A 56,210-nucleotide genomic window follows, 5' to 3' on the forward strand; every position below is an offset into this window, starting at 1 on the left:
GTACCTGGAGGGTGGCGTGGAGCATGACGTGGATCCGACCGGCGGCAGCTTGGTGGTCTTCCTTTCGGGAGAGGTGCCCCATGAGGTACTGCCGGCGATGCGCGAGCGCCTGTCGCTGACCGGCTGGTTCCGTCGTCGTGGCGATGAGCCGTTCTGATGCCGCAGAAAATCATGGTCAGTCGCTGCCTGCTGGGGCATCTGGTCCGTTATGACGGCGGTGCCAGCGGTCCCTACGCGCAACTGGCGGCCTGGCAGGCCGAGGGCCGGGTCGTGGCCTTGTGCCCTGAAGTCGCCGGTGGCCTGCCGACCCCACGTGCGGCGGCGGAGATTCCTGGTGGGCAGGGTGCGCAGGTGCTGGAGGGGCTGGCCCGGGTCATCACCACCGAGGGCGAGGACGTCAGCGCCGCCTTTCTCGACGGTGCCCGACAGGCACTTGAACTGGTGCGACGACACGGTATCCGCATCGCCGTGCTCAAGGCCAACAGCCCGTCCTGCGGTAACCTGCTGACCTACGACGGCACCTTCAGCGGGGTGAAAGTGCCGGGAGAGGGGGTGACCGCGGCTTTGCTGAAGCAGGCCGGCGTCCGGGTGTTCAGCGAGTTGGAACTGTCCGAGGCGGCCCTCGCCCTGGCTGCGCTGGATTCGCATCAGCCCTGACGATCGTTCCCACGCGCAGCAAAGGAGTGCCTTCCTGGACGCTCCGCGTCCTCTTGCTTCAGGGCTTCGGCGGCTCGCTCGCATCCATGCCGAACCATTTTTCCGACAATGCCATTAACCGGCCATCAGCCTTGATCCGCTGCAAGGCGCGGTCGATGCTGGCCTGGAACGCCGGGTTGCCCTTCTGGAACGGAATGGCCAGGGTCACGGTCGGCCCCACGGGCGCGCCTTCCTTGACCGGCAGGCGGCTGTCGCGAATGGCGAAAGGGATCAGCAGGCGATCGCTGATCGCCGCGTCGATCTGCTTGTCGGCGACATCCTTGAGCGGTTGCTGTGCGTTCGGGTAACTGCGCAGGTCCACCCCTTCGACCGTCCGCGCTTCGTCGACGAACTGGCTGCCTTGAGCTACACCCAAGGCATGGCCTTTCAACGCTTCCAGTGTGCCCAGCGGTCGTTGTTCTTCCTTGCGCACGATCAACTGCGCGCTGGTGTAGCTATAAGGCTCGCTGAAGTCGAAACGATCCTTGAGTTCCGGGGTCAGTGCTATGTGGTTGATGGCAATGTCGTACTTGCCGCTTTCGACGCCTTGCAGAAGGTCGGCGGCGTCGGTGGTGATAAACGACGGGTTGACCTCCAGTTCCCTGGCCAGCAGTTCGCCCAGTTCGACTTCGAAGCCGGTCAGGCGACCGTCTTCCTTGAAGCTGAAGGGGCGCATGTCACCTTCCAGGGCAATGCGCAGTTCGCCCCGGTCGTTGACGTCGTCGATCAGTTCGGCTTGGGCGAAAGGGCTTGCAAGGGGCAGTAACAGCAACAGGCCAGGCAAAAAACGCATGGTCACTCCTAGATGAATTCGTAACGGGCGATGCGCAACTGCTGCTCGCTTTGCTTTATGTTGATTGGCAGGTTTGGACAACGATTTGTCCCGAAGTTGTCATGACTGCCCAAATTTTGTGGAAAAACCGGAGAAGTTAATGAAAACCTTAGTGTCTCGCGTCGCTTTAGCCACTGTTTTGTTGAGTTCCAGTCTGCTCGCCGTCGCGGCCGACGGTATCCCGCGCTCGGCTCCTCCCGAGGGTGCCAAAGTCTTTATCGTGTCGCCGAAGGACGGCGCCACCGTCGACAAGACCTTCAAGGTCGAATTCGGCATGGAAGGTCTCAAGCTGGCCCCGGCTACTGACCAGACCCCGGGCACCGGCCACCATCACCTGCTGGTCGACCAGAAAGCGCTGCCGGACGCCAGCGTGCCGATTCCGGCCACCGACACCGTGATCCACTACGGCAAGGCCCAGACCGAAACCGAGTTGACCCTCACCCCCGGCAAGCACACCTTGCAACTGGTGGCCGGCGACAAACTGCACATGCAGTTCAACCCGACTGTAGCGTCGAAAGTCATCACGGTTAACGTCAAGTAAGATTTGTTCAGAATGAAAAAGGGAGACCCGAGGGTCTCCCTTTTTCTTGAGCGCTGCTAAAGCTTAGAACAACACGCGGGACCGGATGGTGCCGTTGATGTGTTGCAGCTTCTCTTGCGCCAGGTCCGAGTAATCGGCGTCGACGTCGATGACCACGTAGCCGACCTTCTCGTTGGTCTGCAGGAACTGACCGGAGATGTTGATGCCGTTTTCCGCGAAGACCTTGTTGATCTCGCTCATCACACCCGGGATGTTCTCGTGGATGTGCAGCAGGCGGTGCTTGCCAGGGTGAGCCGGCAGCGCCACTTCCGGGAAGTTCACGGACGATACCGAGGTACCGTTGTCGCTGTACTTGACCAGCTTCTCCGCCACTTCCAGGCCGATGTTGGCCTGGGCTTCGGCGGTGGAGCCACCGATGTGCGGGGTCAGGATCACGTTGTCCAGGCCACGCAGCGGGCTTTCGAAGACGTCGTCGTTGGAGCGTGGCTCCACCGGGAACACGTCGATGGCCGCGCCGATCAGGTGCTTGTCCTTGATCGCGGCCGCCAGGGCGTCCAGCTCGACCACGGTACCGCGTGCGGCGTTGATCAGGATCCCGCCCTTCTTGATGGCGCGGATTTCCTTCTCGCCCATCATCCACTGGGTTTCAGCGGTTTCCGGCACGTGCAGGGTGACGATGTCGGACATGCCCAGCAGGTCGGTCAGGCTGGCGACCTGGGTCGCGTTGCCCAGCGGCAGCTTGGTCAGGGTGTCGTAGAAGAACACCTGCATGCCCAGGCCTTCGGCCAGGACCGACAACTGCGTACCGATCGAGCCGTAACCGATGATCCCCAGCTTCTTGCCACGGATTTCAAAGGAATTGGCCGCGCTCTTGATCCAGCCACCGCGATGGCAGGAAGCGTTCTTCTCGGGAATGCCGCGCAGCAACAGGATCGCTTCGGCCAGCACCAGCTCGGCAACGGAGCGGGTGTTGGAGTACGGTGCGTTGAACACGGCAATGCCGCGTTGACGGGCCGCGTCGAGGTCGACCTGGTTGGTGCCGATACAGAAGCAGCCCACGGCGACGAGTTTCTTCGCGTGATCGAAGAGTTCCTCGGTCAGTTGGGTGCGGGAGCGAATGCCGATGAAGTGAGCATCGGCGATCTTTTCCTTCAACTCGGAATCCGGCAGGGATTTGGTGTGGTACTCGATGTTGACGTACCCGGCGGCCTTGAGGACGTCGACTGCGGATTGGTGGACGCCTTCGAGAAGAAGGAACTTGATCTTGCTCTTATCGAGAGAAGTCTTGCTCATCTGCGTAAACCTGTGTCCCGGAGAAAAATGGCAGGGAAATGGACAGCTTGAGCTGACCCCACGGCGTGATCGCCGGCACCGCAGATCGGCCTGATAGCACGCTTCTGCGGGGTGCGTATGCTAGCATATGCGACCCGCAAACACTCATTCTGCGACGTGAAGCGTTCTCAGGGTGACCATGAAATGTTCGAGAGTTCTGTCGATGACCAATCCTGCCCTGATTGATGAGCTGAAGACCCTGGTTGAGCCTGGCAAGGTGCTGACCGATGCTGACTCCCTGAATGCTTACGGCAAGGATTGGACGAAACATTTCGCGCCGGCGCCGACGGCCATTGTGTTTCCGAAGACCATCGAGCAGGTCCAGGCCATCGTCCGCTGGGCCAACCAGCACCGTGTCGCCCTGGTCCCGTCGGGCGGGCGTACCGGTCTGTCCGCCGCCGCCGTGGCCGCCAATGGCGAAGTGGTGGTGTCGTTCGACTACATGAACCAGATCCTCGACATCAATCTGACCGACCGCACTGCGGTCTGCCAGCCGGGCGTGGTCACCGAGCAGTTGCAGAACCAGGCCGAGGAACATGGCCTGTACTACCCGGTGGATTTCGCTTCGGCCGGTTCCAGTCAGATCGGCGGCAATATCGGCACCAATGCCGGTGGGATCAAGGTGATTCGCTATGGCATGACCCGTAACTGGGTGGCCGGCATGAAGGTGGTCACCGGCAAGGGCGATGTGCTGGAACTGAACAAGGACCTGATCAAGAACGCCACCGGCTATGACCTGCGCCAGTTGTTCATCGGTGCCGAGGGCACCCTGGGCTTCGTGGTCGAGGCGACCATGCGCCTGGACCGCGCACCGAAGAACCTGACCTGCATGGTCCTCGGCGCGCCGGATTTCGATTCGATCATGCCGGTGCTGCACGCCTTCCAGAGCAAGCTGGACCTGACCGCCTTCGAGTTCTTCTCCGACAAGGCCCTGGCCAAGGTCCTCGGCCGTGGCGACGTGCCGGCGCCGTTCGAAACCGACTGCCCGTTCTACGCCCTGCTGGAATTCGAAGCGACCACCGAAGAAGTGGCCAATGATGCCCTGGCGACCTTCGAGCACTGCGTGGAGCAGGGCTGGGTGGTCGATGGCGTGATGAGCCAGAGCGAGCAGCAGCTGCAGAACCTCTGGAAGCTGCGCGAGTACATCTCCGAAACCATCTCCCACTGGACGCCCTACAAGAACGACATCTCGGTCACCGTGTCGAAAGTGCCGGGTTTCCTCAAGGAAATCGATGCGATCGTCGGCGAATATTACCCGGACTTCGAAATCGTCTGGTTCGGCCACATCGGTGACGGCAACCTGCACCTGAACATCCTCAAGCCGGAAAACCTGAGCAAGGACGAGTTCTTCGCCAAGTGCGCCACCGTCAACAAGTGGGTGTTCGAGACCGTCGAGAAGTACAACGGCTCGATTTCCGCCGAGCACGGGGTAGGCATGACCAAACGCGATTACCTGACCTACAGCCGTTCCCCGGCTGAAATCGAATACATGAAGGCGATCAAGGCGGTGTTCGATCCGAACGGGATCATGAACCCTGGCAAGATTTTCGCGGTTTGAACCTCGCGTCACGACGATAAAACAGATCAGGAGTCGGTCAATGAGCTATCAGCACCAGTATGTCGACGGTACCCGCATTCACTTTCCGCTGGGCAAGGTGGTCTGCATCGGTCGTAACTACGCCGAACACGCCAAGGAACTGGACAATCCGGTGCCTACCGAGCCCCTGCTGTTCATCAAGCCGGGCAGTTGCGTCGTGCCGATCGAGGGGGGCTTCAGTATCCCGGCCGATCGTGGTTCGGTGCATTACGAGGCGGAAATTGCCGTGCTGATCGGCAAGCCGTTGTCGACCAAACCGAGCAAGGAAGAAGTGCTCGACGCGATTTCCGGTTTTGCCCCGGCGCTGGACCTGACCCTGCGCGACAAGCAGGCGGAACTGAAGGCCAAGGGCCTGCCGTGGGAAATCGCCAAGTCGTTCGACGGCGCGGCGGTGATCGCTCCGTTCGTGGTCGGTAGCACCTTTCCTGACCTGACCCGGATCGGTATCCGCCTGACCATCAACGGCCAGGTGCGCCAGGACGGGATCAGCAGCGATATGCTCAACCCGATCGTGCCGATGATCCAGCACATGGCCGCGTGCTTCTCGTTGCAGGCCGGTGACGTGATCCTGACCGGCACGCCGGTGGGTGTCGGTCCGCTCAACGCTGGTGATGAACTGGTACTGGAATTGCCGGGTGTCAGCAGCTTCAGCAGCAGCGTTCGCTAGACAGAACTGTAGGAGCGGTCTCGCCCGCGAAGCTTTCAGCGGTCTCAGGGCCCTCTTCGCTGGCAAGCCAGGCTCCTACAAGAGACCCTGTGCAGTCTGAATGACCCTTCCCACGCTTCATGTGTGACTGCTGCCCATGATCGTTCCCACGCTCTGCGTGGGAACGCCTCCCTGGACGCTCTGCGTCCGCTGGTGATTTGTCCCCCCATTTCCTGTCTTTTGCCGTTTTTTTCACATCCTGTCTGGATAATTTCCCGGCTGGTCGTCGTGCCTGGCCTACAGTGTGTTGCCCAAACGTCATAAAAATCAGGAAAGAGCCCTTACATGGCCCCCCAATCGTTCCCCGCTTCGCCTTCTGCTCGTCGGTCCCGTTTCGCGTTGCGTTGGTATTACTGGCTGTTGCTGGTGGTCGTGATCGGGGCTGGCGTGTCTGTACCGATGCACTGGGATGATCGCGGCGTGTTGTGGGTCAAGGAGCGTTTCGAAACCCCGGCCGAGCGCAAGGACAGCATCTGGCTGCCGGGCTATCGTGCGGTGATCGATGCCAAGCGGTTGCCGGGCATGGAGAAGGATGAAGCGTCCGATGTCAGCTACAACCCGCGTACCAAGACGCTGTTTTCGGTCATGGGCAAGAATCCGTTCCTCGCCGAGTTGACCCTGCAAGGCGATGTCCTGCGCAAGATTCCCCTGGTCGGCTGGACCAATCCCGAGGCCGTGACGGTCCTCGAAGGCGACCGCATGGCGATCGTTGACGAGCGCATGCATACCCTGACCATCGTCACCGTGGATGCCAGCACCCGTGAACTGAACCTCAAGGATTTCCAGCAGCACGACCTGGGTCCGTCGAAGAACCAGAACAAGGCTTTCGAGGCGGCGGTCTGGGACTCCCGTAACCAGCAGATACTATTGGGCGAAGAGCGTCCGCCGGCCTTGTTCAGCCTGAAAAGCGACGGCACCCAGGTGTTTGGCGAGAAGCGCAAGCTGGCGAGCGATCAGCTGGACATGCGCAATCTTTCCGCACTGGCGATCGACCCGCGGACCCGGCATGTGCTGGCGTTGTCGGCGGATTCGCATCTGTTGCTGGAGCTGGACGAGAAGGGCGATCAGGTCAGCTTCATGACCTTGCTGGGCGGTTTCAACGGTCTGAAAAACACTATTCCCCGCGCCGAGGGCGTGACCATGGACGAGGAAGGGACCTTGTACATGGTCAGCGAGCCGAACCTGTTCTACGTCTTCAAGCGCACGCAGGACTAAGTCCGGGTTGATCGTTCTTACGCTCCAGCGTGGGAACGATCAGCGATCAACGCCACAACCTTGTGGGAGCCGGCAAGCCAGGCTCCTACACGGGGATCGGGTTGGCCGCCCGGATCGGTGCGGTCTCTCAGGCCTTGAGGGTTTTCACGCCTTCGCTGGTGCCCAACAGCAGCAGATCGGCCGGGCGCGCGGCGAACAGGCCGTTGGTGACCACGCCGACAATCGCATTGATCTGCGCTTCCAGTTCCACCGGGTGGGTGATCTGCAGGTTGTGCACGTCGAGGATGATGTTGCCATTGTCGGTCAGCACCCCTTCGCGATACACCGGGTCGCCGCCCAGCTTTACCAACTGGCGCGCCACGTGGCTGCGTGCCATCGGAATCACCTCCACCGGCAGCGGGAAGGCCCCGAGCACCGGCACCAGCTTGCTGCCGTCGGCGATGCAGATAAAGGTCTTGGCCACGGCCGCGACGATCTTCTCGCGGGTCAGGGCCGCACCGCCGCCCTTGATCAGATTCAGGTGCGCATCGCTTTCGTCGGCGCCGTCGACGTAGAACTCCAGGTCGCTGACGGTATTGAGCTCGTACACCGGAATCCCGTGGCCCTTGAGACGCGCGGCGGTGGCTTCGGAGCTGGCGACCGCGCCGTCGAAGGCGCCCTTGTGTTGCGCCAGGGCATCGATAAAGCAGTTGGCGGTGGAGCCGGTGCCGACGCCGACGACGCTTTTGTCATCGAGCTTGGGCAGGATGAAGTCGACAGCGGCTTGGGCCACGGCCTGTTTGAGTTGATCCTGGGTCATGCGGGCTCCGGAAGCGGGCAGGGGGTAGGAGAAAGGCCGGCATTATAAGCGCGAGCCCTGCAAAGGGGCGATCAAAACCGCAGGATCCCTGTGGTCGTTGTCGCAAGCGCTGGGTTAGACTCGTCGGTCCCTGCCCAACCCGCCAGCGATGCTTTCCGATGCTCGAACAGTACGTCAAGAAGATCCTCACCTCGCGCGTTTACGACGTTGCCGTGGAAACCCCGTTGCAGACCGCCCGCCAGCTCTCCGAGCGGCTGGGCAACCAGGTCTGGCTCAAGCGTGAAGACCTGCAGCCGGTGTTCTCCTTCAAGATTCGTGGTGCCTACAACAAGCTGACCCAGCTCAGCGATGAAGAGCGCGCGCGCGGCGTGGTCACCGCATCGGCCGGCAACCATGCCCAGGGCCTGGCCCTGGCGGCCAAGGTCTTGGGGGTCAAGGCGACCATCGTGATGCCCAAGACCACCCCGGAAATCAAGGTCGAAGGCGTGCGTTCCCGCGGCGGCAAGGTGGTGCTGCACGGCGACTCCTTCCCGGAAGCGCTGGCTTATTCACTGAGGCTGGTCGAGGAAAAGGGCTACGTCTATATCCACCCTTACGATGATCCGCACACCATTGCCGGGCAGGGCACCGTGGCGATGGAAATCCTGCGCCAGCATCCGGGTCCGCTGGACGCGATTTTCGTTCCGGTCGGCGGCGGCGGCCTGATTGCCGGTATCGCGGCCTATGTGAAATACCTGCGCCCGGAGATCAAGGTGATCGGTGTCGAGCCGGATGACTCCAACTGCCTGCAGCAGGCCATGGCGGCCGGGGAGCGGGTGGTGCTGTCTTCGGTGGGCATTTTCGCCGACGGCGTGGCGGTGGCGCAGATCGGCCAGCATACCTTTGATATCTGCAAGGACTACGTCGACGAGGTGATCACCGTCAGTACCGACGAAATCTGCGCGGCGATCAAGGATATCTACGACGATACCCGCTCGATCACCGAGCCGGCCGGTGCCCTGGGCGTGGCCGGGATCAAGAAGTACGTCGAGCTGCGCAAGGTCAGCGGGCAGACCCTGGTTGCCATCGACTCCGGGGCCAACGTCAATTTCGACCGCCTGCGCCATGTCGCCGAACGCGCTGAACTGGGCGAGGGCCGTGAAGCGATCATCGCCGTGACCATCCCCGAGCAGCCGGGCAGTTTCAAGGCTTTCTGCGAGGCCATCGGCAAGCGCCAGATCACCGAATTCAACTACCGTTATCACACCGGTCGCGAAGCGCATATTTTTGTCGGCGTGCAGACCCATCCGGACAACGATCCGCGCAGCGCCCTGATCGAGAGCCTGACCGGGCAGGGCTTCCCCGTTCTCGACCTGACCGACAACGAGCTGGCGAAGCTGCATATCCGCCATATGGTTGGCGGTCACGCGGCGCGGGTCAGCGATGAAATCGTCCTGCGCTTCGAGTTCCCCGAGCGTCCGGGCGCGCTGTTCAACTTTCTCAACAAGCTCGGCGGGCGCTGGAATATCTCGATGTTCCACTACCGCAACCACGGCGCCGCCGATGGACGGGTGGTCGCGGGATTGCAGGTGCCGGCCGAAGAACGCCACCTGGTGCCTGCCGCCCTGGCGGAAATCGGCTACCCGTACTGGGACGAAAGTGATAACCCGGCCTACCAGTTGTTTCTCGGCTGAAACCCGACGGATGGCTGCTACGCTGATGGGCAGGATGTGTGAGCTGGCTTGCCGGCGAAGGCGTCCGTGAGGGCAACGCAGGGCTTGCTGGCCTCATCGCCGGCAAGCCGGCTCCTACAGGGTTGTCTGGTCGCTGCTCGACAGTTGATCGTAAAAACCAAGGAAACGATGAAATGGAAACCTTCACTGCCTTGAAACTGCTACACGGTGTGGCGCTCGTGCTTTTGCTGGGCGGCGCGCTGGCAGTGACGATCAGGCTCTGGCGCGGACGCCGTGCCGGCGATACGACGATTCAGCATCACACCTTGCGCTACCCCTGGTTTTTCGCCTGGATGCTTATGGCGCTGTGTCTCGCCGTGCTGCCGGTCAGCGGCTGGTGGCTGGTGCACCTGGGCGGTTTCCCGCTGGGCCAGACCTGGCTGCTGGGCTCCAGCGTGCTCTACACCTTTGGCTGCCTGGCCTGGGCGTGGCTGGTGGTACGGCTCAACCGCCTGCGTCGGGGTGAGGTTGCCGGCAGTGGGAAATTCACTCTGGCGCTGGCGATCTTCGGTGCCCTGTGTTTTGTCGCGATCGCCGCCCTGATGGGCGCCAAACCGGCCTGACGCGGGACCTGTGGGAGCTGGCTGAGCACAGCAGAACTTGTGGGAGCTGGCTTGCCAGCGAAGGCGTCCTCGAGGGCGGCGCGGGCCTTGCTGGCCTCATTCGCGGGCAAGCCCGCTCCCACATCGGACTCGGGCTGTGCGCAATCGTTATGCGTTGCGCAGAACTTGTGGGGGCGGGCTTGCCCGCGAAAGCAATATCAGTCGCGCAGACTGATCACCGGCCAGCCACGTTTCTCGGCTTCGGCCCGCAGGTTCGGGTCCGGATCCACCGCCACCGGATGGCTCACCTGCTCCAGCAGCGGCAGGTCATTCATCGAGTCGCTATAGAAGTAGCTGCCTTCCAGGCTGTGCCCGGTCTCTTCCAGCCAGCGGTTCAGGCGGGTCACCTTGCCTTCGCGGAAGCACGGTACGTCGGTGCTGCGCCCGGTGTAGCGGCCTTCGGCCATCTCGCACTCGGTAGCGATCAGGGTCTCGACCGCCAGGCGTGCGGCAATCGGTCCGGTCACGAAACGGTTGGTCGCGGTGATAATGACCAGCTTGTCCCCGGCATCACGGTGCCGGGCCAGCAGTTCCAGAGCCTTGGGCAAGACGATGGGTTCGATGCAGTCGCGCATGTAGTCGCGATGCCATTCGTCCAGCTGGGCCATCTCGGTGCGGCCGAGGATTTCCAGGCAGAAGTTCAGGTACTCGGCGTTGTCCAGCCTGCCGGCCAGGTAGTCCTGGTAGAACTCGTCGTTGCGCGCCTTGTAGGCCACCGGGTCGAGAATTCCCCGTTCGCACAGGTAATCGCCCCAGGCGTGGTCGCTGTCGCCGCCCAAAAGTGTGTTGTCCAAGTCGAATAAAGCCAGACGCATTGCAGTTACTCGCTGAAAAGCCTGTAAAAAGGCCCACAGAATACGGTCTTTTCACAAGAGTGCACATAAGGTAGGAAGGCTCGTTGCTGCTTTCACAACCTTTGTGGAACAATGCGGCGACATGCGTTTGCGAGGTGGTTGCCGTGATCGACCCCGATGGTTTCCGTCCTAATGTCGGGATAATTCTGACGAATGATGCTGGTCAGGTCCTGTGGGCTCGCCGGATCAATCAAGATGCATGGCAGTTTCCGCAAGGCGGGATCAATCCGGACGAAACGCCGGAAGACGCTTTGTACCGCGAATTGAACGAAGAAGTCGGCCTGGAACGCGAGGACGTGCAAATTCTGGCCTGTACCCGGGGCTGGTTGCGCTATCGTTTGCCGCAACGTCTGGTGCGTACCCACAGCCAACCGCTGTGCATCGGCCAGAAACAGAAATGGTTTCTCCTGCGCCTGCTTTCCAACGAGCAGCGGGTGCGGATGGATTTGACCGGTAAACCGGAGTTCGATGGCTGGCGTTGGGTCAGCTATTGGTACCCGTTGGGCCAGGTGGTGACATTCAAGCGCGAGGTTTATCGTCGCGCGCTCAAAGAGCTTGCCCCGCGCCTTTTAGCGCGCGACTGACACGGAGTTCGACCCCGAGCCATGCTCAATACGCTGCGCAAGATCGTCCAGGAAGTTAACTCCGCCAAGGATCTCAAGGCGGCGTTGGGGATTATTGTATTGCGCGTCAAAGAGGCCATGGGCAGCCAGGTCTGCTCGGTCTACCTGCTGGATCCCGAGACCAATCGCTTCGTGCTGATGGCCACCGAGGGCTTGAACAAGCGCTCGATCGGCAAGGTCAGCATGGCGCCGAACGAAGGCCTGGTCGGTCTGGTGGGGACGCGCGAAGAACCGCTGAACCTGGAAAACGCCGCCGACCACCCGCGCTACCGTTACTTTGCCGAAACCGGTGAGGAGCGCTACGCCTCCTTCCTCGGCGCGCCGATCATTCACCACCGCCGCGTCGTTGGCGTGTTGGTCATCCAGCAGAAAGAGCGTCGCCAGTTCGACGAGGGCGAAGAAGCCTTCCTGGTGACCATGAGCGCCCAGCTGGCCGGTGTTATCGCCCATGCCGAGGCCACCGGTTCGATCCGTGGCCTGGGGCGCGAAGGCAAGGGCATCCAGGAAGCCAAGTTCATCGGTGTGCCGGGCTCGCCCGGTGCCGCGGTGGGTACGGCGGTGGTCATGCTGCCGCCGGCCGATCTCGATGTGGTGCCGGACAAGGCCATCAGCGATATCGACGCCGAGCTGGCACTGTTCAAGACCGCCATCGAAGGCGTGCGCAGTGACATGCGCACCCTGTCGGCCAAGCTGGCGACCCAGTTGCGGCCGGAAGAGCGCGCGTTGTTCGACGTCTACCTGATGATGCTCGACGATGCGTCCCTGGGCAGTGAAGTCACCAATATCATCAAGACCGGCCAGTGGGCCCAGGGCGCGTTGCGCCAGGTGGTCACCGACCACGTCAACCGCTTCGAACTGATGGATGACGCCTACCTGCGCGAGCGGGCCTCGGACGTCAAGGACCTGGGGCGCCGGCTGCTGGCCTACCTGCAGTCGGAACGCCAGCAGGCGATGGTCTATCCGGACAACACCATCATGGTCAGCGAGGAACTGACGGCGGCCATGCTCGGCGAGGTGCCGGAAGGCAAGCTCAAGGGCCTGGTGTCGGTGCTCGGTTCCGGCAACTCCCACGTCGCGATCCTGGCTCGGGCCATGGGCATCCCGACGGTGATGGGCCTGGTGGACCTGCCGTATTCCAAGGTCGACGGTATCGAAATGATCGTCGACGGTGCCCGCGGCGAGGTGTTTACCAACCCGAGCGAGCTGCTGCGCAAGCAATACGCCAGTGTCGTCGAAGAGGAACGCCAGCTGTCCCAGGGGCTCGATGCCCTGCGCGAGCTGCCTTGCGTGACCCTCGACGGTCACCGCATGCCCTTGTGGGTCAACACCGGCCTCCTGGCGGACGTGGCCCGCGCGCAACAGCGTGGCGCCGAAGGTGTCGGGCTGTATCGCACCGAAGTGCCGTTCATGATCAACCAGCGCTTCCCGAGCGAGAAGGAGCAGTTGGCGATCTATCGCGAACAGCTCTCGGCGTTCCACCCGCAACCGGTGACCATGCGCAGCCTGGACATCGGTGGCGACAAGTCGCTGTCGTACTTCCCGATCGTCGAGGACAACCCGTTCCTCGGCTGGCGGGGTATCCGCGTAACCCTCGACCACCCGGAAATCTTCCTGGTGCAGACCCGGGCGATGCTCAAGGCCAGCGAAGGCCTGAACAACCTGCGGATCCTGCTGCCGATGATCTCCGGCACCCATGAAGTGGAAGAGGCCCTGCACCTGATCCACCGCGCCTGGGGCGAAGTCCGCGACGAAGGCACCGATGTGCCGATGCCGCCGGTGGGGGTGATGGTCGAGATTCCGGCAGCGGTTTACCAGACCCGCGAGCTGGCCCGGCAAGTGGATTTCCTCTCGGTCGGCTCCAACGACCTGACCCAGTACCTGCTGGCCGTTGACCGTAACAACCCGCGGGTTGCCGACCTGTACGACTACATGCACCCGGCGGTGCTGCAGGCCTTGCAGAACGTGGTGCGTGATGCCCACGCCGAAGGCAAGCCGGTGAGCATCTGCGGCGAAATGGCCGGTGATCCGGCGGCAGCGGTGCTGCTGATGGCGATGGGCTTCGACAGCCTGTCGATGAACGCCACCAACTTGCCGAAAGTGAAGTGGATGCTGCGCCAGATCAGCCTGAGCAAGTCCCAGGAACTGCTGGCCCAGGTGATGACCATCGACAACCCGCAAGTTATCCACAGTACCTTGCAGTTGGCACTGAAAAACCTCGGCCTGGCGCGGATGGCCAATCCGGTGGTCAAGCACTGACTGACCCCGCGTCCTTTGTAGGAGCCGGCTTGCCGGCGATGAGGCCTGTAAGTCTTGCATTGCCGACCCGGCCGCAATCGCCGGCAAGCCGGCGCCTACAGGGAGGCGTCAGACCTTCCATACACGATCGTTCCCACGCTCCGCGTGGGCACGATCAGTCAATCCCGTGATGTGTTTCAGACCTTCAGTTCCACCTCTCCCAGATGCCCGCCATAGGGCCCGAAACTGCGTTCGACCAGATGCCGCGTACCATCGGCATTGACGATCAGTGCCGTGCTGGCCCGTGTGCCATAGCTCGGGCTGGCGATAAACACACTCGACAGCAGGCTCTCTGTCGCCAGTCCGACACCGGTGTCCGGCAGTTCGGCAAAGGGCGCGGTCGCCGGATCGCCGAGCAGGGCCAGCAGGCTTTCCGGCCGGGGATCGTGCAACGTCTGCGCCAGCGCCGCCCTGGCCTTCAGCAGCTTGGGCCATGGCGTATCGAGTCCCGCGTTGGACAGGCCGTAGACACCTTCTGCCAATCGGCGCGGCTGCGCCTCGTGGGAGTTGAAATGCCACAACTCGTCAGCCGTACCTAGCAACAGGTTAAAACCGGCGTACTCCGGTGATCGTGCGGCGATCTCGGCAAGATAGTCGTGAGCCGATGTTTCTCCCGTCAGGAACCGCGCCACCAGTTCGCCCCGGGAGCGCCGGGCCGGCGGTTGATGGGGATTGCGGATATTGGTCAGCGCGGCAAAGCGTTGATGCGCGCCGACGCCCAGCCAGGTACCGCCGGCTTCCAGGTCGCGCCCGGCATGCACCTGCGGTGTTTCCGGCCATCGCGCCAGCGGCAGGCTGGGGCGGGCATAGAATTCATCACGGTTGGCCGCGACGATCAGCGGCTGGGCATGGCCCGGGCGCCAGGCGAAGACAATCAGGCACATCAGGTGGTCCCTCTGTGTTTTTGCCCACTCTACGCAGGGTGTCCGTCGTCATCCAGTAGAGACGAGCGGCATGCTTCCGTTACCATGCCGGTCTTGTTTCGGGGGCACCCATGGAATTTCTGCTCTATCTGCTACTGGGCGCATGCGCGGGCGTGCTGGCCGGGCTGTTTGGCGTCGGCGGCGGGATCATCATCGTGCCGGTGCTGGTGTTCAGTTTCACCTTGCAGGGGTTCGATACCTCGATCCTCACGCACCTGGCGGTCGGCACTTCCCTGGCGACCATCATCTTCACCTCGTTCAATACCATCCGCGGCCATCATCGCCGCGGCGCGGTGCGCTGGCCGATCTTCGCCTGGATGACCCTGGGCATCCTGCTCGGCTCGGGTCTCGGCGCGCTGACGGCGAAGGCGATTGCCGGGCCGAACCTGCAGAAGATCATCGGTGTGTTCGCACTGATCGTGTCCGCGCAGATGGCGCTGGATCTCAAGCCCAAGGGCAGTCGCGGCATTCCCGGCAAGCTCGGGTTGGGGGTTGCCGGTGGTTTTATCGGCTGGGCCTCGGCGATTTTTGGTATCGGCGGTGGTTCATTGACCGTGCCGTTCCTGACCTGGCGTAGCCTGCCGATGCAGCAGGCGGTGGCGACCTCGTCGGCCTGTGGCCTGCCGATTGCGCTCGCCAGTGCCCTGAGTTTCATGATCCTGGGTTGGCACGATCCGTTGCTGCCGCCCCACAGCCTGGGCTTTATCTATCTGCCGGCCTTGCTCGGCATCGCCCTGACCAGTATGTTTTTCGCCCGTTTCGGCGTGCAACTGGCGCACAAGTTGTCGCCGTTGCTGCTCAAGCGGTTGTTTGCCGGGCTATTGTTCTGTGTCGGGGTAAAATTCCTGATCTGAATCTCAGGTCCGGTTCAGTCTTCCGGGCGCAATATTGACTTAATGCGCGAGCCGCAACATGGCCCGCCGGTCCGGCCGCTGATACAGCGTCGGGGCCCTGAATTTTCTACTCTATCGAGGAGTCGCAATGCTGCCTTACCCGCAGATTGACCCGGTGGCCCTGGCTATCGGTCCGCTGAAAATCCACTGGTACGGCCTGATGTACCTGGTCGGCATCGGCGGTGCGTGGCTGCTGGCCTCCCGGCGCCTGAACCGTTTCGACCCGACCTGGACCAAGGAGAAGCTCTCCGACATGGTGTTCTGGTTGGCCATGGGGGTGATCGTCGGCGGGCGCCTGGGTTACGTGCTGTTCTACGACCTGCCGGCCTATATCGCCAACCCGACGCTGATCTTCGAGGTCTGGAAGGGCGGCATGGCGTTCCATGGTGGTTTTATCGGGGTGATGCTGGCCGCCTGGTGGTTCGGTCGGCGCAACGGCAAGTCGTTTTTCGAGCTGATGGACTTTGTCGCGCCGATGGTGCCGATCGGCCTGGGGGCCGGGCGTATCGGCAACTTCATCAACGCCGAACTGTGGGGCAAGCCGAGCGATGTACCGTGGGCGATGGTCTTCCCACCGTTCAGCGATCCGGCCCAACTGCCGCGCCATCCGTCGCAGTTGTACCAGTTCGCCCTTGAAGGCGTGGCGCTGTTCGTGATCCTCTGGCTGTTCTCGCGCAAGCCGCGGCCGACCATGGCGGTTTCCGGCATGTTCGCGTTGTTCTACGGGATCTTCCGTTTTATCGTCGAGTTCGTCCGGGTTCCGGATGCGCAGCTCGGCTATCTGGCGTTCGGCTGGGTGACCATGGGGCAGATTCTCAGCCTGCCGATGATCATCGGCGGCCTGGCGCTGCTGTGGTTCGCCTATCACCGCGCCTCGACCACTCCGGCGACGAAAGACGCCGCGCTTTAAATTCGGATCGGGGCCCGCGGGCCCCGTATTCAAGGATGCAGGTAATTCATGAAGCAATATCTCGATCTGGTTTCCCACGTCATCAAGAACGGCACCAAGCAGGCCAACCGCACTGGCGTGAACACCATCAGCTTTCCGGGCGCGATGCTGCGGTATGACCTGAAGGACGGTTTTCCGGCGATCACCACGCGCAAGATGGCCTTCAAGTCCGCCATCGGCGAGATGTGCGGCTTCCTCCGTGGCGTCAACAACGCCGCCGAGTTCCGCGAGCTGGGCTGCAAGGTCTGGGACCAGAACGCCAACGAAAACGCGCAGTGGCTGGCCAACCCGTTCCGCCAGGGCGAAGACGACCTGGGCGAGATCTACGGCGTGCAATGGCGCAAGTGGCCGGCGTACAAACAGATCCCCGTCGGCAATCGCGCGGCCATCGAGCAGACCCTGAACCAGGGCTACCGGCAGATCGCCGAGGGCGAGGAAAACGGCCAGGCCTATGTGGTGCTGTACAAGGCCATCGACCAGGTGCGCCAGTGCGTCGACACCATCATCAAGGACCCGGGCAGCCGGCGGATCCTGTTCCATGGCTGGAACTGTGCACAACTGGATGAAATGGCCTTGCCGCCGTGCCATCTGCTGTATCAGTTCCACCCGAACGTGGAGACCCGGGAAATTTCCCTGACCCTCTATATCCGCTCGAACGACCTGGGCCTGGGCACGCCGTTCAACCTGACCGAAGGCGCGGCGCTGCTGAGCCTGATCGGACGCCTGACCGGTTATACGCCGCGCTGGTTCACCTACTTCATTGGTGATGCCCATGTGTATGAAAACCACCTGGACATGCTCAACGAACAGCTCACCCGCGAGCCGTTCCCTATGCCTAAACTAGTGATTTCCGAGCGCGTGCCGGAGTTCGCCAAGACCGGTGTATACCAGCCGGAGTGGCTGGAGCTGGTGGAACCGGGGGATTTCTCCCTGGAAGGCTACCAGCACCATGCGCCGATGACCGCGCCGATGGCGGTCTGAGCCAGACTCCGGACCGCGTTATCGTTCTTCGCTGGCAAGCCAGCTCCCACAAGGGGCCGCGTACGGCTCAAGACCTGTGGGAGCGGGCTTGCCCGCGAAGAGGCCCTCAATGTCCGTGACTCCTCGCGACATGTGAATGCTCTTCAGCCGGCAGCACGCTGCCGCTGACTTCCAGCCGCTGCAAAATCCCGCACTGATCGACATCCGGCCCTTCGCCACAGCGCTGGCGCAGGTCGAGCAGTTGCGCCTGCAACGCCAGCAGCCCGTCGATACGTGCCTTGACGTGATGGATATGCTCGTCGATCAGCGCATTCACGCTTTCGCATTGATCCTGGGGACTGTCGCGCAGGCCCAGCAGGCTGCGGATCTCCTCCAGCGTCATGTCGAGGCTGCGGCAGTTGCGGATAAAGGTCAGGCGCTCCACATGGGCCTGGGTATACAGGCGGTAGTTGCCCTCGCTGCGCGCCGGCTCCGGCAGCAGGTTTTCCTTCTCGTAATAGCGGATGGTTTCCACCTGGCAGTCGGTGAGTTTCGCCAGTTCGCCAATTTTCATCGTTCGATCTCCGAAAAGGGTGCTTGACCCTATAGTGGCTACAGGGTGTTCACTTGGCAACAAGCACCTTCAGGGACGCACCCATGAGCGACTCCATTCATACCCATCGCAAGACCGACACCGACCACGAGCATGTCCATGGCTCGGTGAAAACCGTGCAACCGCAGGGCTCCTGCTGCTCGGGCAAAGCGGCTGCGCCGACTGATGCCGATCACGCGCACAAGCATGGCGACAGCCACGATCACGCCCATGACCACTCGTCGGTAAAGGTCGTGCACCAGCAGGACTCCTGCTGCTCGGGCAAAGCGGCTGCGCCGGCTGATGCCGGTCACGCGCACAAGCATGGCGACAGCCACGATCATGCTCATGACCACTCGTCGGCGAAGGCCGTGCATCAGCACAGCTGCTGTTCGGGCGCTGCCGAGGTGTCGGCGCTGATCAGGCTCAGTGCCACCACCAGCGCCACGGCCCGGCTCAGTCGTTTCCGCATCGAGGCGATGGACTGCCCGACCGAGCAGACACTGATCCAGAACAAGCTCGGCAAGCTGGCGGGTGTGCAGCAGCTGGAGTTCAACCTGATCAACCGGATCCTCGGCGTGACCCACGACCTGGGGTCGACCGCGCCGATTGTCGAGGCCATCAAGTCGCTGGGGATGCAGGCCGACCCGCTGGAGGAGGGCAGCGAAACCGCCAGCGCGCCTGCGGTGAGGAAATCCTGGTGGCCGCTGGCCGTTTCCGGGTTGGGGGCGCTGGGTGCCGAAGTGATCCACTTCACTGCTGCCGCGCCGAACTGGGTGGTGGCCATCATCGCCCTGGTGTCGATCCTCAGCGGTGGCCTGACCACCTACAAGAAGGGCTGGATCGCCCTGAAGAACCGCAACCTGAATATCAATGCCTTGATGAGCATCGCCGTCACCGGCGCCTTGCTGATCGGCCAGTGGCCGGAAGCTGCCATGGTGATGTTCCTGTTCACCATCGCCGAATTGATCGAAGCGCGGTCGCTGGACCGGGCGCGCAATGCCATCGGCGGCCTGATGCAGATGACCCCGGAGCGGGCCACGGTCCGTGAAGAGGACGGTAGCTGGGTAGAGCGTGAGGTCAAAAGCATTGAGCTGGGCGCTCTGGTGCGGGTACGGCCGGGCGAGCGCATCGGCCTGGATGGCGAGGTGGTCTATGGCAATTCGAGCGTCGATCAGGCGCCGATCACCGGTGAAAGCCTGCCCATCGAGAAGAATCCTGGTGACAAGGTGTTCGCCGGTACCATCAACCAGGCCGGTTCCCTGGACTATCGGGTAACGGCGGTCTCGGGCAATTCGACCCTGGCGCGGATTATCCATGCGGTCGAGCAGGCCCAGGGCGCGCGCGCGCCGACCCAGCGTTTCGTCGACAGCTTCTCGAAGATCTACACCCCGGCGGTATTCGCCTTCGCCCTGGCCGTGGCGGTGATTCCACCGCTGTTCCTCGGTGGCCTGTGGTTCGACTGGATCTACCGGGCGCTGGTGTTGCTGGTGGTCGCCTGTCCGTGTGCGCTGGTGATCTCGACGCCGGTGACCATCGTCAGCGGCCTGGCCGCGGCGGCCCGCAAGGGCATCCTGGTCAAGGGCGGGGTGTACCTGGAAAGCGGCCACAAGCTGGATTACCTGGCCCTGGACAAGACCGGTACGATCACCCACGGCAAGCCGGTGCTGACCGATTTCCTGCCGCTGGACCCGTTGCTGAGCGAGTCGGCCCCGGCCATTGCCGCCAGCCTGGCGGCCCGTTCCGACCACCCGGTGTCCCAGGCGATTGCCCGGGATGCCGAGGACAAGCAGTTGCTGTTGCAGGAAGTCGAGGCCTTCGAAGCCCTGGCCGGACGTGGTGTGCGCGGTGAAATCGGCGGCCAGCGCTACCATCTGGGCAATCACCGCCTGGTGGAAGACCTGGGCCTGTGTTCGCCTGCGCTGGAAGAGAAACTCTTCGCCCTGGAAAAACAGGGCAAGACCGTCGTGTTGCTGCTCGACAGTTCCGGCCCGCTGGCGCTGTTCGCGGTCGCCGATACGGTCAAGGCTTCCAGCCGCGAGGCCATCCGCCAACTGCATGAAATGGGCATCAAGACCCTGATGCTGACCGGTGACAACCCGCACACCGCCAATGCGATTGCCGCCCAGGTGGGCATCGACGAGGCGCGCGGCGACTTGCTGCCGACCGACAAGCTGCAAGCCATCGAAGACCTGTACGCCAAGGGCCATCAAGTCGGCATGGTCGGCGACGGTATCAACGACGCGCCGGCCCTGGCCCGTGCCGAGATCGGCTTCGCCATGGCGGCGGCCGGTACCGACACCGCCATCGAGACCGCCGATGTCGCCCTGATGGACGACGATCTGCGCAAGATCCCCGCTTTCATTGGCCTTTCACGCCAGACTGCGGCTATCCTCAAGCAGAATATCGCCCTGGCCCTGGTCATCAAGGCGATCTTTCTTGCGGTAACCTTCCTCGGCATGGCGACCATGTGGATGGCGGTGTTCGCCGATATGGGCGTCAGCCTGCTGGTGGTGTTCAATGGGTTGCGCCTGTTGCGTAAATAGACGATGAGAGGGTGACGTGCTGAGTGCGGAGCTGAAGGCGTTTTACATGGTCGCCCGCCTGGGCAGTATTACCCTGGCGGCGAAAAAGCTCGGTCTCAGCCAGCCCACGGTCACCACCCAGATCCGCCACCTGGAAAGCCAGTACTCGGTCGAGTTGTTCTATCGTGGCGGTCGGCGCCTGAGTGTCAGCGAAGAAGGCGCGCGGCTGCTGCCGATGGTCAAGGTGCTGCTGCAGCAGGAAGCCGATATCGAGTTTTTCCTGCGTAACAGCGGCCAGGTCCAGGGCACCCTGCGGATTGCCGCCACCGCGCCGTACTACATCCTCGATCTGGTCAAGGCGTTCCGCGAGCGCCTGCCCCAGGTCGAAGTGTCGATGGAAATCGGCAACTCCCAGCAGGTGCTGGAGGCCCTGGAGGACTATCGGGTCGATGTCGCGGCATCGTCGCAGTTATTGGAGGACCCACGCCTGATCCGCCGAGTGCTGGGCAGCGACCCGCTGGTGCTGGCGGTGCATCGCAACCATCCGTTGGCGGTATATGATCATGTGCCGTTGAGTGCGCTGGCCGGGCATTGCTTGCTGATGCGCGAGCCGGGGTCGACCACCCGGCAACTGACGGAAGAGTTATTGCGTAATGCACAGGTCGGTCATGGCCCGCTGCTGGAAATCGGCAGCCGTGAGTCGATCCGCGAAGCGGTGCTGCGTAATATCGGCATCAGCATCATTGCCCGCCAGGAAGTGCCCCACGATCCGCAACTGCGGGTGCTGAGCATCGAGAATGCGCCGCAGATCCCCGAGTACCTGTATTGCCTCAAGGAGCGCAAGTCGGCGCGCCTGCCCGCCGCGTTCATGGGCCTGGCTCAGGAAATGGCGCCGGCCTGAACCCAAATCCGCCAATACCACTATCGGCAACTTTGGCCTTGTTGCCACATAGCCTACGCATTCCCTCCCTAGCATGACCCTCATCCGCTAGATGAGGTCCGTCCATGAACAACTCGATCGCCATCGCCCTGGCCAACCCAGGCGCACCGATGAAAGTACGCGGTGTACAGAAGCGTTTCGGTGCCTTCACCGCACTGGACAACGTTTCCCTCGACGTCGCCGCCGGCGAACTGGTGTGTCTGCTGGGGCCGTCGGGCTGCGGCAAGACCACCCTGCTGCGCTGTATCGCCGGCCTCGAACGTCAGGACGATGGCGAGCTGTTCCTCGGCGATCGCAATGTCTCCGAGCTGCCGCCCCAGGCCCGCGACTACGGCATCCTGTTCCAGTCCTACGCCTTGTTCCCCAACCTCACGGTGGAGGCGAATATCGCCTACGGCCTGGCCGGTAGCGGGCGTGATGAGGTGCGCAAGCGCGTTGCCCAGATGCTCGAACTGGTGGGGCTGGTCGGTAGTGAAAAAAAGTATCCCGGCCAGCTTTCCGGTGGTCAGCAGCAACGGGTCGCCCTGGCTCGGGCCCTGGCACCGGCACCCTCGTTGCTGCTGTTGGACGAACCGATGTCGGCTCTCGATGCGCGGGTCCGCGAACACCTGTGCACCGAACTGCGCCAACTGCAACGCAGCCTCGGCGTCACCACCCTGATGGTCACTCACAACCAGGACGAGGCCATGTTGATGGCCGATCGCATTGCCGTGATGAACAACGGCAAGGTCGAGCAGTACGCTACGCCCCAGGAAATCTACGACAAGCCGGCCACGCCGTTTGTCGCCGAGTTTGTCGGCCAGGGCAACTGGCTGCCGTTCCAGCACCGCAGCGCCCATCATGCACGGGTCGGTAATATGGATGTGCGGCTGGCCGAAGGTGCTTCGCGTGCCGGTTCCGGCCGGCTGTTCTGCCGCCCGGAGTCGATCAGCGTCAATCCACCGGTGCACGAGGAAAACCTGTTTCCGGCGCGGGTGCGCGAAATCACCTTCCTCGGCAACCGCTGCCGCATGAGTTTCGAGCTCAACGAATTGCCCGGCCATCCGCTGCTGGCCGAAGTCGCTCCGCAGGACATGCCACGCCTGGGCTCGCCGGATATCTGGGTCGCGCTGCCACCGCGCAGTCTCCAGGTGTTTGCCTGAGATGGCCGGCGAAATCAGCCTGCCGCTGGCGCGCAAGTCGAGCGTGAACACCTCGCGCGGCGATCTGGGCGACCGTCTGTTCGTGGTCGGCGGCAAGCTGCTCTGGCTCTGCCTGCTGGGTATTGCGGTGTTGCTGCCGCTGCTGGCGATCTTCTGGCGTGGCTTCAGCAGCGAGGCCGGGCAGGGCGGTGGCTGGCTCGCCGCGAAGGAACTGGTGAACAGCGACAACTTTCACTGGCTGCTGGGCAACAGCCTGAAGGTGTCCATGAGCGTGGCGGCGATTGTCGTGCCCCTGGCCTACCTGTTTGCCTACGCCCTGCAGCGCACCCTGATTCCCGGCAAGCCCCTGTGGCGCGCCCTGTCGCTGTTGCCGCTGATGGCGCCATCGATGCTGCCGGGCATTGCCCTGGTCTACCTGTTCGGCAACCAGGGCCTGTTGCGCGGCCTGCTCTGGGATAACGTCTACGGCTTCTGGGGCATTGTCCTCGGTGAGGTCATTTACACCTTTCCCCATGCCCTGATGATCCTGCTGTCGGCCCTCTCCCTGGCCGATGCCCGCCTGTTCGACGCCGCGTCGAGCATGGGCGCCGGTCCCTGGAAAGCCTTTCGCAGCATTACCTGGCCGGCGACCCGGCAAGCGCTGTTCGCCGCCTTGTGCCTGGTGTTCACCCTGACCATTACCGACTTCGGCGTGCCCGTGGTGGTCGGCGGCGATTACCAGGTCCTGGCCATGGAAGCCTACAAGGCGGTGGTCGGCCAGCAGCAGTTCGGGCGGGGGGCGCTGATCGGCATGATCCTGTTGTTGCCCGCGCTGTTCAGCTTTGCGGTGGATGCCTGGCTGCGTCGGCGCCACGGCGACACCATGAGCGGGCGGGCCCAGGTGTTCCAGCCGGCCCGTTCGTCACTGCGCGATGGCTGCTACCTGGCGATTGTCCTGCTGATCTGCGCCGCGCTGCTGCTGGTGTTCGGCATGGCGGTGTATTCGTCGCTGGTGAAGTTCTGGCCGTACAACCTGTCGCTGTCCCTCAATCACTATCAATTCAACGAAACGGCGGGCGGTGGCTGGCTGGCCTATCGCAACAGCCTGGCCATGGCCCTGAGCACGGCGCTGATCGGCAGCGCGCTGATTTTCACCGGTGCCTACCTGATGGAGAAAACCCGCGCCCAGCGTGGCCTGAACCTGGTGTTGCGCATGCTCAGCTTCGTGCCGATGGCCGTGCCGGGGTTGGTCCTGGGCCTTGGCTACGTGTTCTTCTTCAACCTCAACGGCAACCCGTTGCATGTGTTCTACGGGAGCATGACGCTGCTGGTGGTCTGCACCATCGCGCACTACCTGACCACAGCGCAGATGACCGCCACCACCGCCCTGCGCCAGCTCGACAGCGAGTTCGAGGCGGCCGCGCTGTCGCTCAAGGCGCCGCTGTACCGGCATTACCTGAAGGTAACGGTACCGATCTGCCTGCCGGCGCTGCTGGACATCATCCGCTACCTGTTCGTCTCGGCCATGACCACCGTATCGGCGGCGATCTTCCTCTACAGCCCCGACACCATCCTCGCGGCGGTGGCCGTGCTGAATATGGATGACGCCGGCAACGTCGGCGGCGCAGCAGCCATGTCGACCCTGATCCTCTTTACCTCGGCGGGCGTGTCCCTGCTGCTGGCCTGGGCCTCGCGCGGTTTGCTGCGGCGCTCCCAGGCCTGGCGGCAGACTGCGCCCGGTCATTGATTCGCCCACCCGATCACTCGTACTCACTCAAGGAACCGCGCCATGCCCAAGTCACGCCTGCTCAAACCACTGGCTCTTACCGCTGCCGTGCTCTCGGCATTCAGCCTGAATGCCTTTGCCGCGAAAACCGAGCTGACCGTCTACACCGCCCTCGAAGCCGAACAATTGAAGAGCTACAAGGACGCCTTCGAGAAGGCCAACCCGGACGTCGAAATCAAGTGGGTGCGCGACTCCACCGGCATCATCACCGCCAAGCTGCTGGCCGAGAAAGCCCGGCCGCAGGCTGACGTGGTCTGGGGCCTGGCGGCTTCGAGCCTGGCGATCCTCGACCAGCAAGGCATGCTGCAGAGCTATGCACCGAAGGACCTGGGCAAGATTGGCGGCAACTATCGCGATGCCGCCAACCCGCCATCCTGGGTGGGCATGGACGTCTGGGCCGCGACCATCTGCTTCAACACCGTCGAGGCCGAGAAGCAGCACTTGAGCAAACCGGTGAGCTGGCAGGACCTGACCAAGCCCGAGTACAAGGGCAAGATCGTGATGCCCAACCCGGCTTCGTCCGGCACCGGTTTCCTCGATGTCAGCGCCTGGTTGCAGACCTTCGGCGAGAAGCAGGGCTGGAAGTACATGGATGACCTGCACCAGAACATCGGCCAGTACGTTCACTCCGGCTCCAAGCCGTGCAAGCTGGCGGCCGCCGGTGAGTTCCCGATCGGCATCTCCTTCGAGTACCCGGCCGTGCAGCTCAAGCGCCAGGGCGCGCCACTGGACATCATCCTGCCGAAGGAAGGCCTGGGCTGGGAAATCGAGGCCACCGCGGTGATCAAGGGCACACCCCATGAGGAAGCGGCAAAGAAACTCGCCGACTTCTCCGCCAGCCCGGCGGCCATGGAGCTGTACAAGGAAAACTTCGCCGTGCTGGCCCAGCCGGGGATCGCCAAGCCGCAGACCGAACTGCCGGCCGACTACGAACAGCGCCTGATCAGGAACGACTTCGCCTGGGCCTCGAAGAACCGCGACGAGATCCTTACCGAGTGGCGCAAGCGCTATGACGGCAAGTCGGAAAAAGTCGCCCAATAACCCCTGGACCACTATCGCGGGCCAGCCGGCTCCCACAAGGTGTTGTGTCGATCCCTGTTTTTGTGAACGACGCGAGTCCTGTGGGAGTCGGGCTTGCCCGCGAACCGCGTAGCGGCCATTCCCCACGGAATACCCATGGAAACTCACAACGATATTCTCATCGTCGGCGCCGGCATCCTGGGCCTGTCCCATGCCTACGCCGCCGCCCGCCGTGGCCTGCGGGTCAAGGTCTTCGAGCGCAGCGCGACGCCCCTGGGCGCGTCGGTGCGAAATTTTGGCCAGGCCCTGGTCACCGGCCAGCCGCCGGGTGTGATGCTCGACCTGGCGCGTGCCAGCCGGGACATCTGGGGCCACTGGTCACGGCAGGCCGGTTTTCAGCTCAAGCGCAACGGCTCGCTGCTCTTCGCCCGTACCGAGGCGGAAGAACAGCTGCTGGAGGCGTTCTGCGCCAGCCGTGCCGAGAAGCACGGCTATCGGGTGAGGTTGTTGCGGGGCCAGGACCTGCACGCTTTGCACGACGGTCAGTTCAGCCATCACCGTGCCGCCCTGCACGGCCTGGACGACCAGCAACTGTATTCCCGCGAGGCGATCCCGGCGCTGATCGACTATCTGCGTCGCGAACTGGGCGTGGAATTCCACTTTTCGACGCTGGTGCGCGAGGTCGAGCCCGGCCGTTTGCACAGCACTGCCGGGAGCTTTCGCGGTGGGCAGATCGTTGTCTGTTCCGGTCACGATTATCAGACGCTGCTGGCCGAATCGATGGCCCGGTTGCAGCCGGGCATCTGTCGTTTGCAAATGCTTCGCGCGCGCCCGCTGTCGAACAGCCTGAACCTGCAACACGCGGTGCTGACCGGCCTCAGTTGCGTGCACTACGGTGCGTTCTCCGACTTGCCGGAAGCCGCAGCGGTGCGGGAACAGATCCTGCGCGAAAGCCCCCACCTGCAGGAGCACGGCATCCATCTGCTGATCAGCCCGACGCCCCACGGCGAGCTGATCATCGGCGACTCCCATCATTACGGCAGCGATGCTTCGCCGTTCAACGCCGAACAGGTGGACACCTGGATGCTGGAGCTGGCCGAGCACACCCTGGGCTGCAAGGTCCAGGTGCTGGAGCGTTGGCAGGGGGTCTACGGTTCGAAGGGGCCGGGCCCGTTCTCGTTCCTGCGGGCGGCGCCGGGTGTCAGTGCCGTGCTGATGCACACCGGGGTCGGTATGAGTGTCGGTCCGCAGATGGCCGAAAACAACATTGCCGCGTTGCTGGGAGAGTCCGCATGAACCCGATCGCACAGGTGTTGGATGAGGTCTTCGGCCTCTATGAACAGTTTGGTAGTGCCGACTATATCGGTGAGCCGGTCTCGCAACTGGAGCATATGTCCCAGGCCGCGCAACTGGCGCTGGCCGAAGGCTTCGACGATGAAGTGGTGCTGGCGGCGTTCTTTCACGATATCGGGCATATCTGCCCGGCCGGTGAGCAGCCCGTGGGGGATATGGGCGGCTATGGTGTTGTTAGTCATGAACGCCTGGGCGCGGACTATCTGCGCCGGGTTGGTTTCAGCGAGCGGCTGGCCCGGCTGGTGGAGTATCACGTGCAGGCCAAGCGTTATCTGACATTGACCGATCCCGGGTACTACGAGCGCCTGAGCGAGGCCAGTCGGCGTACGCTGGAGTACCAGGGTGGTGTCATGAGCCCGGAGGAGGCTCGGGCCTTCGAGCTGGACCCCTTGTGCGGCGTGAGTTTGCGGATGCGTCATTGGGACGAGCAGGCCAAGCAGCGCCACACTCCGCTCATCGACTTGCAGCTTTTGAGAGACAAGGCGCAACACCTGCTGAGTAAACCTGTGATTGATACTACAGCTCGCGAGGCATAGTTCTGGTTTGGCTGGTGCCGATTCAGGCACGGGATACTCGCCGGTCTTATAGTTCCCTTCCTGGCTGCTTGGGAGAATGATCGCGCACTCCGGCAATGCCCCCGGGCCCGTGGAGTGCGATGAAATTCAAGCCGGACAGTGTGTCCGGCCTGATGTGTTTTTCATAACTCGATCAGTGAGGTATCCCGATGGAAGATGTTAAGCAGCAAGACAATGCCCCGCAGGAAATGACCCTCGATGAAACCATGGATATCCGCGGGGCCGGTTGGGGAGCCGATGCGGGCGCGGTATTCGCCGACTTCTTCAACAACCTGGGCGATTTTTTCAGTACTCCGCTCAAACCATGGAGCTGAAGCAATAGCATCAGACGGGGCAGGTCGATGACCTCGCCCCGTTTGTCCGATGCCTGATTCACGGCGAACTTCCTCTGTACGGATTTACTTATGCTCGAATGGGGGACGGTCACCCCGAGATCGGCGTTGCGACCCTTGCTGTTGGGCGCGGTGCTCGGTCTTTTTGTCGTGGCGGTGATGGTGCTGCTGTCGACGGGAAGCTATCTCAGGAAGGAAGAGGCCCAGGGGCGGGTAATGACCCACGATGTGGTGCGTGTCGCCAATGAGAAGGCGGCCCATGTCGACGAGGTGCTGGTGGGTGCTGGCTCTCCGGTCAAGCGCGGCCAGCCGTTGATTCGCCTGCGCACGGTGGCTCCGGAAAATATCGAGGCCGACAGTGATCAAGCCCTCTCGGTCAGCAATATCGAGCGCTTGCACAACCTGCTCGATGAGCTGGCAGCGGAGGAGAATCTGGCCCGATCCGCCCACGCCGCCCATCAAGATCTCCTGCAACGCCAACTGCGCCAGCTGGAACAGGACCTGGCGCTCAACAGCCGGATCGGACAATCGATCCAGCGGCGCGTCGGTGTTGCCCTGGACGAGCGACAGCGCCATGAGCAACTGGCGGGCGAGGGCGCGGTTTCCGGCTCGGCCAGGGACCAGGCGGTGGTGGTGCATGAGTCCGCCCTGGAAGACCAGGCCAGTAACGAGCTGGCACGGGCCAGCACCCAGCAGCGCAGCCTGGAGTTGCAACAGCGCGTCAGCCAGGCGGACCAGGACCTGGCGGCTCGCCTGGGGCAGTTCGCCCGCCAGCGCAACGAGTGGCTGGAACGCCTGGAATCCCTGGGCAAGAACCAGGGATATGTACTGCTTTCTCCCGTGGATGGCGTCGTGGACACCGTGGCGGTATTTGCCGGCGGCAGGGTCGAGGCGGGCCATCCGATGTTGCTGCTGCGGGCCGCCCGGGCCGAGGATCCGCAGTTGCGGATCATGCTGGACGTCAGCCCGTCGGCCATTGGTTTCGCTACACCCGGTACCGAGGTGATCTTGCGTTTCGATGCTTTTCCCTATGAGCGTCATGGTGTTGTCAAAGGCGCCATCGTGCACAGTTCCGCCAGCACCTACAGGGCGGCGATCCCCGGCGAGACCGGCGATGAAGCGCGGGAGGCGCCCACCTACCTGGTCGAGGTGCAGCCGGATTTCAGTGCCCCTCACACCCGTATTCGCCAGGACTGGCTCAAGGACGGCATGACCCTCAGGGGCTCCTTGAGCCTGGAGCGCCTGAGCCTGATGGAGTGGCTGTTCCTGCCCGTGCTCAAGGGGCTGGAACGTAATCCCGGCGTGTGGCCGGCGGCCCGGCCTGCACCGGCGGCGACGGACGAGCCGACATGAGTGGGCTCAAGGCAGTATTGCGCGATGCCCTGGCGCGCTCCGGGCAGAGGCTGCGCAAGCGCGTGCCGGTGATCCTGCAGGACGAAATGTCCGAGTGCGGCCTGACCTCCCTTGCCATGGTCGCCGGTTACCACGGCAAGCACCTGGCCCTGCGTCAACTGCGACGGGACTACCGCGTGGCGCGGGACGGCATGTCATTGTTCCAGCTCATCAAGGTGGCCGACGAGCTGGGGTTTACCTGTCGCCCCTTGAAAACCCTGCTGGACGGACTCGGGCAACTGCGTACGCCATCGATCCTGTTCTGGAACAACCGGCATTTCGTGGTACTGGAGGCGGTGGGCAGAACCGGCCTGCACCTGGTCGACCCGGCGGTGGGGCGGCGGTTCTACACTTGGGAAGAAGCGTTGCCGATGTTCAGCGGGGTCGCCCTGGAAATGCTCCCGGGCCTGGCCTTTACCCTGCAGGCCGGCGTCCGGGTCCAGGCGTCGCTGGGCTTTGCCAGCCTGCTGCGCAAGAACCCGTGGATCTTGCGCTACCTGATTCCCATGGGCTTGCTGTCGGTGGTCGGATACCTGGGAGGGATCGCCGCGCCGAAGCTGTTCTCCTTGACCATCGATGAAGTCGTGGCCAAGAACGACGAGGATTTCCTCTACCTGATCCTGTACGTCTTCGGCGCGATCTTTCTGTTCAAGACCGTGGCCGCCTGGCTGCGGGCGTTGCTGGATTGCCAACTGCGGATCGCCTTGACACAGGATCTCTCGACCGGCGTCATCGCCCGCCTGCTGCGCTTGCCGCTGAGCTATTTCGAGCGGCGTGCCCCGGGGGATATCCTGCGTCGCACCCAGGCGGCGGACAAGGTGTTCCTGCCGTTCACCTCGGGGTGGATGGACATCGCCATCGACAGCCTGTTCGCCCTGGTCTTCCTGCTGCTGATGGCGCTGATCAATCTCAAGCTGGCGGGTTTGTCCCTGGCGTTGTGCCTGCTGTTTTTTCTCTTTCGGGGTCTGACCCTGCCGGCGATGGAAAAGCGCCACAAGTCTTCGATCGAGGCCGAGACATTGCGCAATGTCTCGCTGTTGGGTGTGCTGGGTGGCATCGAGTCGATGAAGCTCTATCACTATGAAGCGGCGAAACTGGCGTCCTGGAGCAATCGGCAGGCGGACACCGAAACGGCCCGCGCCGGAGTCCAGCGCATGCAGGCGATGAACCAGGTGGTGCATGACGGCCTGTCCCACGGTCACTCCCTGCTGGTCAGCGCGCTCGGGGCCCTGGCGGTATTGAACGGTGAGAACAGCGTCGGCGATCTGTTCGCCTTTGTGCTGTACAAGGATATGTTCATGGCGTGCGCCTTCAAGCTGGTGGATGGCTACATGAACCTGCGGCTGGTGAGGGTTGAGCTGGGCCGGCTGGATGACATCGTCGATGAGCAACCGGAGCCGTTCGAGTCCTGTGTCTACAGCAGCAGCCCGCTTGGGCAGCGCGAGTCCATCGGCTCCATTCGCATGCAGGACGCGCGGTTCTGCTACAGCTCGTTCGAGCGCCCGACCTTCGACAAGCTGGATTTCAGCCTTGAGGGGCAGGGCGCGAAGATCGCCATCCTGGGCCCTTCCGGCTGTGGCAAGAGCACCTTCCTCAAGGTCCTGGCCGGCTTTTATCCGCTGGATACAGGCTTGTTCCGCATCAACGGCCAGGCGCTGCGACATTTCGGCCTGCGCCGCTATCGCCAGAGCGTGGCTTATGTCATGGCCCAGGGTGAGATCGTCGACGGTACCCTGGTCGACAATATCGTGATGGACGACGAGCTGGACGGCCCGTGGCTACAGGCTTGTGTCGAGCAGGTGGGCCTGTTCCAGTGCGTGTTGCAACTGACCAATGGTTTCAACACGCAACTGGGCTCGGTGGGCATTCAGCTGTCGTCCGGGCAGCGGCAACGCTTGCTGATCGCCCGGGCGCTGTATCGTCGACCGCAGTTGTTGTTGCTCGACGAGCCGACGGCGCATCTGGATCGGGCGTCGCGCGATGTGGTGATCGAGACGATTCGCCGGCTGCCCCTGACCTGTGTCGTGGTCACCCATGACCGGGACGTGGCGGATGCCTGTACGACGGTCTTGCAGATGTCCGAAGGCCGTCTGGTGCCGGTTGACAGCCAAAGCCTGGCGACAGCGAAGCCATGATGCCCCGTGGCTTGAGTGGCCGGATGCAGCGCTGGTTATGGCTGGCCAGGTTCAAGGCCAGGCTGCGCAGGCAGTTGCTGGCGATCACGGCCGTGCTTTTGCGGATCAATGCCCTGCACGGTTTACTGGCCCTGTTGCCGACGATCCTGCTCCACTTGCCCCGGGGGTTGCGAGGCGTGGAATACCGGCGCAGTCGCCAGAACCTGGAGCTCTTCGATTTTTCTCCCGGGCATTGCCGGGTCCTGGCCTGTCAATACAGCGCGATCCAGTTCCAGCGGGGGATTTATCAACACCTTTACCAGAGCCATCGGCCCGCATATCTGCGGGCCTGGATCGGATCCATCCCGTGGCGCGATCCCGACGGGCACTGGCAACGCGGGGCCAGGCGCCAGACCATCATGGCGCTGCCCCATTGTGGCGAGTACTGGATGGCCGTGGCCTGTGTGGTCGAGCGCAGGACCGCGCCCACGCGGTTCATTATTCCGATCTGGAACTTCGGCGATCCGTTTACCCATGGCTCGCTCAAGAACCTCGAAGGCCTCGGGCATGTGATCGAGGTCCTGGACAGCAATGACCCGAGGACGGCGCTGGCGATTGCCCGAGGGGTGAAGCGGGGCGATCTGGTGATCATCTTCTGCGACCTGCCGGTAAGCCTTGACGGTATTCGGTTTGGTGAGCCGATGGCGGGACGGTTCTTCGGCCGGGATGCGCAGTTTGTCAAAGGTCCGCTGTTCCTGGCGTCGAAGCTGGGTTGCGATCTTTTACTGGTGGGGCATCGTGCCTGCTTGGGGCAGCGCGGGGAGTTGCAGGTGATCGACCGCGTCCTCCACGGTCCTCTCGAGCGGATGCTGCCGCACTGGATCGAGGCGTTGGAAGGTTTCATTCGCGAGGCGCCGCAGAACTGGTTGTACCTGCCCAGGATGGAGGCTTTTCATCATCGGCAATGGTCATCGGGCGAGAGGCGGCAGGCAGGTCGCTCTGCTTCTGCTGCTTACCTGGATTGAATTCGTTTTTCAGCTTTCATCGAGCTTGTGCAGAAGCTTTTCCAATTGCTCCTGGCGTTCGGTCTGGCTCAGCTTCGGTTGCGGGTTGAGCGACGACCATTGCGGATGGGCCCGGGCTTTGCCCAGGGCATCAGGCAGCTTGCCCTCGCGCCAGGACTTGTCCACGGGCGTTGCGACGGTGATGCTGTCCATCGCCGCATGACCCCGTGCCTCCAGGGCTTGTAGCAGTTGTCGTTGGCGTAGCGCCAGCAGGCGTAGCACGCTGTCGTCGACCGTCAGTTCACGTTGCCCCCTGAGCTTGCCGAGCAGGCGACTGCCGTAGCCGCGCGCGGTCTGCAACGCACCACCGGCAATGGCTCCGGCCAGGGCGGCGGCACCCAGGGTCAGGCCGCCCACCAGCAGATCGACTCCGGCTCCCGCCGCGGCCCCGGCGGCGATGCCTCCGCCGACCTTCACCCCCAGTTGCTTGAGGGTTTCCGGATTGAACAGATCATCGCCCCAGCGCCCGTCGAGCAGCGGCAGGTCGGCCGCCGCCGCGTCGCTGGCGCGAAAGGCGTAGAGTTTGAGCAAGGCTTCGACGCAACGTTGTTCACGCTGACGGACAGCCTGGCGCAGCTCGGTGATGGCACGGCTTTCGGCATCGGCTTCGCTGACTACCTGGCGACGGCAGGCGGCGCAGTCGATCAGCAGCTCGGCGATCAACCGGTTGGCGCTTTGCCGGCGGGCCTGGCGCTGCGCCTCCTGGTCGAGGATCAGTCGCTCAAGCTGGGCACGGGAACCTTCCAGCAACAGGGCCAGGCTCTCATAGAGTCGCCGTTCGCCGTCCTGCGGCGGGGCGACGCTGTCGAAGCGCACCAGGGCATGCAGCCCCAGGCGGGCCAGGGCTTCACGCCAGTCGGGCTCGCGCTGGGCGGCGCTGCTGACGAAGTTGAGCACCGGCAGCAACGGCTTGCCGCAACTGGCGAGCACCGACAGTTCATCACGGTATTTGGCCAGGACCGGTTCGCGGGCATCGATCACATACAGCCCGGCATCCGACGCCAGCAACTGGCGCAGGACCTTGGCCTCCTGTTCGAAACGCTGTCGGGCTTCGCTGCCGTCAAGGAAACGCGCCACCCGCGCCGGACCGTCCAGGCGCTCACCGGGGCGATCCAGGCGTTCGAGGTAGTCGAGCAGGGCGATGGCGTCTTCCAGGCCGGGCGTGTCGTACAGCTCCAGCAGGGCATCGCCGTCCACCGACAGCCGCGCCCCTTCGACATGGCGGGTGGTGCTGGGCCGGTGGGACACCTCGCCAAAGCCCACGTCGCGGGTCAGGGTGCGCAGCAGCGAGGTCTTGCCGACATTGGTGTGGCCGACCACGGCCAGTTTCAGCGGCTTAGTCATGGCCGGTCTCCAGCCAGGTGAGCGGGGCGCAATCGGCGAACGGCAGGTCGAGCTGTAGCAGGGCGCTGTGCCAGTCGCCGAGGCGGTCGGCGTCCAGGGCCTGGCCAAGCGGCGCCTGCACCAGCCAGATGCGGGTGTCGGCGGCACTGCGGGCCAGCTCGGCAATCAAGCCGAGGCTACCGCGGTCCGGCGAGCGGCGCGGATCGCAGGCAATCGCCAGGCGTGCCGGTGGGAAGCGGGTCAGTTGTTCCAGGAGTTTTTGCCGCGACTCGCGACTGTCGAGAATACCGGCGTCCCTCACGCCCTTGGGCAGCGCGGGAGGCCAGGTGTGCTGGTCGTCCAGCTCGATGGCCACCAGCAGCGCGCCGTCGCTGTCCAGGGTGGTGACTCCGGCCGTGGCGTTGTGCAGGTGTTCGGGGGCGGCATCGCTGACGCCGAGGCGTTCGCTGCTGGGCATCAGGCGTTCGCGCAGGTGGGCGTAGCCGGGCAGGTTCGGATCCAGTCGCAGCGTGCGGCTGCCGCTGTTCCAGCGCCATAGACAGAACAGCGCCAGCAGCAGGCGCGGCAGCACGCCGTAGACCACCAGCACCCCGATCAGCCAGGCGGCCCAGGCCTGACGCGCGCCTTCCAGATCGAGGGCGCTGTTGCCGCTGGCGCGGATCATCGTTTCGCTGGGCACGTTGAAGCCGAGCAGGGCCGGCAGGGCACCGAGGCCCTGGGTCAGGCTGACGAAGGTGTCGCCACCGAGAATGGTGGTTTCCCAGACAAAACCGTAGCGCCGGGTCGCCATCAACATCAGCAGGATCACCAGCGCGCAGAGCAGGGCCAGCAGCCACAGGCCATGCACGACCATGCCGATGGCCCAGCGGCTCAGGCGCTGGCGTTGCAGCAGCAGCGCCAGTGCCGGCACCAGTTGCACGGCCTGGGCGTCGCGGGCGAATTTTTCGCTGAGCCAGAGCCACAGTCGCCCCAGGCTGGCGCCGTGTCCGCCGGCCAGGAACAGGCCCGCGGCCCAACTCGCCAACAGCAGCAGGTTCAAGCCGAGCAGGCTGCCCAGGGCCCAGAACACATTGACCGCGACCTGCCCGTTGCCCAGCGCCGCGAAGGCCAGGCCGGCACCGCTGAGCATCACCAGCACGGCGAGCAGCAGCAGGGCCAGGCGCGCGCCTTGCAACCAGTGTCGCAGGGCACTGAGCTGACCATCCCGCTCGGCGAGCCAGAGCGCGCGGTGCTGGATGCGGGTCGCCAGGTCACCGCCGGCCGCCCGGGCGCGGCGGTTGGCTTCGAGGTCGTCCAAGGGGCCGGCCTGCTCTTCGCGCAGGCGCACGGTCTCGGTCAGCCAGAGGCGTTGCAGCGGAGTCGGTTCAGTCACGCGCCATCCTGTTGCGGAGTTGAGCCAGAAGCATAACCGCTGTGGCTAGTGCCTGCACCAGGGTGTCAGGTATCCTCGTCTCCATGAAAAATACACTCCCCCTCAGCCTGATCGCAGCCCTTGGTGAAAACCGCGTGATCGGCGTCGATAACAGCATGCCCTGGCATTTGCCGGCGGATTTCAAGTATTTCAAGGCCACCACCCTGGGCAAGCCGATCATCATGGGGCGCAAGACCTGGGACTCCCTCGGCCGGCCATTGCCCGGCCGGCTGAACCTGGTGGTCAGTCGCCAGGCCGGCCTGCAACTGGAAGGCGCGGAGGTTTTCCCGTCGCTGGAAGAGGCCGTGGCGCGAGCGGAGGAATGGGCGTTGGCACAGGGCGCCAGCGAGCTGATGCTGATTGGCGGCGCGCAACTGTACAGCCAAGGCCTGGAACAGGCGGACCGCTTGTACCTGACCCGGATAGAGCTGAGCCCTGACGGCGATGCGTGGTTTCCAGCGTTCGATCCGGACCAGTGGAAGCGGGTGTCGAACGAGCCGCACCCGGCGCTGGACGACAAGCCGGCATTCAGCTTCGAGGTCTGGGAAAGGACCTGAAAGCTTCGGGGGCAAGCCCCCTCCCACAATGTCTTTCACACCTGTGGGAGGGGCTTGCCCCCGAAGCTGATCCAGCGAGCGCCGGGAGGCTCAGGCCTGGGCCAGTTCCGCATGCTCGTCGGCATCCAGCAGGGTCTTGTCGGTCTGCTGCATGATCTGGCTGGTGATCGTGCCGGCGGTCATCGAACCGCTGACGTTGAGTGCCGTGCGGCCCATGTCGATCAGCGGTTCCACCGAAATCAACAACGCCACCAAAGACACCGGCAATCCCATGGCCGGCAGCACGATCAGCGCGGCAAAGGTCGCGCCACCACCGACACCGGCCACGCCGGCCGAGCTCAGGGTCACGATCGCTACCAGGGTCGCGATCCACAGAGGATCCAGCGGGTTGATGCCCACGGTCGGCGCCACCATGACCGCCAGCATGGCCGGGTACAGGCCCGCGCAGCCATTCTGTCCGATCGTCGCCCCGAACGAAGCGGCAAAGCTGGCGATGGACTGGGGAATCCCCAGGCGACGGGTCTGCGCCTCGATGCTCAGGGGAATGCTCGCCGCGCTGGAGCGGCTGGTGAAGGCAAAGGTCAGCACCGGCCAGATCTTGCGAAAGAACCGCAGCGGGTTGATCCCGGCCAGCGAAACCAGCAGGCCGTGGACCACGAACATCAGCCCCAGGCCGATATAGGACACCACGACGAAGCTGCCCAGCTTGATGATGTCCTGCAGGTTGGAACCTGCCACCACCTTGGTCATCAGCGCCAGCACGCCATAAGGCGTCAGCTTCATCACCAGGCGTACCAGGCGCATCACCCAGGCTTGCAGGGTGTCGATGGCATTGACCACCTTCTGGCCCTTTTCGGCATCGTCCTTGAGCAGTTGCAGCGCGGCAACGCCCATGAAGGCGGCGAAGATCACCACGCTGATGATCGAGGTCGGCTTGGCCCGGGCCAGGTCGGCGAACGGGTTCTGCGGAATGAACGACAGCAGCAGTTGCGGGATATTCAGGTCGGCGACCTTGCCCGCGTAGTCGGTCTGGATGGTCTGCAGCCGGGCCAGTTCCTGGGTGCCGGCGACCAGGCCCTCGGCGGTCAGGCCGAACAGGTTGGTCAGGCCGATCCCGATCAGCGCGGCGATGGCGGTGGTGAACAGCAGCGTGCCAATGGTCAGGAAGCTGATCTTGCCCAGGGACGAGGCATTGTGCAGGCGGGCCACGGCGCTGAGGATCGAGGCGAACACCAGCGGGATCACAATCATCTGCAGCAACTGCACATAACCGTTGCCCACCAGGTCGAACCAGCCGATGGAGGCCTTGAGCACCGGGTTGCCGTCACCGTAGAGGGCATGCAGGCTCGCGCCGAAAATGACCCCCAGCACCAGGGCGAACAGGACCTTCTTCGCCAGGCTCCAGGCGGTGTGGCGGGTTTGTGCCAGGCCCAGCAGCAGGGCGAGGAACACCAGCAGATTGAGAATCAGCGGCAGGTTCATGAAGACTCCGAAATAATAGATGCCCATCAATCTAGCCGTTGATGGTGAACCGGCAAGCCTAACAGCTTGATATATATGAATTTAATATCTAAATAGAATGATGGCTGTCGTTTTTGGAATAAGCCGGTGACGCTGGCGCGAATGCCGGTGACGTGATCAGGATGCAGGCGGTCGTGCTCGGATGAGGACTGTCATACAGATTTGTTAGCGTCGATGACTTTCAGTCAGGGAGATACCGCCAATGAAATTCGTCCCCAAACTTCTCGCCGCCGCACTCTGCCTGGGCCTTGCCGGTCAGGCGTTCGCCACCGAGCTGAAGCACTGGCCCGAGGCCCAGGCCAAGCAACTGGATGCGATGATCGCCGCCAATGCCAACAAGGGCAATTTCGCGGTGTTCGACATGGACAACACCAGCTATCGCTATGACCTGGAAGAATCGCTGCTGCCGTTCATGGAGAACAAGGGGCTGATTACCCGCGAGACCCTGGACCCGTCCCTGAAGCTGATCCCGTTCAAGGACACCGCCGACCACAAGGAAAGCCTGTTCAGCTACTACTACCGTCTCTGTGAAATCGACGACATGGTCTGCTATCCGTGGGTGGCCCAAGTGTTCTCCGGTTTCACCCTCAAGGAGCTCAAGGGCTACGTCGACGAGCTGATGGCGTCCGGCAAGCCGGTGCCGAGCACCTACTACGATGGCGACGTGGTGAAGAACATCGACGTCCAGCCGCCCAAGGTCTTCACCGGCCAGGCCGAGCTGTACAACAAGTTGATGGAAAACGGCATCGAGGTCTATGTGATGACCGCCGCTTCGGAAGAGCTGGTGCGCATGGTCGCGGCGGATCCGAAGTACGGCTACAACGTCAAGCCGCAGAACGTGATCGGCGTGACGACGTTACTCAAGGACCGCAAGACCGGCGAGCTGACCACCGCGCGCAAGCAGATCAGCGCCGGCAAGTATGACGAGAAGGCCAACCTCGGCCTGGAACTGACCCCGTACCTGTGGACCCCGGCGACCTGGATGGCCGGCAAGCAGGCGGCGATTCTGACCTATATCGACCAGTGGAAAAAACCGGTGCTGGTGGGCGGCGACACGCCTTCGAGCGATGGCTACATGCTGTTCCACAGCGTCGACGTGGCCAAGGGTGGCGTGCACTTGTGGGTCAACCGCAAGGACAAGTACATGACCCAGCTCAACGGCATGATGAAGACCTACGCCGAGGCCCAGGCCAAGGAAGGCCTGCCGGTGACGGCGGACAAGAACTGGGTGATCGTCAAGCCTGAAGATATCCAGTAATAGGCAATGATCGTTCCCACGCTCTGCGTGGGAATGCAGCCCGTGACGCTGCGCGTCACAACAGCGGACGCAGAGCGTCCAGTGAAGCATTCCCACGGGGACCGTGGGAACGATCGATACCGCATCACCTGTAGGAGCCGGCTTGCCGGCGATGAGGCCCTTGAGGCTTGCATCGATCTTTAAGGCCTCATCGCTGGCAAGCCAGTTCCTACAGGGATCGTGAGTATTACGGCACCAGCTTGTCCAGCATCGCCTTGTCGCGGACCGCACCCTTGTCGGCGCTGGTGGCGAGCAATGCATAGGCCTTCAACGCGGTAGTCACCTTGCGTGGACGGGCTTCCACCGGCTTCCAGCCTTTCTTGTCCTGCTCGGCACGACGGGCGGCCATTTCCTCGTCGCTGATCAACAGGTTGATCGAGCGGTTCGGAATGTCGATCAATACCTTGTCGCCATCCTGCACCAGGCCGATGGCGCCACCAGCGGCGGCTTCCGGAGAAGCGTGACCGATGGACAGACCTGACGTACCGCCGGAGAAGCGACCGTCGGTCAACAAGGCGCAGGCTTTGCCCAGGCCCTTGGATTTCAGGTAGGAAGTCGGGTAGAGCATTTCCTGCATGCCCGGACCGCCTTTCGGACCTTCGTAGCGAATGATCACGATGTCGCCGGCCTTCACTTCGTCGGCGAGGATGCCGCGCACGGCGCTGTCCTGGCTTTCGAAGATCTTCGCGTTGCCTTCGAACACATGGATCGACTCGTCGACACCGGCGGTTTTCACCACGCAGCCGTCCAGGGCGATGTTGCCGTACAGCACGGCCAGGCCGCCTTCTTTCGAATAGGCGTGCTCGACACTGCGGATGCAGCCGTTTTCACGGTCGTCGTCCAGGGTTTCCCAACGGGTCGACTGGCTGAACGCGGTCTGGGTCGGGATACCGGCCGGGCCGGCCTTGAAGAAGGTGTGCACCGCTTCGTCGTCGGTCTGGGTGATGTCCCACCTGGCGATGCCGTCGGCCAGGGTCTTGCTGTGCACGGTCGGCAGGTCGGTGTGCAGCAGGCCGCCACGAGCCAGCTCGCCGAGGATGCTGAAGATCCCGCCGGCGCGGTGCACGTCTTCCATGTGGTACTTCTGGATGTTCGGCGCGACCTTGCACAGTTGCGGCACATGACGGGACAGGCGGTCGATATCGCGCAGGTCGAAATCGATCTCGGCTTCCTGGGCGGCGGCCAGCAGGTGCAGGATGGTGTTGGTGGAACCGCCCATGGCGATATCCAGGGTCATGGCGTTTTCGAACGCCTTGAAGTTGGCGATGTTGCGCGGCAGCACCGAGTCATCGTTGTCGCCGTAGTAACGCTGGCACAGCTCGACGATGGTCCGGCCGGCCTGCAGGAACAGCTGCTCGCGGTCGGAGTGGGTCGCCAGGGCCGAACCGTTGCCCGGCAGCGCCAGGCCCAGGGCTTCGGTGAGGCAGTTCATCGAGTTGGCGGTGAACATGCCGGAGCATGAGCCGCAGGTCGGGCAGGCGCTGCGCTCGTACTCGGCAACCTTCTCGTCAGAAGCGCTGGAGTCGGCGGCGATGACCATGGCGTCTACCAGGTCCAGGCCGTGGGCGGCGAGCTTGGTCTTGCCGGCTTCCATCGGGCCGCCGGAGACGAAGATCACCGGGATGTTCAGGCGCAGGGCGGCCATCAGCATGCCGGGAGTGATCTTGTCGCAGTTGGAAATGCAGACGATGGCGTCGGCGCAGTGGGCGTTGACCATGTATTCGACGGAGTCGGCGATGATCTCGCGGCTCGGCAGCGAATAGAGCATGCCGTCGTGGCCCATGGCGATACCGTCATCCACGGCGATGGTATTGAATTCCTTGGCGACGCCGCCGGCACGTTCGATCTCGCGGGCAACCAGCTGGCCCATGTCCTTGAGGTGGACGTGGCCGGGCACGAACTGGGTGAACGAGTTGGCGACGGCGATGATCGGCTTCTTGAAGTCGGCGTCTTTCATCCCCGTGGCGCGCCACAGGGCGCGGGCACCGGCCATGTTGCGGCCGTGGGTGGATGTTTTCGAGCGGTAATCAGGCATGGAGCACTCCGGGCGGCTAATCAGGTATCAAATGGGGAGTGAGCTTCTATTGACCTCGGGAACACTCAGAAATGGCCGTGTGTCCGAAAGCTGCCGATAACCGCACGGGATCGCCGTGCATTTCAGCTTGAGCTCATAAACCCGCCGGGGGATGACTGGCGATGAATAGAGCGATTCTACACCGCTGGCGCGTGGAAGGAATGGGCCGGGCGCTCAAGGGTGTGAAGCCTGGGTCCAGCGGGCGGCTATGGATTCCCGGAGCTGCCTGTGCGCAGGGCCGCTCAGCGGCTCACCCTGGCACTGCTGAGCAGGCCCGCGAGGCTGAAGGCGATCAGGCCCGCGGCGATGGCCGGCAGCACATGGGCCCCTGTCATGGCCAGCACCGCACTGGTACCGGCCGCTGTGAGGAACATGATGGTATTGCCCGCCGAAGCCGCAGTGCCCGCGTGGGTGGAGAACAGCAGCATCGCCGCCGAGATTGCCGCCGACCGTGAGGTCAGCACCCGCAACGCCAGCAGGAAGATGCCCGCCGCTATCAGGGCAAAGGCATGGAAACTGCTTTTCCAGCCGAAGGACTCCAGCAACCAGGAACCCAGTAGGGGCGACAGTGCAACGAACAACCCGCTGAAACTCATGTAGTAGATGCGGATGAGGGCACGGTCTTCCTTGTCGAACAGGTCTTCCACCAGCGCCAGCCCCAGGACAAAGAATCCGCAGCCCAGCGCCCGGACACCGCGGAAGAAGAGAAAGGCCGCGAAGTCTGTGGCAAGGGTGCAGCCGAGGGCGCCGACAAAGGATATGGCCAGGCACCCCAGCAGGACCTCCTTGCGTCCGAACCTGTCGGAGAGAGGCCCGGCCACCAACTGCGAGAAAGCGAAGATCAGCGTGAACAGGCTGATGGCCAGGGCGATATCCACTGTTGATGTATTGAACTGCTCTGCCAGGGCCGGAAAGGCCGGCAACAGTACATTGAGCGGGAAAAAGCTGATGAGTGAGATGCACGTGACCAGCAGGAGGCAGGAGCGTTTGTAGTGGCGTGATTGCAGAGCGGGTGTGGGCGCGAAACCTTGCATCGATGGACTCCTGTTGGTGGTGCAATGCGCGGGGAAGGGGCTCACGTCTGGATGAGCAATTCCCTGAGTTCGTCGCAGAGTGCTTCTCCATTGCTGTAGCCGGCACCGACAAACAGTAGTGGCTGTTCGCACAAATCGCTCAGATTCAACGCTTGTTCGATTTTCCGCTCGGTCAATGCGGCTGTTATCCAAGTCTTGAAACCCAGGGCGGTGGCGGTCAGTTGAAATGTCTGGGAAACATGGCCTGCTTCGAGCAATGCCACCCGATAACCCTGGGAGTGTGGATATTTCCACCACATTTTGTCGAAGCGGGAAGTAATGAATATGCCAAAAGGCAAGTTTCCAATGAAATGCTGTTCTTGCAAAAGTGTCGCCAAGGGATCGTCGATGCATTTTATAAAAATTAGAGCGTGCTTGTCCGGGTGGTAATAATAAAATCCAGAACCAATACCTTCTACATTGCGAATGTAGACATAACCTTCGGTGCAATTCAGGCCGCCTCCCGATGGACTACTGCGACGGTCCTTGAATGCCTGCGGTGTTGTTGGCGCACAATCACCTTCACGCTCTTTCAGATAACCCAGCGACAGATAAAGAAGGGTGCCAAGATCCTTTCGCGAAATACTCTGGCCGAGAAATTTTCGGCAGGTCTTTCGTTTTGTTTGTCTATCGAGTACTGCTCATGTGATTTGTAGTTCCAGATCACGAGGGCAGGTGGTTTTATCAGGATAAGCAGATCTGGATTGATATGCATGAATGTGCACCCCTTGCCTGAGGTTGGGCCGAAGATGGGGGGGGGCGACCCAACCTGTCTCGGGGTTTATTTAAAGTTTCCGAGCATCGCGTGATGGCCGGCACTTACTTTTAACTCAAGGTTGATTTTTTTCATTTTCATCTCTCCTGCTTGAGGTCCTATTATTGAGGTTCTATTTGAAGAGCAACTGCATCATCTCGATGTCGAGGTGATGTAATTGATAATAGGCTTGTGAGATGAGTTGGCAATTAATAGATGTGTAGGGTATGTCCGAGTTATATGTCGGTCATGTCCAGTCATTGACGGCGAGTGAGGGCCTGCGTTGCTGGGCACCGCAGGGCGTTACTCGCCCCACCCTGATCCGGGGCGGGGCGATGACCACTTAGCTGTTAGGCAGCAGTCGGCAGGTAATGCTCTTGATATAACGGGTTTCCGGGATCGCCGGGTGTACTGGGTGATCCGGGCCCTGGCCGCCGCGTTCCAGCAACTGGATATTGCGGTCCAGGTGGCGGGCGCTGGTCAGCAGGATGTTCTGCAGGTCATCTTCCGGCAGGTGCATCGAGCACGAGGCGCTGACCAGAATGCCGTCCTTGCTGAGCAGGCGCATGGCCTGTTCGTTCAGGCGGCGGTAGGCTCCTTCGCCATTCTTCAGGTCTTTCTTGCGCTTGATGAACGCCGGCGGGTCGGCGACGATCACGTCGAAACGCTCTTCGGCGGACTTCAGTTCCTTCAGCGCTTCGAAGACGTCACCCTCGATGCAGGTCAGCTTCTCGGCAAAGCCGTTCAGCGCGGCATTGCGCTCCACGCCGTCGAGGGCGAAGGCCGAGGCGTCGACACAGAACACTTCGCTGGCACCGAAAGCCGCGGCCTGTACGCCCCAGCCGCCGATGTAGCTGAACAGGTCGAGGACCCGCTTGCCCTTGGCATACGGGGCCAGGCGCGCGCGGTTCATGCGGTGGTCGTAGAACCAGCCCGTCTTCTGGCCTTCCATCACCGGCGCTTCGAACTTCACGCCGTTCTCTTCCAGCGCGACCCACTCCGGCACCAGGCCGAACACGGTCTCGACATAACGCTCGAGGCCTTCGGCATCACGTGCCGCCGAATCGTTCTTGAACAGGATGCCGCTCGGTTTCAGGACCTGGACCAGCGCCGCGATCACGTCATCCTTGTGCTGCTCCATGGTCGCCGAGGCGAGCTGGACCACCAGGATGTCGCCGAAACGATCCACCACCAGGCCTGGCAGCAGGTCGGAATCACCGTAGACCAGGCGATAGAATGGTTTGTCGAACAGCCGCTCGCGCAGGGACAGGGCCACGTTCAGGCGGTGCACCAGCAGCGACTTGTCCAGTGGCAACTTGATGTCGCGCGACAGCAGGCGTGCGCAGATCAGGTTGTTCGGGCTCATGGCGACAATACCCAGGGCCTTGCCGCCGGCGGCTTCGAGGAGCGCCTGGTCGCCGGCCTTGAAGCCATGGAGTGGAGTCGCCGCCACGTCGATTTCGTTGCTGTAGACCCACAGGTGACCGGCGCGCAGGCGGCGGTCGGCGTTGGCTTTGAGGCGTAGGCTAGGCAGGGACATGACGTCGCTCCGGGAAAAAGAGCGGAATTATAGCGGGAGTTGCCGGCCGCCGGGTCGTCATGTTTCATGTGATTACACTGTACAGGCCGCCCATCCGGTATGACTTTTCCGCTAGAATCGCCCACTCGCCCGGAGTGTGTACTCATGTCCCAAGAACTATCAGCCGAACAGATCCAGCAGGCCCTGCAAGGCATCAGCGTGCCGCCTCAACCGCAAATCATGGTGGATTTGCAGATGGAGCAGTACATGCCCGACCCGGACCTGGAGGTGATTGCCCGGTTGATCAGTCAGGACCCGGGGCTTTCCGGTGCGCTGCTGAAAATCGTCAACTCGCCCTATTACGGCCTGGCGAACAAGATCGCCTCGATCCAGCGGGCAGTGAACCTGCTGGGCAGCCGTTCGATCATCAACCTGATCAACGCGCAGTCGATCAAGGGCGAAATGGCCGATGAAACCATCGTCACCCTGAACCGCTTCTGGGACACCGCCCAGGACGTGGCGATGACCAGCCTGACCCTGGCCAAGCGTACCGGCTCCCAGGCCATCGATGAAGCCTATGCGCTGGGCCTGTTCCACGATTGCGGGATTCCGCTGATGCTCAAGCGCTTCCCCGACTATATGACGGTGCTGGAACAGGCCTACGCCAAGGCCGGTCCGGAGCAGCGGGTGGTGGACACGGAAAATCATGCGTTCAACACCAACCATGCCGTGGTCGGCTACTACACGGCCAAGTCCTGGCGCCTGCCTGAGCACGTGACCAACGCCATCGCCAACCATCACAACGCCCTGGCGATCTTCAGCGACGAGACCACGCGCAACAGCCAGTTGAAGAATCTGCTGGCGATCCTGAAAATGGCCGAGCACATCTGCGCGTCCCATCGGGTGCTGGGCAACCAGACCGAGGATCACGAGTGGAATGCCATCGGCCACCTGGTGCTCGATTACGTCGGCCTGTCCGACTACGACTTCGAGACGCTCAGAGAAAACATCCGCGAGTTGGGTGCTCATTAGTTCAGAGCACGCTACTTCCTGACCTGGAACCACCATGCCTGAATTACCCGAAGTCGAAACCACCCGGCGCGGTATCGCGCCTCACCTGGAGGGGCAGCGGGTCAGTCGCGTGATCGTCCGCGACCGGCGCCTGCGCTGGCCGATTCCGGAAGATCTCGATGTGCGCCTGTCCGGGCAGCGCATCGTGCAGGTCGAGAGACGGGCCAAGTACCTGTTGATCAATGCCGAGGTCGGCACGCTGATCAGCCACCTGGGGATGTCGGGCAACCTGCGCCTGGTGGAAGTCGGCATGCCGGCGGCCAAGCATGAGCATGTGGATATCGAGTTGGAGTCGGGCCTGGCCCTGCGTTATACCGACCCGCGTCGCTTCGGCGCGATGCTCTGGAGTCTCGACCCGCTCAATCACGAGCTGCTGATTCGCCTGGGGCCCGAGCCGCTGACCGACCTGTTCGATGGCGAACGTCTGTTCCAGCTGTCCCGTGGCCGCTCGATGGCGGTCAAGCCGTTCATCATGGACAACGCTGTGGTGGTGGGCGTGGGCAATATCTACGCGACCGAAGCGCTGTTCGCCGCCGGGATCGACCCGCGCCGCGAGGCAGGAGGGATTTCCCGGGCGCGTTACCTGAAGCTGGCAATCGAGATCAAGCGGATCCTGGCCCATGCCATCGAGCGTGGCGGTACCACCTTGCGCGACTTTATCGGTGGTGATGGCCAGCCCGGCTACTTCCAGCAGGAGCTGTTCGTCTATGGGCGCGGCGGCGAGCACTGCAAGGTCTGTGGCAGCGGTTTGCGCGAGGTCAAGCTCGGCCAGCGCGCCAGTGTCTATTGCCCGAAATGTCAGGGCTGACCTGAGCCGTGCGCAGACGCTATAGTAAGTCTTTGCCCTCCCGTTGCTTAGCCGAAGGATAGCGCCATGACCCCGTTTCGTACCCTGGCCTTGTTGCTGGCCCTGAGTTCTGGCCTGCAGGCACTGCCGGCCCTGGCCGATGACGGGACCAGCGGCGACCCGACCTATCAGATCCAGAACCCGCCGGCCTACGCGATGATCGGCGACCTGCTGGTGGCGCGTCCGCTGCTGGTGGGCGCGACCCTGATCGGCACGGCGGCCTTCGTGGTGTCACTGCCGTTTACCGTGTTCGGTGGCTTCAAGGGTGTCGGCAAGGCCGGCAAGGCGCTGGTGGTAGACCCGGGCAAGGCGGCGTTTGCCCGTTGCCTGGGTTGCACTGCGGAAGGGTTTGACGGCAACGAACAATAGCGCCCCCTGTAGGCGCCGGCTTGCTGGCGATAGCGATCGATGGGGCGATACAAGGCCCACAGGCCTCATCGCCGGCAAGCTGGCTCCCAGCGTCAGGCTTTGCCGGTGATCTTCCGGTATTTGGTCATCAATTCTTCTTCGGTTTCCGGATGGGCTTCATCCAGCGGGATGCAATCCACCGGGCAGACCTGCTGGCACTGCGGTTCGTCGTAGTGGCCGACGCACTGAGTGCAGAGGTTCGGGTCGATCACGTAGATCTCTTCGCCCTGGGAGATGGCGGCGTTCGGGCACTCGGGTTCGCAGACGTCGCAGTTGATGCAATCGTCGGTGATGATCAGGGACATGGGCACTCCGGCCAGGGCGGCAAGCCCGGGCAACGTTAAAACTGATAGGCCAATTGTGCCGCATTGGCGCGCGCAGTGCACGCGGGCACGACAAGACCGGCGTCAGGATCGCCGTTCAAGACGGCGGCACGCAGCCGCCATCCGGGTTACTTCTTGAAGCGCAGGTTCAGGGCCTCGGCTACCGCCGGGTGGACGAACTTGGTGATATCTCCGCCCAAAGCGGCGATTTCCCGCACCAGCGTCGAGGAAATGAACGAATAGCGTTCCGATGGCGTGAGGAACAGGCTCTCCACTTCCGGGGCCAACTGGCGGTTCATGTTCGCCAACTGGAACTCGTACTCGAAATCCGACACGGCACGCAGCCCGCGCAGGAAAACGTTGGCGTTCTGTTCCTTGGCAAAGTGCGCCAGCAACGTGGAAAAACCCATGACTTCAACGTTGGGCAGGTGCTTGGTGACCTCGCGGGCCAGTTCCACACGCTGTTCCAGCGGGAAAAGCGGGTTTTTCTTCGGGCTGGCGGCCACGGCAATGATGACGTGGTCGAACAGGCGCGCGGCGCGTTCGACCAGATCGCCATGGCCCTTGGTAATCGGGTCGAAGGTACCTGGGTACAACACTCGGTTCATCGCGTCGTCCTGGCGGGAGTCCGTTGGGGAATCGGATGGTATCGCAGCCTATCCTGTCGGCCAAGTCAGGACGTGCGGAAGAAAGCCCTATAGACGTCGTGAATAATCCTCTTTCTCAGGGGTTTTTCAAGCGTTCGGCCAGGGCCGTGGCCAATTGGGCGGTCAGCCCGTAGACCGACAATTGCGGGTTGGCGCCGATGCTGGTGGGGAACAGCGAGCCATCGTGGATCGACAGGTTGCGCAGTTGATGATGGCGGCCGAGGCTGTCGGCGACCGCGGTTTTCGGATCCTCGCCCATGGCGCAGCCGCCCATCACGTGGGCGCTGCCCAGGCGCGTGCGGTACAGTTCCAGGCTCAAGCCGTCGATCAGTTCGCGGGCCTTGGCCAGGGAGTTCACGTAATCGGCATCGGCATGCAGTGGCAGCACCGACTTCGCGCCTGCCGCGAACTGGATCTCGGCCATGCTGTGGAAAGCCCGGCGCAGGCCGTCCCAGGCATACGGCGAGACCCGGTAATCGAGGACAGGGGTGTCGTCGCCGCGTAATTCCACGTTGCCGCCCGGGCTGTCCGGATGGAAGCCGTCGCGCATCAGCGCCAGCATCACGTGGGTGTGCGGCAGTTGTTCCATGCGCAGCGCGCTTTGCGGGCCGAAGCCGCCCAGCAGCGTGCTGGCGAGCGCCGGTTGCAGGGGCGGCACTTCCAGCTTGTAGGACATATGCCCGGTGGTGCCATCCAGCCATTGGAAATGATCGGAATAGATGGACTGGGGGGCGCCGTAGAAGGGGTTGATCACTTCGGAAAACTGCCCGGCGGAGAAATTCACCAGGTGCAGGAAGGTACGCTTGCCCAGGCGCTCGTGCGGATCGGGCGCCTTGGAGCGCAACAGCAGCGCCGGGCTGTTGATTCCGCCGCCGGCCAGCACGTAGTGCCGGGCCCTGACATTGATCTTGCGCCCGTTGGGGGTGACGCAGCGGGCATCCATGCCCAGGCATTGCAGGCCGGTGATCCTGTCGCCGTCGAGCAGCAAGCGGTCGGCGCGTGCCAGATAGAGCAGTTCACCACCTTTTTCCAGGGTCGCGGGAATGGTGGTGACCATCATCGATTGCTTGGCGTTGGTCGGGCAGCCCATGCCGCAGTAGCCCAGGTTCCAGCAGCCGCGGACGTTGCGCGGGATGACTTTCCAGCTGTAGTCGAGTTTTTCGCAGCCGTTGCGCAGCACGTCGTTGTTGGCATTGGGCGGCACCAGCCAGGGGGTGACGCCGAGGCGTTGTTCCATTTTCTCGAACCAGGGCGCCATCTCGGCCGTGCTGTGGCCTTTGACGTTGTGTTCCCGGGCCCAGTGTTCGAGGGTCGGTTCCGGGGTACGGAAGCTCGAAGTCCAGTTGATCAGGGTGGTGCCGCCGACGGCGCGGCCCTGGAGGATGGTGATGGCACCATCCTTGCTCATGCGGCCGATACCTTCCTGGTAGAGGCTGGCGTAGGCCTCGTCTTCGAGCATCTTGAAGTCGCTGCTGGTCTTCAGCGGGCCTTCCTCGATCAGCAGGACCTTGTAGCCGGCGGCGCTGAGGATTTCGGCCGTGGTTCCGCCACCGGCGCCGCTGCCGATAATGGCGACGTCGGCTTCCAGGTTCAGGTCGTGGTCCAGTTGCGCGCCGTTGTAGGTTTTCCAGCCACGGGCGAGGCCTTCGCGGAACAGATCGGGTACGGGCATATGACGCCTCTTTTATTATTGGGTGTTCAACACGAACCCTGTGGGAGTCGGCTTGCCGGCGATGATATCGACGCGGTTCCCTTTCGAAGCGCATCGCCTGGATCGCCGGCAAGCAGGCTCCTGCAGGTCTAGACCTTCGGCGGCCCCGGATAACCGCAACGGGCCCAGGACTCGGAGCGGTTGTACCAGGCCATCATCACCAGTTGCAGCAGTGAGGCGTGGCCCATGCGCAGCAGGCTCAGGTAGCTGTTTTCCCAGCGCTTGAGAAAGGCCTGGATCTGTTCGCTACCGGCATTTTCCCAGCGGCCCCAGATGCCGGTCAGCGGGCCACGGGTAAGCCCCATGCCCAGCACATCGAACAGTTGGCGGGTCAGTTTGAGCATTTCCGGGGACAGGTGGTCGAGGCTCTTGTCCAGGCTGGCCAGGGTCTGTTCGACGGCAGTGGGCAGCTTGTCGTTGCTGACGGCTCCTTCGAGCATCACCGGGATCAGCGCCCGCAGGAACGGCAGGTCAGCCGCCTGCAGCACGGCAAAACCGCTGGCCGGCCCGCTCGCCGAGCAGCCGCTCAGGCTGGCGGCGAGCCCGGCGGTGGTGAGGAAGGCGCTGGCGCAGAGACCGATTTTCAGCAGGCCGCGCCGTGACAGCGCGGGAGACTCGGACAGGCTTGGGATCATTATTGTTATTCACCTGAGTGGTTGTTTTTGCGGCAAGACGCGTGGATCAGCGGACAAACAGCTTCTGGATCAGTTTCTGGATCGATTTTCCATAAGGCGGGTAGATCAGCCGTGCGGCGTTGAAGCGCTGCTTGGTCAGCACGCCCTTGGCCTTGCTGAAGGTCAGGAAACCATCATGGCCGTGGTAATGGCCCATGCCCGAGGGCCCGATACCGCCGAACGGCAGGTCTTCCTGCGGTACATGCAACAAGGTGTCGTTGAGGCAGACACCGCCGGAATGGGTTTCCTGGAGAACGCGCTCCTGCTCGGCCTTGTTGTAGCCGAAGTAGTAGAGTGCTAGCGGGCGAGGGCGTCGATTGATGTAGGCAAAAGCTTCGTCGAGGCCCTTGTACGGGACGATCGGCAGCAGTGGGCCGAAGATTTCATCCTGCATCAGGGTCATGTCGTCGCTGACGTTCAGCAGCAGGCTATGGCCCATGCGGCGTTGCTGGCCCTGCTCGAACATCGAGATCAGCAAGGCACCCTTGCTGGTGGCGTCGCTGAGGTAGCCATTGAGCCGTGCCAGTTGTCGCTCGTTGATGATGCTGGTGTAGTCCGGGTTGTCCGCCAGGCTTGGATAGAAGCTGCGCACCGCCTGGCGGTAGGCCTCGACAAAGGAACCGACGCGCTCTTCGGGCACCAGCACGTAGTCCGGGGCCACGCAGGTCTGGCCGGCATTGAGGGTCTTGCCGAAGGCGATGCGTTCGGCGGCGTCCTTGAGCGGTACATCGCTGGAGACGATCGCCGGCGACTTGCCGCCCAGCTCCAGGGTCACCGGGGTCAGGTTCTCGGCGGCGGCGCGCATGACATGCCTGCCGATGCTGGTAGCACCGGTGAACAGCAGGTGGTCGAACGGCAGCCTGGAGAACGCCATGCCGACTTCCGCCTCGCCCAGCACCACGCACACCAGGTCCTGTGGAAACACCCGGCCGAGCAGCTCCTTGAGCAGCAGGCCGGTGGCCGGTGTCGACTCGCTGAGCTTGAGCATCACCCGATTGCCCGCCGAGAGTGCCCCGACCAACGGGCCGATGGCGAGGAACAGGGGATAGTTCCACGGCACGATCACCCCGACCACGCCCAGCGGCTGGTAGACCACCTTGGCCGAAGCCGGCTGGAAGGCCAGGCCGACCTTGCGCCGCGCCGGCTGCATCCAGCCCTTGAGGTGTTTGCGGGCGTAATGGATGCCGTGCAGGCTGGGCATCAACTCGGCGAGCAGGGTTTCGTCGGCGCTGCGGTTGCCGAAGTCCTGGCTGATGGCCTCGACCAGGGCCTGCCGTTCGTCGCTCAGCAACTGGCGCAGACTGTCGAGCCATTGCCGGCGTTGTTCGACGCGCGGCATCGGGTGCGCGGCGTAGGCGTGGCGTTGGGCCTGGAACAGGCGCTGGAGCTCACCCAGTTGCTGCTGTGACTCCTGCAGGTAGGCAATTTCGGCAGGCATGGCGCGCTCCATGAGGTGTGTTTTTATTTTTAAACAAATGTTTAGAGCTTATACTCCAAAAAGTCAACAGCCGTGTTCGCTGCCGACCGTTTATCCGCTGCCGGATAGGTCGTAAGATGCCTGGCACCGCACTCTTGAAGTAAAGCTGAAGTCATGGCCCCACGAATAAAAACCAGTGAGCGCATCGTCCAGAACAGCCTGGATCTGTTCAACCAGCAGGGCGAGCGCAGTGTCAGTACCAATCACATCGCGGCGCACATGGATATTTCGCCGGGCAACCTCTACTACCACTTCCCCAACAAGCAGGCGATCATCGCCGTGCTGTTCGCCGAATACGAGGCGCTGGTGGACAGCTTCCTGCGCCCGCCCCAGGGCCGCGCCGCGACCATCGACGACAAGCGCTTCTATCTCAAGGCGCTACTGGCGGCGATGTGGCGCTATCGCTTTCTACACCGCGATCTCGAGCATCTGCTGGAGAGCGATGCCGAACTGGCGGCCCGCTATCGGCGGTTTTCCCAGCGTTGCCTGATCCAGGGGCAGGCGATCTATGGTGGCTTCGTCGAGGCCGGGATCCTGGCCATGGATGCGGTGCAGACCGAGTCGCTGACCCTCAATGCCTGGATTATCCTGACCTCCTGGGTACGGTTCCTGAGCACCACCCGGGAAAACGCCAATCACTTGAGCGAAGAATCGATCAAGCGTGGCGTATATCAGGTGCTGGTGCTGGAGTCGGGGTTTGTCACGCCCCAGGCCCGGGCGGCGGTGGACAAGCTGCTGAACGAGTTTTACGTGCCGCTGACCCAGGCACTGGAGGATGTGCGGATATCGTCCTGATCCGCGATTTGATCGTTCCCTCGCGCAGCAAAGGCATGCAGCCCGTGACGCCGTGGGAGCGGGCTTGCCCGCGAAGCTTTTGAAGCGGACGCAGAGCGTCCAGTGAGGTGTTCCCACGCAGAGCATGGGAACGATCATGTTACTGATCTTTATCCACTTACGAGGAATGAGTCATGCCCCTTGCGCAACTGATCAGCCCGCAGCAACTGGCCGAGCGCCAGGCCCTGCCGGGTTTGGTGATCCTGGATTGTCGTTTCGCCCTGGAAGACCCGGACTACGGACAGCGCAGCTATGCCCAGGGGCATATCGAAGGCGCGCACTTCGCCGACCTGGAGCGCGACCTCAGCGGCCCGGTGACCAAGGGCGTGACCGGGCGCCATCCATTGCCCGAGCCGGCGGTGCTGGTGCAGCGACTGCAAGCCTGGGGTATCAGCGCCGACAACGAGATCGTGCTGTACGACGACGGTCCCGGCATGTACGCGGCGCGTGCCTGGTGGCTGCTGGCCTGGCTGGGCAAGCGCGACGGGGTCTTCATCCTCGATGGTGGCCTGAAGGCCTGGCATGGCGCGGGCCAGCCTCTGAGCCTGAACCCGCCGCCGGCTGCGCGTGGGACCTTCAGCGGCACGGCGGACCCCTCGTTGCAGATCAGCGCGCAGCAACTGCAAGAGCGTCTCGGCCAGGCCTCCCTGACCTTGCTCGATGCTCGCGCGCAGCCGCGTTTTCGTGGCGAGGTCGAGCCGATCGACCCGGTTGCCGGGCATATCCCCGGCGCCCAGTGCGCGGCGTTCAGCGACAACCTCGGTGCCGATGGGCGTTTTCTGCCAGCCGAGCAGCTCAGGCAGCGATTTGCCGGGCAACTGGGCGACCGTTCGCCGCGGGAGCTGGTGGCGTACTGCGGCTCCGGGGTGACGGCCTGCCACAACCTGTTCGCCTTGAGCCTGGCGGGTTATCCGTTGGGGACGCTGTATGCCGGCTCGTGGAGCGAGTGGATCACCGATCCTAAGCGTGGCGTTGCCACCGGCGACTGAACGCTCAGTCAAACACACTGATCGTTCCCACGCTCTGCGTGGGCATGCAGCCCCCGACGCTCCGCGTCGACGCCGGGAAAAAGCTGGACGCGAAGCGTCCGGTGAGGTATTCCCACGCTGGAGCGTGGGACCGATCGGATCAACATCCTCTACCGGCCAGCCACTGCGGAATCCGGCGCTCCAGGTAGTAAGCCGGCTTGCGCAGGGTGCCGTCGACAAACCCGACATGCCCGCCTTTGCGCTGCAGTTCGAACTCGGTGCCCGGCGCCAGCTCGCCGGGTTCCGGCAGGCTGTGGGGAAACACGAAGGGATCGTCCGCCGCCTGGATGATCAGGGTCGGCGTGCGGATCGCGCCGAGAAAGTAGCGGCTGGACGCGCGGCGGTAATAGTCCTCGGCATCCAGGTAACCGTGCAGCGGCGCGGTTACCCGACCGTCGAAATCCCAGAAGGTGCGCATTCCCGTCAGCGGCCCCAGGTTGCTCAAGGTCGCCAGGCCGTCGATCCGCCCGTCATGCTGGAACCGGCGCTGCTTGTCCCTGATGTAGGTGAGCATCTCGCGCATGAAATGCGCCTGGTAGACCTTGGAGAAGCCCTGGCCGATGCGGTCCGCGCACTGATCGAGACGAAACGGCACCGACACCGCGACAGCCGCCTGCAGGCCGCTGTTGCCGGCGCTTTCCCCCAGGTGCTTGAGCAACACATTGCCGCCCAGCGAATAACCCACGGCGTACAGCGCCGCCAACGGTCGCCTGGCCTTCAGGTGGGTTATGGTCGCGGCCAGGTCCTCGCTGGCGCCGGAGTGGTAGCTGCGGGCCAACAGGTTGGGTTCCCCCGAGCAGCCGCGCCAGTTCAGCGCCACGCTGGCCCAGCCCTGGTTGGCCAGGGCCTGTTGCAAGCCGACGATATAAGGTGAGTTCGAGGACCCGGTGAGCCCGTGCAGGAGCAGCACCAGGGGCGTCGTCGCCTCATGGGGACCGAACCAGTCGAGGTCGAGAAAGTCGCCATCGTCCAGCCAGAACCGTTCACGCTGGCGCTCGATAACGATTTTTCCGCGCCAGAGCGGGCCCCACAAGGTTTGCAGGTGCGGGTTGCCCAGGCCGGGGGCCGGGGTGAAGTCCTGAAAGGCGAATGACGGCGACACAGCGAATCTCGGAATAAAAATGCCAGGCAGCGCCGTAGACCAACGGCCACGGCAACTGCGCTACAGGACGCGATACCCCTAAATTGCCACAGTCATGTCGGTTGCCGCAGCTTTATTATCCGCGCGGGAGCGGGCCGGGCTGGCAACTTGTCGCCTGTGGCCGGGCCTCGGGCAGCGGCTGTTGGGTGACTGTCGGGCCGGCACTCGTCACCACCCAGCCTTGGGCATCGAAGTGGCTGTTCAGGGCAGCCTTGATCCGTTCACGGGTCAACCTCTGTGCCTGTTCGGCGAAGTCGGTCAGGCTCAGCGGCAAGTCATGGCGGCCGATCAGTATCAGCGCCTGCAGGATGTCCGCGTTGCTGGCGCCCCTCAATGCCATCTCTCCGCGCATGCTCTGCTTGATGCTTTGCAGTTCCTGTTCCGTCGGGCCATCCCTGAGAAATGCCGCGAACATCTGCCTGACCCGCTGGAGCACGGCGTCGCTGTACTGCGGTGGGATCGCGAGACTGATGTGAAAAGGGCCATGGGCTTGCCAGTCGGTCAGTTGCGACGATACCGAGTAGGTGATGCCGTGCTGCTCGCGCAGCTCCTTCATCAGTCGATTGTCGAAGCCGCCGCCAAAGATCAGGCTGGCGACATGCAGGGCGACGTAGTCCGGATGCCGCCGGGGCGGGGCGATCTGCGCCAGATCCAGCTGCACCAGGGTGGTGGGGCGTTCCAGATGGGTTTTACCGACGATACTGTCACGCCGCTCTGCGCTGGCGGTGGGTGGCAATGCCGGACCCTTGGGCAGGGCGTCGGAAATCTGCACGCTGAGGCGCTGGGCCTGCTCCTCCGAGAGATCGCCGACCAGCAGGATAACGGCGTTGCCTGCGCTGTAGGTCTTCTGGTGGAAGGCGCGCAACTGCTCGACGGTGATCTGCGCGATGCTGTCCCGGGTGCCGTAGAGGGGCTGACCATAGGGGTGTCGTGGGTAGAGCGAGGGCGGAAACCGGTGGCTGATCCCGCTGCTCAATGCTGAATCCTGGCGCAGTTGCTGGTCGAGGAGCTCGCTCTTGACCCGGCGGATGGCATCCATGGTGAAGCTGGGCTTGCTCAGGATCTCACTCAATAACTGCAGGGCCGGTAGGCGGACGGCTTCGTCGCTGAGGCTGCGCAGGGTGAAATACGCGTGGTCCCGGTCGATGCCATTGGTGATCTGCGCGCCCAGGCTGTCGAACGCGCTCATGATCGTATCGACGTCCTTGTCCTGTGTACCTTCGTTGAGCAGGCTCAAGGTCATGGCCGCGAGGCCATGGTGGTCGCCATCATGCCGGCTTCCCGCGGCAAAGCTCACGGCCACGTCGATCAATGGCAGGCCATGGGTTTCAACAAAGAGTACCTTGGTGCCGTTGAGGGTTTTCCAGCCACGGACCGGCAGCGGGGAGGGCACCGGTACCAGGTCACGAACGTCGCCCAGCGATTGCAGGGGATCGACAGTGGTGGAAGCCTGTGCGTCGGGGATTGCAAGGCCGGCGAACAGCGCCAGCACGATGCTCGATAAAACGGGGGGGCGCTTACTCATGATGGTTTCCCCCTGGGATGGCCAGGGCAACGCTGAGCCGCTCACGAACAAAATAAGTCTGTGCGGCCTTTTGGATGTCCAGGGGGGTGACGGCCTTCAGGTGGTCCTGTTCCTGTGTGTCCAGTTTCCACGACAGGCCGACGCTCTCCAGCAGGCCGATCTTCTGCGCCTGGGCTTCCACCGAGTCGCGGGCGAAAACCCCTTTTGCCAGCACTCGGGTGCGCGCACGGTCAAGTTCCTGCGCGCTGACGGGGGTTTTCTGCAGCGCTTCGAGCAGTGCCCACAGGCGTGCCTGGACATCGTCCGGATCGGGGTTGCCCTGGATATCCAGGTCGACGGCAATCTTCAACAGGCCGTCCCCTCGATTGAACGCCTCGTAGCTGGAGTGGGCCCGGGTGATCAGTTCTTCATGGAATTTCAACTGACTGAAGATCCGCGAGCCGGCACCGACGCCCAGCAACTCGTTGAGCAGGCGCAGGGAGTGTGCGCTCCGTGGGTCGGCAGCGGTTGCCAGGCTGGGGACGTTGAAGGCCATGAGGAGACTGGGAAACTCATTGTGGGTTCGTAGGGTGATGCGCCGTTCCCCCTGCTCGTTCAGCTCCAGCGGTTGTCGGATCTCGGGAAGCTTGCG

51 protein-coding genes and 1 pseudogene (2 of these 52 only partly in view) are annotated in these 56,210 nt (G+C 63.0%); 31 read left to right on the plus strand and 21 right to left on the minus strand.

Going from position 1 to position 56,210, the window contains the following annotated elements; all coding sequences use genetic code 11:
* On the plus strand, positions 1-157 hold the final stretch of the coding sequence (locus HX851_RS00790) for a 2OG-Fe(II) oxygenase (RefSeq protein ID WP_177056074.1). 476 nt of this gene lie to the left of the window's left edge; 157 of the gene's 633 nt are visible here — the last part of the coding sequence; its start codon lies off the left edge, out of view; the stop codon is at positions 155-157.
* A complete protein-coding gene (locus HX851_RS00795) occupies positions 157-657 on the plus strand; it encodes a 2-thiouracil desulfurase family protein (protein WP_177064596.1) in 501 nt (166 codons plus the stop codon). Before HX851_RS00790 ends, HX851_RS00795 begins: the two co-directional genes overlap by 1 nt.
* A 58-nt stretch (positions 658-715) precedes the next feature.
* Here HX851_RS00795 and HX851_RS00800 read toward each other — a convergent pair whose 3' ends face one another.
* Complete coding sequence (locus HX851_RS00800) at positions 716-1,489, minus strand: transporter substrate-binding domain-containing protein (RefSeq protein WP_177055851.1); 774 nt, start codon at positions 1,487-1,489, stop codon at positions 716-718.
* 139 nt (positions 1,490-1,628) lie between these two features.
* On the opposite strand from HX851_RS00800, the gene HX851_RS00805 reads away from it, so the two are divergent.
* Positions 1,629-2,069 (plus strand): DUF4399 domain-containing protein, encoded by a 441-nt coding sequence (locus HX851_RS00805; RefSeq protein WP_177055853.1) that lies wholly within the window; start codon positions 1,629-1,631, stop codon positions 2,067-2,069.
* Between the two features lie 63 nt (positions 2,070-2,132).
* Here HX851_RS00805 and serA read toward each other — a convergent pair whose 3' ends face one another.
* Positions 2,133-3,362: a phosphoglycerate dehydrogenase gene (gene serA / locus HX851_RS00810; RefSeq protein ID WP_177055855.1), complete on the minus strand. Its 1,230-nt coding sequence runs from the start codon at positions 3,360-3,362 to the stop codon at positions 2,133-2,135.
* 202 nt (positions 3,363-3,564) lie between these two features.
* On the opposite strand from serA, the gene HX851_RS00815 reads away from it, so the two are divergent.
* The 3 genes from HX851_RS00815 to HX851_RS00825 all read left to right on the plus strand — a co-directional run bounded on the left by HX851_RS00815 (position 3,565) and on the right by HX851_RS00825 (position 6,919).
* Positions 3,565-4,959: a D-2-hydroxyglutarate dehydrogenase gene (locus HX851_RS00815; protein ID WP_177055857.1), complete on the plus strand. Its 1,395-nt coding sequence runs from the start codon at positions 3,565-3,567 to the stop codon at positions 4,957-4,959.
* A gap of 40 nt (positions 4,960-4,999) precedes the next feature.
* Positions 5,000-5,665 carry a fumarylacetoacetate hydrolase family protein gene (locus HX851_RS00820; protein WP_177064599.1) on the plus strand — a complete coding sequence of 222 codons (666 nt, stop codon included), beginning with the start codon at positions 5,000-5,002 and terminating at the stop codon, positions 5,663-5,665.
* Between the two features lie 324 nt (positions 5,666-5,989).
* Entirely contained in the window at positions 5,990-6,919 is a 930-nt protein-coding gene (locus HX851_RS00825; RefSeq protein WP_177055861.1) for an SdiA-regulated domain-containing protein, read from the plus strand.
* Between the two features lie 127 nt (positions 6,920-7,046).
* Here HX851_RS00825 and rpiA read toward each other — a convergent pair whose 3' ends face one another.
* The gene (gene rpiA, locus HX851_RS00830) at positions 7,047-7,718 is read right to left on the minus strand and encodes a ribose-5-phosphate isomerase RpiA (RefSeq protein WP_177055863.1); all 672 of its coding nucleotides are present in this window, start codon (positions 7,716-7,718) and stop codon (positions 7,047-7,049) included.
* Positions 7,719-7,876: 158 nt separating this feature from the next.
* Here rpiA and ilvA point away from each other — a divergent pair, with 158 nt between their 5' ends.
* Both ilvA and HX851_RS00840 read left to right on the plus strand, forming a co-directional pair.
* Complete coding sequence (gene ilvA, locus HX851_RS00835; RefSeq protein ID WP_177055865.1) at positions 7,877-9,391, plus strand: threonine ammonia-lyase, biosynthetic; 1,515 nt, start codon at positions 7,877-7,879, stop codon at positions 9,389-9,391.
* Between the two features lie 173 nt (positions 9,392-9,564).
* Positions 9,565-9,993: a DUF2269 family protein gene (locus tag HX851_RS00840; RefSeq protein WP_177064601.1), complete on the plus strand. Its 429-nt coding sequence runs from the start codon at positions 9,565-9,567 to the stop codon at positions 9,991-9,993.
* A gap of 197 nt (positions 9,994-10,190) precedes the next feature.
* Here the strand turns inward: HX851_RS00840 and HX851_RS00845 are convergent, their stop codons facing one another.
* Positions 10,191-10,847, minus strand: coding sequence for a histidinol-phosphatase (locus HX851_RS00845; RefSeq protein ID WP_177064603.1), 657 nt, complete (start codon positions 10,845-10,847; stop codon positions 10,191-10,193).
* Positions 10,848-10,990: 143 nt separating this feature from the next.
* Between HX851_RS00845 and HX851_RS00850 the strand changes: the two genes are divergently transcribed.
* Positions 10,991-11,470 (plus strand): RNA pyrophosphohydrolase, encoded by a 480-nt coding sequence (locus tag HX851_RS00850; protein WP_040071746.1) that lies wholly within the window; start codon positions 10,991-10,993, stop codon positions 11,468-11,470.
* Between the two features lie 21 nt (positions 11,471-11,491).
* On the plus strand, positions 11,492-13,765 hold the full coding sequence (gene ptsP / locus HX851_RS00855; protein WP_177055871.1) for a phosphoenolpyruvate--protein phosphotransferase: 2,274 nt from the start codon (positions 11,492-11,494) through the stop codon (positions 13,763-13,765).
* A gap of 176 nt (positions 13,766-13,941) precedes the next feature.
* On the opposite strand, the gene HX851_RS00860 is transcribed toward ptsP, so the two are convergent.
* The gene (locus tag HX851_RS00860; protein ID WP_177064605.1) at positions 13,942-14,688 is read right to left on the minus strand and encodes an NRDE family protein; all 747 of its coding nucleotides are present in this window, start codon (positions 14,686-14,688) and stop codon (positions 13,942-13,944) included.
* Between the two features lie 110 nt (positions 14,689-14,798).
* Here HX851_RS00860 and HX851_RS00865 point away from each other — a divergent pair, with 110 nt between their 5' ends.
* The 3 genes from HX851_RS00865 to HX851_RS00875 all read left to right on the plus strand — a co-directional run bounded on the left by HX851_RS00865 (position 14,799) and on the right by HX851_RS00875 (position 17,550).
* Complete coding sequence (locus HX851_RS00865) at positions 14,799-15,581, plus strand: sulfite exporter TauE/SafE family protein (protein ID WP_177055881.1); 783 nt, start codon at positions 14,799-14,801, stop codon at positions 15,579-15,581.
* A gap of 127 nt (positions 15,582-15,708) precedes the next feature.
* Entirely contained in the window at positions 15,709-16,530 is an 822-nt protein-coding gene (gene lgt, locus HX851_RS00870) for a prolipoprotein diacylglyceryl transferase (protein WP_017124914.1), read from the plus strand.
* 48 nt (positions 16,531-16,578) lie between these two features.
* Positions 16,579-17,550 (plus strand): thymidylate synthase, encoded by a 972-nt coding sequence (locus HX851_RS00875; protein ID WP_177055883.1) that lies wholly within the window; start codon positions 16,579-16,581, stop codon positions 17,548-17,550.
* Between the two features lie 106 nt (positions 17,551-17,656).
* Here HX851_RS00875 and cadR read toward each other — a convergent pair whose 3' ends face one another.
* Positions 17,657-18,103, minus strand: a complete 447-nt coding sequence (gene cadR, locus HX851_RS00880; RefSeq protein ID WP_177055885.1) for a Cd(II)/Pb(II)-responsive transcriptional regulator — start codon at positions 18,101-18,103, stop codon at positions 17,657-17,659.
* Between the two features lie 83 nt (positions 18,104-18,186).
* Here cadR and HX851_RS00885 point away from each other — a divergent pair, with 83 nt between their 5' ends.
* The 11 genes from HX851_RS00885 (at position 18,187) to HX851_RS00935 (ending at position 32,304) form a co-directional block, all read left to right on the plus strand.
* Positions 18,187-20,667, plus strand: a complete 2,481-nt coding sequence (locus HX851_RS00885; protein ID WP_177064607.1) for a heavy metal translocating P-type ATPase — start codon at positions 18,187-18,189, stop codon at positions 20,665-20,667.
* Positions 20,668-20,683: 16 nt separating this feature from the next.
* Positions 20,684-21,547: a LysR family transcriptional regulator gene (locus HX851_RS00890; protein WP_177055887.1), complete on the plus strand. Its 864-nt coding sequence runs from the start codon at positions 20,684-20,686 to the stop codon at positions 21,545-21,547.
* 104 nt (positions 21,548-21,651) lie between these two features.
* On the plus strand, positions 21,652-22,728 hold the full coding sequence (locus HX851_RS00895) for a putative 2-aminoethylphosphonate ABC transporter ATP-binding protein (RefSeq protein WP_177055889.1): 1,077 nt from the start codon (positions 21,652-21,654) through the stop codon (positions 22,726-22,728).
* Position 22,729: 1 nt separating this feature from the next.
* Positions 22,730-24,454, plus strand: coding sequence for a putative 2-aminoethylphosphonate ABC transporter permease subunit (locus tag HX851_RS00900; RefSeq protein ID WP_177064609.1), 1,725 nt, complete (start codon positions 22,730-22,732; stop codon positions 24,452-24,454).
* A gap of 57 nt (positions 24,455-24,511) precedes the next feature.
* The gene (locus HX851_RS00905; RefSeq protein ID WP_177064679.1) at positions 24,512-25,534 is read left to right on the plus strand and encodes a putative 2-aminoethylphosphonate ABC transporter substrate-binding protein; all 1,023 of its coding nucleotides are present in this window, start codon (positions 24,512-24,514) and stop codon (positions 25,532-25,534) included.
* A gap of 135 nt (positions 25,535-25,669) precedes the next feature.
* Positions 25,670-26,809: a TIGR03364 family FAD-dependent oxidoreductase gene (locus HX851_RS00910; protein ID WP_177064611.1), complete on the plus strand. Its 1,140-nt coding sequence runs from the start codon at positions 25,670-25,672 to the stop codon at positions 26,807-26,809.
* Positions 26,806-27,402 carry a phosphonate degradation HD-domain oxygenase gene (locus tag HX851_RS00915; protein WP_177064612.1) on the plus strand — a complete coding sequence of 199 codons (597 nt, stop codon included), beginning with the start codon at positions 26,806-26,808 and terminating at the stop codon, positions 27,400-27,402. Before HX851_RS00910 ends, HX851_RS00915 begins: the two co-directional genes overlap by 4 nt.
* A 188-nt stretch (positions 27,403-27,590) precedes the next feature.
* Entirely contained in the window at positions 27,591-27,755 is a 165-nt protein-coding gene (locus HX851_RS00920) for a hypothetical protein (protein WP_017124904.1), read from the plus strand.
* 90 nt (positions 27,756-27,845) lie between these two features.
* Complete coding sequence (locus tag HX851_RS00925; protein WP_256262789.1) at positions 27,846-29,126, plus strand: HlyD family secretion protein; 1,281 nt, start codon at positions 27,846-27,848, stop codon at positions 29,124-29,126.
* Positions 29,123-31,300: a peptidase domain-containing ABC transporter gene (locus HX851_RS00930; protein WP_177064614.1), complete on the plus strand. Its 2,178-nt coding sequence runs from the start codon at positions 29,123-29,125 to the stop codon at positions 31,298-31,300. The genes HX851_RS00925 and HX851_RS00930 overlap by 4 nt, the downstream gene beginning before the upstream one ends.
* A 23-nt stretch (positions 31,301-31,323) precedes the next feature.
* Positions 31,324-32,304: a lysophospholipid acyltransferase family protein gene (locus HX851_RS00935; protein ID WP_256262790.1), complete on the plus strand. Its 981-nt coding sequence runs from the start codon at positions 31,324-31,326 to the stop codon at positions 32,302-32,304.
* 9 nt (positions 32,305-32,313) lie between these two features.
* Here the strand turns inward: HX851_RS00935 and HX851_RS00940 are convergent, their stop codons facing one another.
* A complete protein-coding gene (locus tag HX851_RS00940; protein WP_177064619.1) occupies positions 32,314-33,687 on the minus strand; it encodes a DUF3482 domain-containing protein in 1,374 nt (457 codons plus the stop codon).
* Positions 33,680-35,059, minus strand: a complete 1,380-nt coding sequence (locus tag HX851_RS00945; protein ID WP_177064621.1) for a DUF2868 domain-containing protein — start codon at positions 35,057-35,059, stop codon at positions 33,680-33,682. The genes HX851_RS00940 and HX851_RS00945 overlap by 8 nt, the downstream gene beginning before the upstream one ends.
* 83 nt (positions 35,060-35,142) lie before the next feature.
* Between HX851_RS00945 and HX851_RS00950 the strand changes: the two genes are divergently transcribed.
* Complete coding sequence (locus tag HX851_RS00950) at positions 35,143-35,655, plus strand: dihydrofolate reductase (RefSeq protein WP_177064622.1); 513 nt, start codon at positions 35,143-35,145, stop codon at positions 35,653-35,655.
* 90 nt (positions 35,656-35,745) lie between these two features.
* Here the strand turns inward: HX851_RS00950 and HX851_RS00955 are convergent, their stop codons facing one another.
* Entirely contained in the window at positions 35,746-37,137 is a 1,392-nt protein-coding gene (locus tag HX851_RS00955) for an L-cystine transporter (RefSeq protein WP_177064624.1), read from the minus strand.
* Between the two features lie 241 nt (positions 37,138-37,378).
* On the opposite strand from HX851_RS00955, the gene HX851_RS00960 reads away from it, so the two are divergent.
* Positions 37,379-38,434 carry an HAD family hydrolase gene (locus tag HX851_RS00960; protein ID WP_177055908.1) on the plus strand — a complete coding sequence of 352 codons (1,056 nt, stop codon included), beginning with the start codon at positions 37,379-37,381 and terminating at the stop codon, positions 38,432-38,434.
* A 226-nt stretch (positions 38,435-38,660) separates the two neighbouring features.
* On the opposite strand, the gene ilvD is transcribed toward HX851_RS00960, so the two are convergent.
* The 4 genes and pseudogenes from ilvD to HX851_RS00980 form a co-directional block, all read right to left on the minus strand.
* Entirely contained in the window at positions 38,661-40,508 is a 1,848-nt protein-coding gene (gene ilvD, locus HX851_RS00965; protein WP_177064626.1) for a dihydroxy-acid dehydratase, read from the minus strand.
* A gap of 281 nt (positions 40,509-40,789) precedes the next feature.
* The gene (locus HX851_RS00970; protein ID WP_177064628.1) at positions 40,790-41,581 is read right to left on the minus strand and encodes an MFS transporter; all 792 of its coding nucleotides are present in this window, start codon (positions 41,579-41,581) and stop codon (positions 40,790-40,792) included.
* A 41-nt stretch (positions 41,582-41,622) separates the two neighbouring features.
* Positions 41,623-42,228 (minus strand): annotated as a pseudogene (locus tag HX851_RS00975) (SagB/ThcOx family dehydrogenase); the annotation flags it as partial.
* 489 nt (positions 42,229-42,717) lie between these two features.
* Positions 42,718-43,914: a class I SAM-dependent rRNA methyltransferase gene (locus HX851_RS00980; protein ID WP_177055912.1), complete on the minus strand. Its 1,197-nt coding sequence runs from the start codon at positions 43,912-43,914 to the stop codon at positions 42,718-42,720.
* Between the two features lie 198 nt (positions 43,915-44,112).
* Here HX851_RS00980 and HX851_RS00985 point away from each other — a divergent pair, with 198 nt between their 5' ends.
* From HX851_RS00985 to HX851_RS00995, 3 genes are all read left to right on the plus strand, one after another.
* Positions 44,113-44,925: an HDOD domain-containing protein gene (locus tag HX851_RS00985; RefSeq protein ID WP_177056085.1), complete on the plus strand. Its 813-nt coding sequence runs from the start codon at positions 44,113-44,115 to the stop codon at positions 44,923-44,925.
* Positions 44,926-44,959: 34 nt separating this feature from the next.
* A complete protein-coding gene (gene mutM / locus HX851_RS00990) occupies positions 44,960-45,772 on the plus strand; it encodes a bifunctional DNA-formamidopyrimidine glycosylase/DNA-(apurinic or apyrimidinic site) lyase (protein ID WP_177055914.1) in 813 nt (270 codons plus the stop codon).
* Positions 45,773-45,838: 66 nt separating this feature from the next.
* A complete protein-coding gene (locus HX851_RS00995; RefSeq protein ID WP_177055916.1) occupies positions 45,839-46,180 on the plus strand; it encodes a multidrug transporter in 342 nt (113 codons plus the stop codon).
* Positions 46,181-46,272: 92 nt separating this feature from the next.
* On the opposite strand, the gene HX851_RS01000 is transcribed toward HX851_RS00995, so the two are convergent.
* The 5 genes from HX851_RS01000 to HX851_RS01020 form a co-directional block, all read right to left on the minus strand.
* Positions 46,273-46,524, minus strand: coding sequence for a YfhL family 4Fe-4S dicluster ferredoxin (locus HX851_RS01000; RefSeq protein ID WP_177055924.1), 252 nt, complete (start codon positions 46,522-46,524; stop codon positions 46,273-46,275).
* A 146-nt stretch (positions 46,525-46,670) separates the two neighbouring features.
* Positions 46,671-47,150, minus strand: coding sequence for a pantetheine-phosphate adenylyltransferase (gene coaD, locus HX851_RS01005; RefSeq protein ID WP_017124884.1), 480 nt, complete (start codon positions 47,148-47,150; stop codon positions 46,671-46,673).
* 115 nt (positions 47,151-47,265) lie between these two features.
* Positions 47,266-48,861 (minus strand): GMC family oxidoreductase, encoded by a 1,596-nt coding sequence (locus HX851_RS01010; protein ID WP_177064630.1) that lies wholly within the window; start codon positions 48,859-48,861, stop codon positions 47,266-47,268.
* 128 nt (positions 48,862-48,989) lie between these two features.
* The gene (locus tag HX851_RS01015) at positions 48,990-49,535 is read right to left on the minus strand and encodes a twin-arginine translocation pathway signal protein (protein ID WP_177064632.1); all 546 of its coding nucleotides are present in this window, start codon (positions 49,533-49,535) and stop codon (positions 48,990-48,992) included.
* Positions 49,536-49,581: 46 nt separating this feature from the next.
* Positions 49,582-51,012, minus strand: a complete 1,431-nt coding sequence (locus HX851_RS01020; RefSeq protein WP_177064634.1) for a coniferyl aldehyde dehydrogenase — start codon at positions 51,010-51,012, stop codon at positions 49,582-49,584.
* 153 nt (positions 51,013-51,165) lie between these two features.
* On the opposite strand from HX851_RS01020, the gene HX851_RS01025 reads away from it, so the two are divergent.
* The gene (locus tag HX851_RS01025) at positions 51,166-51,846 is read left to right on the plus strand and encodes a TetR/AcrR family transcriptional regulator (protein ID WP_177055931.1); all 681 of its coding nucleotides are present in this window, start codon (positions 51,166-51,168) and stop codon (positions 51,844-51,846) included.
* Positions 51,847-52,019: 173 nt separating this feature from the next.
* Positions 52,020-52,874, plus strand: coding sequence for a sulfurtransferase (locus HX851_RS01030; protein WP_177064636.1), 855 nt, complete (start codon positions 52,020-52,022; stop codon positions 52,872-52,874).
* Positions 52,875-53,013: 139 nt separating this feature from the next.
* Here HX851_RS01030 and HX851_RS01035 read toward each other — a convergent pair whose 3' ends face one another.
* The 3 genes from HX851_RS01035 to HX851_RS01045 all read right to left on the minus strand — a co-directional run.
* Entirely contained in the window at positions 53,014-54,015 is a 1,002-nt protein-coding gene (locus HX851_RS01035) for a hydrolase (protein ID WP_177055935.1), read from the minus strand.
* Between the two features lie 115 nt (positions 54,016-54,130).
* Complete coding sequence (locus HX851_RS01040; protein WP_177064638.1) at positions 54,131-55,579, minus strand: M16 family metallopeptidase; 1,449 nt, start codon at positions 55,577-55,579, stop codon at positions 54,131-54,133.
* Positions 55,572-56,210 carry the 3' portion of a M16 family metallopeptidase gene (locus HX851_RS01045; RefSeq protein ID WP_177064640.1) on the minus strand. Its footprint extends 708 nt past the window's final position, so only the last 639 of its 1,347 coding nucleotides appear in the window; its start codon lies off the right edge, out of view — the gene reads right to left on this strand; the stop codon is at positions 55,572-55,574. The genes HX851_RS01040 and HX851_RS01045 overlap by 8 nt, the downstream gene beginning before the upstream one ends.

The sequence above is a fragment of the Pseudomonas gingeri genome (assembly GCF_013385635.1).
Taxonomy (GTDB): domain Bacteria; phylum Pseudomonadota; class Gammaproteobacteria; order Pseudomonadales; family Pseudomonadaceae; genus Aquipseudomonas; species Aquipseudomonas gingeri_A.

What these genes read in the sequence shown, in the direction of transcription:
- HX851_RS00795 (WP_177064596.1), top strand. Translation starts at nt 157, where the DNA reads ATGCCGCAGAAAATCATGGTCAGTCGCTGCCTGCTGGGGCATCTGGTC.
- HX851_RS00800 (WP_177055851.1), bottom strand. Translation starts at nt 1,489, where the DNA reads ATGCGTTTTTTGCCTGGCCTGTTGCTGTTACTGCCCCTTGCAAGCCCT.
- HX851_RS00805 (WP_177055853.1), top strand. Translation starts at nt 1,629, where the DNA reads ATGAAAACCTTAGTGTCTCGCGTCGCTTTAGCCACTGTTTTGTTGAGT.
- serA (WP_177055855.1), bottom strand. Translation starts at nt 3,362, where the DNA reads ATGAGCAAGACTTCTCTCGATAAGAGCAAGATCAAGTTCCTTCTTCTC.
- HX851_RS00815 (WP_177055857.1), top strand. Translation starts at nt 3,565, where the DNA reads ATGACCAATCCTGCCCTGATTGATGAGCTGAAGACCCTGGTTGAGCCT.
- HX851_RS00820 (WP_177064599.1), top strand. Translation starts at nt 5,000, where the DNA reads ATGAGCTATCAGCACCAGTATGTCGACGGTACCCGCATTCACTTTCCG.
- HX851_RS00825 (WP_177055861.1), top strand. Translation starts at nt 5,990, where the DNA reads ATGGCCCCCCAATCGTTCCCCGCTTCGCCTTCTGCTCGTCGGTCCCGT.
- rpiA (WP_177055863.1), bottom strand. Translation starts at nt 7,718, where the DNA reads ATGACCCAGGATCAACTCAAACAGGCCGTGGCCCAAGCCGCTGTCGAC.
- ilvA (WP_177055865.1), top strand. Translation starts at nt 7,877, where the DNA reads ATGCTCGAACAGTACGTCAAGAAGATCCTCACCTCGCGCGTTTACGAC.
- HX851_RS00840 (WP_177064601.1), top strand. Translation starts at nt 9,565, where the DNA reads ATGGAAACCTTCACTGCCTTGAAACTGCTACACGGTGTGGCGCTCGTG.
- HX851_RS00845 (WP_177064603.1), bottom strand. Translation starts at nt 10,847, where the DNA reads ATGCGTCTGGCTTTATTCGACTTGGACAACACACTTTTGGGCGGCGAC.
- ptsP (WP_177055871.1), top strand. Translation starts at nt 11,492, where the DNA reads ATGCTCAATACGCTGCGCAAGATCGTCCAGGAAGTTAACTCCGCCAAG.
- HX851_RS00860 (WP_177064605.1), bottom strand. Translation starts at nt 14,688, where the DNA reads ATGTGCCTGATTGTCTTCGCCTGGCGCCCGGGCCATGCCCAGCCGCTG.
- HX851_RS00865 (WP_177055881.1), top strand. Translation starts at nt 14,799, where the DNA reads ATGGAATTTCTGCTCTATCTGCTACTGGGCGCATGCGCGGGCGTGCTG.
- lgt (WP_017124914.1), top strand. Translation starts at nt 15,709, where the DNA reads ATGCTGCCTTACCCGCAGATTGACCCGGTGGCCCTGGCTATCGGTCCG.
- HX851_RS00875 (WP_177055883.1), top strand. Translation starts at nt 16,579, where the DNA reads ATGAAGCAATATCTCGATCTGGTTTCCCACGTCATCAAGAACGGCACC.
- cadR (WP_177055885.1), bottom strand. Translation starts at nt 18,103, where the DNA reads ATGAAAATTGGCGAACTGGCGAAACTCACCGACTGCCAGGTGGAAACC.
- HX851_RS00885 (WP_177064607.1), top strand. Translation starts at nt 18,187, where the DNA reads ATGAGCGACTCCATTCATACCCATCGCAAGACCGACACCGACCACGAG.
- HX851_RS00895 (WP_177055889.1), top strand. Translation starts at nt 21,652, where the DNA reads ATGAACAACTCGATCGCCATCGCCCTGGCCAACCCAGGCGCACCGATG.
- HX851_RS00900 (WP_177064609.1), top strand. Translation starts at nt 22,730, where the DNA reads ATGGCCGGCGAAATCAGCCTGCCGCTGGCGCGCAAGTCGAGCGTGAAC.
- HX851_RS00910 (WP_177064611.1), top strand. Translation starts at nt 25,670, where the DNA reads ATGGAAACTCACAACGATATTCTCATCGTCGGCGCCGGCATCCTGGGC.
- HX851_RS00915 (WP_177064612.1), top strand. Translation starts at nt 26,806, where the DNA reads ATGAACCCGATCGCACAGGTGTTGGATGAGGTCTTCGGCCTCTATGAA.
- HX851_RS00920 (WP_017124904.1), top strand. Translation starts at nt 27,591, where the DNA reads ATGGAAGATGTTAAGCAGCAAGACAATGCCCCGCAGGAAATGACCCTC.
- HX851_RS00925 (WP_256262789.1), top strand. Translation starts at nt 27,846, where the DNA reads ATGCTCGAATGGGGGACGGTCACCCCGAGATCGGCGTTGCGACCCTTG.
- HX851_RS00930 (WP_177064614.1), top strand. Translation starts at nt 29,123, where the DNA reads ATGAGTGGGCTCAAGGCAGTATTGCGCGATGCCCTGGCGCGCTCCGGG.
- HX851_RS00935 (WP_256262790.1), top strand. Translation starts at nt 31,324, where the DNA reads ATGCAGCGCTGGTTATGGCTGGCCAGGTTCAAGGCCAGGCTGCGCAGG.
- HX851_RS00940 (WP_177064619.1), bottom strand. Translation starts at nt 33,687, where the DNA reads ATGACTAAGCCGCTGAAACTGGCCGTGGTCGGCCACACCAATGTCGGC.
- HX851_RS00950 (WP_177064622.1), top strand. Translation starts at nt 35,143, where the DNA reads ATGAAAAATACACTCCCCCTCAGCCTGATCGCAGCCCTTGGTGAAAAC.
- HX851_RS00955 (WP_177064624.1), bottom strand. Translation starts at nt 37,137, where the DNA reads ATGAACCTGCCGCTGATTCTCAATCTGCTGGTGTTCCTCGCCCTGCTG.
- HX851_RS00960 (WP_177055908.1), top strand. Translation starts at nt 37,379, where the DNA reads ATGAAATTCGTCCCCAAACTTCTCGCCGCCGCACTCTGCCTGGGCCTT.
- ilvD (WP_177064626.1), bottom strand. Translation starts at nt 40,508, where the DNA reads ATGCCTGATTACCGCTCGAAAACATCCACCCACGGCCGCAACATGGCC.
- HX851_RS00970 (WP_177064628.1), bottom strand. Translation starts at nt 41,581, where the DNA reads ATGCAAGGTTTCGCGCCCACACCCGCTCTGCAATCACGCCACTACAAA.
- HX851_RS00980 (WP_177055912.1), bottom strand. Translation starts at nt 43,914, where the DNA reads ATGTCCCTGCCTAGCCTACGCCTCAAAGCCAACGCCGACCGCCGCCTG.
- mutM (WP_177055914.1), top strand. Translation starts at nt 44,960, where the DNA reads ATGCCTGAATTACCCGAAGTCGAAACCACCCGGCGCGGTATCGCGCCT.
- HX851_RS00995 (WP_177055916.1), top strand. Translation starts at nt 45,839, where the DNA reads ATGACCCCGTTTCGTACCCTGGCCTTGTTGCTGGCCCTGAGTTCTGGC.
- HX851_RS01000 (WP_177055924.1), bottom strand. Translation starts at nt 46,524, where the DNA reads ATGTCCCTGATCATCACCGACGATTGCATCAACTGCGACGTCTGCGAA.
- coaD (WP_017124884.1), bottom strand. Translation starts at nt 47,150, where the DNA reads ATGAACCGAGTGTTGTACCCAGGTACCTTCGACCCGATTACCAAGGGC.
- HX851_RS01010 (WP_177064630.1), bottom strand. Translation starts at nt 48,861, where the DNA reads ATGCCCGTACCCGATCTGTTCCGCGAAGGCCTCGCCCGTGGCTGGAAA.
- HX851_RS01015 (WP_177064632.1), bottom strand. Translation starts at nt 49,535, where the DNA reads ATGATCCCAAGCCTGTCCGAGTCTCCCGCGCTGTCACGGCGCGGCCTG.
- HX851_RS01020 (WP_177064634.1), bottom strand. Translation starts at nt 51,012, where the DNA reads ATGCCTGCCGAAATTGCCTACCTGCAGGAGTCACAGCAGCAACTGGGT.
- HX851_RS01025 (WP_177055931.1), top strand. Translation starts at nt 51,166, where the DNA reads ATGGCCCCACGAATAAAAACCAGTGAGCGCATCGTCCAGAACAGCCTG.
- HX851_RS01030 (WP_177064636.1), top strand. Translation starts at nt 52,020, where the DNA reads ATGCCCCTTGCGCAACTGATCAGCCCGCAGCAACTGGCCGAGCGCCAG.
- HX851_RS01040 (WP_177064638.1), bottom strand. Translation starts at nt 55,579, where the DNA reads ATGAGTAAGCGCCCCCCCGTTTTATCGAGCATCGTGCTGGCGCTGTTC.